The sequence below is a fragment of the Rhizobium sp. Rhizsp42 genome, assembly GCF_047304155.1.
Lineage (GTDB): Bacteria > Pseudomonadota > Alphaproteobacteria > Rhizobiales > Rhizobiaceae > Rhizobium.
The window spans coordinates 57,672-104,599 of record NZ_JBGLYS010000025.1; the positions used below are offsets into that span (position 1 = coordinate 57,672).

39 protein-coding genes (1 of these 39 only partly in view) are annotated in these 46,928 nt (G+C 62.2%); 20 read left to right on the top strand and 19 right to left on the bottom strand.

What is annotated here, in order from left to right; all coding sequences use genetic code 11:
- Positions 1 to 947, bottom strand: partial view of an NAD/NADP transhydrogenase subunit alpha gene (locus tag ACCD05_RS21565; RefSeq protein WP_413395229.1) — the 5' portion only. It extends 142 nt beyond the left edge of the window; only the first 947 of its 1,089 coding nucleotides appear in the window; its start codon is at positions 945 to 947; its stop codon lies off the left edge, out of view.
- A gap of 269 nt (positions 948 to 1,216) precedes the next feature.
- Here ACCD05_RS21565 and ACCD05_RS21570 point away from each other — a divergent pair, with 269 nt between their 5' ends.
- The 5 genes from ACCD05_RS21570 (at position 1,217) to ACCD05_RS21590 (ending at position 5,440) form a co-directional block, all read left to right on the top strand.
- Positions 1,217 to 3,268 carry an NAD(+) synthase gene (locus tag ACCD05_RS21570; RefSeq protein ID WP_413395231.1) on the top strand — a complete coding sequence of 684 codons (2,052 nt, stop codon included), beginning with the start codon at positions 1,217 to 1,219 and terminating at the stop codon, positions 3,266 to 3,268.
- Positions 3,269 to 3,418: 150 nt separating this feature from the next.
- A complete protein-coding gene (locus ACCD05_RS21575; RefSeq protein WP_280638479.1) occupies positions 3,419 to 3,550 on the top strand; it encodes a hypothetical protein in 132 nt (43 codons plus the stop codon).
- Between the two features lie 31 nt (positions 3,551 to 3,581).
- Positions 3,582 to 3,848 carry a hypothetical protein gene (locus ACCD05_RS21580; protein ID WP_209234812.1) on the top strand — a complete coding sequence of 89 codons (267 nt, stop codon included), beginning with the start codon at positions 3,582 to 3,584 and terminating at the stop codon, positions 3,846 to 3,848.
- Positions 3,849 to 3,961: 113 nt separating this feature from the next.
- Positions 3,962 to 4,429 carry an RrF2 family transcriptional regulator gene (locus ACCD05_RS21585; RefSeq protein ID WP_111564083.1) on the top strand — a complete coding sequence of 156 codons (468 nt, stop codon included), beginning with the start codon at positions 3,962 to 3,964 and terminating at the stop codon, positions 4,427 to 4,429.
- 273 nt (positions 4,430 to 4,702) lie between these two features.
- Positions 4,703 to 5,440 carry a metallophosphoesterase gene (locus ACCD05_RS21590; RefSeq protein WP_413395234.1) on the top strand — a complete coding sequence of 246 codons (738 nt, stop codon included), beginning with the start codon at positions 4,703 to 4,705 and terminating at the stop codon, positions 5,438 to 5,440.
- Here ACCD05_RS21590 and ACCD05_RS21595 read toward each other — a convergent pair whose 3' ends face one another.
- The 6 genes from ACCD05_RS21595 to ACCD05_RS21620 form a co-directional block, all read right to left on the bottom strand.
- Positions 5,441 to 7,798 (bottom strand): polysaccharide biosynthesis tyrosine autokinase, encoded by a 2,358-nt coding sequence (locus ACCD05_RS21595; RefSeq protein WP_112980731.1) that lies wholly within the window; start codon positions 7,796 to 7,798, stop codon positions 5,441 to 5,443. It lies immediately after the preceding gene.
- Between the two features lie 4 nt (positions 7,799 to 7,802).
- Positions 7,803 to 8,810 (bottom strand): glycosyltransferase family 2 protein, encoded by a 1,008-nt coding sequence (locus ACCD05_RS21600; RefSeq protein WP_413395236.1) that lies wholly within the window; start codon positions 8,808 to 8,810, stop codon positions 7,803 to 7,805.
- Positions 8,807 to 9,715 (bottom strand): glycosyltransferase, encoded by a 909-nt coding sequence (locus ACCD05_RS21605; protein WP_413395275.1) that lies wholly within the window; start codon positions 9,713 to 9,715, stop codon positions 8,807 to 8,809. Before ACCD05_RS21605 ends, ACCD05_RS21600 begins: the two co-directional genes overlap by 4 nt.
- Positions 9,716 to 9,771: 56 nt before the next feature.
- Positions 9,772 to 10,770 (bottom strand): glycosyltransferase family 2 protein, encoded by a 999-nt coding sequence (locus ACCD05_RS21610; protein WP_026282735.1) that lies wholly within the window; start codon positions 10,768 to 10,770, stop codon positions 9,772 to 9,774.
- A 1,241-nt stretch (positions 10,771 to 12,011) separates the two neighbouring features.
- The gene (locus ACCD05_RS21615) at positions 12,012 to 12,818 is read right to left on the bottom strand and encodes a glycoside hydrolase family 16 protein (protein ID WP_047513959.1); all 807 of its coding nucleotides are present in this window, start codon (positions 12,816 to 12,818) and stop codon (positions 12,012 to 12,014) included.
- Between the two features lie 3 nt (positions 12,819 to 12,821).
- Positions 12,822 to 13,943, bottom strand: coding sequence for an acyltransferase family protein (locus ACCD05_RS21620; protein ID WP_413395239.1), 1,122 nt, complete (start codon positions 13,941 to 13,943; stop codon positions 12,822 to 12,824).
- Positions 13,944 to 14,483: 540 nt separating this feature from the next.
- On the opposite strand from ACCD05_RS21620, the gene ACCD05_RS21625 reads away from it, so the two are divergent.
- Positions 14,484 to 15,443 (top strand): glycosyltransferase family 2 protein, encoded by a 960-nt coding sequence (locus ACCD05_RS21625; protein ID WP_413395241.1) that lies wholly within the window; start codon positions 14,484 to 14,486, stop codon positions 15,441 to 15,443.
- A 61-nt stretch (positions 15,444 to 15,504) separates the two neighbouring features.
- Here the strand turns inward: ACCD05_RS21625 and ACCD05_RS21630 are convergent, their stop codons facing one another.
- The gene (locus tag ACCD05_RS21630; RefSeq protein ID WP_413395243.1) at positions 15,505 to 16,506 is read right to left on the bottom strand and encodes a glycosyltransferase family 2 protein; all 1,002 of its coding nucleotides are present in this window, start codon (positions 16,504 to 16,506) and stop codon (positions 15,505 to 15,507) included.
- Between the two features lie 130 nt (positions 16,507 to 16,636).
- Positions 16,637 to 16,909, bottom strand: coding sequence for an exopolysaccharide production repressor protein (locus ACCD05_RS21635; RefSeq protein ID WP_047513954.1), 273 nt, complete (start codon positions 16,907 to 16,909; stop codon positions 16,637 to 16,639).
- A gap of 768 nt (positions 16,910 to 17,677) precedes the next feature.
- Here ACCD05_RS21635 and ACCD05_RS21640 point away from each other — a divergent pair.
- From ACCD05_RS21640 to ACCD05_RS21655, 4 genes are all read left to right on the top strand, one after another.
- Positions 17,678 to 18,358, top strand: a complete 681-nt coding sequence (locus ACCD05_RS21640; protein ID WP_047513953.1) for a sugar transferase — start codon at positions 17,678 to 17,680, stop codon at positions 18,356 to 18,358.
- Positions 18,359 to 18,423: 65 nt separating this feature from the next.
- On the top strand, positions 18,424 to 19,695 hold the full coding sequence (locus ACCD05_RS21645) for a polysaccharide biosynthesis/export family protein (protein ID WP_047513951.1): 1,272 nt from the start codon (positions 18,424 to 18,426) through the stop codon (positions 19,693 to 19,695).
- A 9-nt stretch (positions 19,696 to 19,704) separates the two neighbouring features.
- Positions 19,705 to 20,982 (top strand): O-antigen ligase family protein, encoded by a 1,278-nt coding sequence (locus tag ACCD05_RS21650; RefSeq protein WP_209234805.1) that lies wholly within the window; start codon positions 19,705 to 19,707, stop codon positions 20,980 to 20,982.
- A 44-nt stretch (positions 20,983 to 21,026) separates the two neighbouring features.
- Positions 21,027 to 22,034 (top strand): acyltransferase family protein, encoded by a 1,008-nt coding sequence (locus tag ACCD05_RS21655; protein ID WP_413395246.1) that lies wholly within the window; start codon positions 21,027 to 21,029, stop codon positions 22,032 to 22,034.
- On the opposite strand, the gene ACCD05_RS21660 is transcribed toward ACCD05_RS21655, so the two are convergent.
- Both ACCD05_RS21660 and ACCD05_RS21665 read right to left on the bottom strand, forming a co-directional pair.
- Positions 22,029 to 25,223 (bottom strand): efflux RND transporter permease subunit, encoded by a 3,195-nt coding sequence (locus ACCD05_RS21660; protein WP_413395247.1) that lies wholly within the window; start codon positions 25,221 to 25,223, stop codon positions 22,029 to 22,031. The two genes, ACCD05_RS21655 and ACCD05_RS21660, sit on opposite strands and share 6 nt — an antisense overlap.
- Entirely contained in the window at positions 25,220 to 26,398 is a 1,179-nt protein-coding gene (locus ACCD05_RS21665; protein WP_413395248.1) for an efflux RND transporter periplasmic adaptor subunit, read from the bottom strand. Before ACCD05_RS21665 ends, ACCD05_RS21660 begins: the two co-directional genes overlap by 4 nt.
- A 447-nt stretch (positions 26,399 to 26,845) precedes the next feature.
- On the opposite strand from ACCD05_RS21665, the gene ACCD05_RS21670 reads away from it, so the two are divergent.
- The 3 genes from ACCD05_RS21670 to ACCD05_RS21680 are packed head-to-tail and all read left to right on the top strand — an operon-like array spanning position 26,846 to position 30,066.
- On the top strand, positions 26,846 to 27,316 hold the full coding sequence (locus ACCD05_RS21670; RefSeq protein ID WP_047513941.1) for a MarR family transcriptional regulator: 471 nt from the start codon (positions 26,846 to 26,848) through the stop codon (positions 27,314 to 27,316).
- Positions 27,309 to 28,532 (top strand): HlyD family secretion protein, encoded by a 1,224-nt coding sequence (locus ACCD05_RS21675; RefSeq protein ID WP_413395250.1) that lies wholly within the window; start codon positions 27,309 to 27,311, stop codon positions 28,530 to 28,532. The genes ACCD05_RS21670 and ACCD05_RS21675 overlap by 8 nt, the downstream gene beginning before the upstream one ends.
- Positions 28,525 to 30,066 (top strand): DHA2 family efflux MFS transporter permease subunit, encoded by a 1,542-nt coding sequence (locus tag ACCD05_RS21680; RefSeq protein ID WP_111564097.1) that lies wholly within the window; start codon positions 28,525 to 28,527, stop codon positions 30,064 to 30,066. The genes ACCD05_RS21675 and ACCD05_RS21680 overlap by 8 nt, the downstream gene beginning before the upstream one ends.
- On the opposite strand, the gene ACCD05_RS21685 is transcribed toward ACCD05_RS21680, so the two are convergent.
- The 3 genes from ACCD05_RS21685 to ACCD05_RS21695 are packed head-to-tail and all read right to left on the bottom strand — an operon-like array spanning position 30,067 to position 31,919.
- Positions 30,067 to 30,657, bottom strand: coding sequence for a DNA-3-methyladenine glycosylase (locus ACCD05_RS21685; RefSeq protein WP_413395252.1), 591 nt, complete (start codon positions 30,655 to 30,657; stop codon positions 30,067 to 30,069).
- 5 nt (positions 30,658 to 30,662) lie between these two features.
- Positions 30,663 to 30,983 carry a hypothetical protein gene (locus tag ACCD05_RS21690; protein WP_413395254.1) on the bottom strand — a complete coding sequence of 107 codons (321 nt, stop codon included), beginning with the start codon at positions 30,981 to 30,983 and terminating at the stop codon, positions 30,663 to 30,665.
- Between the two features lie 45 nt (positions 30,984 to 31,028).
- The gene (locus tag ACCD05_RS21695; RefSeq protein WP_413395256.1) at positions 31,029 to 31,919 is read right to left on the bottom strand and encodes a LysR family transcriptional regulator; all 891 of its coding nucleotides are present in this window, start codon (positions 31,917 to 31,919) and stop codon (positions 31,029 to 31,031) included.
- A gap of 118 nt (positions 31,920 to 32,037) precedes the next feature.
- On the opposite strand from ACCD05_RS21695, the gene ACCD05_RS21700 reads away from it, so the two are divergent.
- The gene (locus ACCD05_RS21700) at positions 32,038 to 32,778 is read left to right on the top strand and encodes an SDR family oxidoreductase (RefSeq protein WP_413395258.1); all 741 of its coding nucleotides are present in this window, start codon (positions 32,038 to 32,040) and stop codon (positions 32,776 to 32,778) included.
- A gap of 340 nt (positions 32,779 to 33,118) precedes the next feature.
- Here the strand turns inward: ACCD05_RS21700 and ACCD05_RS21705 are convergent, their stop codons facing one another.
- Complete coding sequence (locus ACCD05_RS21705; RefSeq protein WP_413395260.1) at positions 33,119 to 34,030, bottom strand: LysR family transcriptional regulator; 912 nt, start codon at positions 34,028 to 34,030, stop codon at positions 33,119 to 33,121.
- Between the two features lie 181 nt (positions 34,031 to 34,211).
- Here ACCD05_RS21705 and ACCD05_RS21710 point away from each other — a divergent pair, with 181 nt between their 5' ends.
- The 3 genes from ACCD05_RS21710 to ACCD05_RS21720 all read left to right on the top strand — a co-directional run bounded on the left by ACCD05_RS21710 (position 34,212) and on the right by ACCD05_RS21720 (position 39,626).
- Positions 34,212 to 35,030 (top strand): alpha/beta hydrolase fold domain-containing protein, encoded by an 819-nt coding sequence (locus tag ACCD05_RS21710; protein WP_111564178.1) that lies wholly within the window; start codon positions 34,212 to 34,214, stop codon positions 35,028 to 35,030.
- 38 nt (positions 35,031 to 35,068) lie between these two features.
- The gene (locus ACCD05_RS21715; RefSeq protein ID WP_413395263.1) at positions 35,069 to 36,262 is read left to right on the top strand and encodes an efflux RND transporter periplasmic adaptor subunit; all 1,194 of its coding nucleotides are present in this window, start codon (positions 35,069 to 35,071) and stop codon (positions 36,260 to 36,262) included.
- Between the two features lie 163 nt (positions 36,263 to 36,425).
- Positions 36,426 to 39,626 carry an efflux RND transporter permease subunit gene (locus tag ACCD05_RS21720; RefSeq protein ID WP_413395264.1) on the top strand — a complete coding sequence of 1,067 codons (3,201 nt, stop codon included), beginning with the start codon at positions 36,426 to 36,428 and terminating at the stop codon, positions 39,624 to 39,626.
- A gap of 69 nt (positions 39,627 to 39,695) precedes the next feature.
- On the opposite strand, the gene ACCD05_RS21725 is transcribed toward ACCD05_RS21720, so the two are convergent.
- Complete coding sequence (locus tag ACCD05_RS21725) at positions 39,696 to 40,028, bottom strand: DHCW motif cupin fold protein (RefSeq protein ID WP_018897047.1); 333 nt, start codon at positions 40,026 to 40,028, stop codon at positions 39,696 to 39,698.
- 175 nt (positions 40,029 to 40,203) lie between these two features.
- On the opposite strand from ACCD05_RS21725, the gene denD reads away from it, so the two are divergent.
- The 3 genes from denD (at position 40,204) to ACCD05_RS21740 (ending at position 44,023) form a co-directional block, all read left to right on the top strand.
- Positions 40,204 to 41,190, top strand: a complete 987-nt coding sequence (gene denD, locus ACCD05_RS21730) for a D-erythronate dehydrogenase (protein ID WP_413395266.1) — start codon at positions 40,204 to 40,206, stop codon at positions 41,188 to 41,190.
- A complete protein-coding gene (locus ACCD05_RS21735) occupies positions 41,187 to 42,083 on the top strand; it encodes an NAD(P)-dependent oxidoreductase (RefSeq protein WP_413395267.1) in 897 nt (298 codons plus the stop codon). Before denD ends, ACCD05_RS21735 begins: the two co-directional genes overlap by 4 nt.
- A 173-nt stretch (positions 42,084 to 42,256) precedes the next feature.
- The gene (locus ACCD05_RS21740) at positions 42,257 to 44,023 is read left to right on the top strand and encodes a putative bifunctional diguanylate cyclase/phosphodiesterase (RefSeq protein WP_413395269.1); all 1,767 of its coding nucleotides are present in this window, start codon (positions 42,257 to 42,259) and stop codon (positions 44,021 to 44,023) included.
- Positions 44,024 to 44,026: 3 nt separating this feature from the next.
- Here the strand turns inward: ACCD05_RS21740 and ACCD05_RS21745 are convergent, their stop codons facing one another.
- The 3 genes from ACCD05_RS21745 to ACCD05_RS21755 all read right to left on the bottom strand — a co-directional run.
- Positions 44,027 to 45,049, bottom strand: a complete 1,023-nt coding sequence (locus ACCD05_RS21745) for an NAD-dependent epimerase/dehydratase family protein (protein ID WP_413395270.1) — start codon at positions 45,047 to 45,049, stop codon at positions 44,027 to 44,029.
- A gap of 19 nt (positions 45,050 to 45,068) precedes the next feature.
- On the bottom strand, positions 45,069 to 46,382 hold the full coding sequence (locus ACCD05_RS21750; protein ID WP_413395271.1) for a UDP-glucose dehydrogenase family protein: 1,314 nt from the start codon (positions 46,380 to 46,382) through the stop codon (positions 45,069 to 45,071).
- A gap of 96 nt (positions 46,383 to 46,478) precedes the next feature.
- Positions 46,479 to 46,928 (bottom strand): cupin domain-containing protein (locus ACCD05_RS21755; RefSeq protein WP_413395273.1); only part of this gene is annotated, 450 nt, incomplete at its 5' end.

Here is a 46,928-nt window from a genome sequence, read left to right on the forward strand (position 1 = left end):
GACTGGTGCGCATCGGCACTCGCTAAAGTAGTTGTTCCGAGAATGATGACACCGTTATGGGCGACGATTTCGTCCACCTTGGTTATTGTGCAATTGCCACCGGCGGCTGCCTCAAGATCGATGATAACGGTGCCCGCCGTCATGAGCGATAGCGATGCGTCGTCGATCAAAACAGGTGCGCGCCCGGTCGAGCCGCCGACACTGGAGACGATCAGCTGCATTTCCCGGAGTTGGCCGGCAAGCTGCTTGCGGCTGGCGGCGACGAGAATGTCTGCTGTCACAGCGCTTGCGCGCTCGAGTGCCGAATCGATCGCCACGAATTTCGCGCCCAATGCCTCGGCCCGTTTGCGATCGTTGTCGGTGACGCTGAAGAGATAGGTCTGGGCGCCGAGACGCCTGGCGGTGGCGATCGCCTGAAGCGCGGCCGCGCCCGTGCCCAGTGCCGCCATCTTGACCGGGCGTGCAAGGGCACCATCCATGACAAGCATCGGATGCCCGACGCCGAGTTGACGGGCGCCTTCGAGAACCGCGGCATGGCCGCAGATGGTCGCCTGTCGTGTCGCCACATCCATGCTGCCGGCATCCGCGACGCCTTCGAGGCGCGCGAGGTCGAGCATGAGGCCGCGGCTTGCCGGCTCGTCGGCGTCGAGCGGGGAGCCGAGGAAGATGAAGGTGGGTGATCCGGCGAAGCTGCGCGCGTCCAGCGGCTTGCGGATGCTGACGAAAAGATTGCACTCGCGCGCAATGGTCTCCCGGCTCGCCGGTCGCGCACCGGCGGCGACATAGGCTTCATCCTCGTAACCGGCCGCGGCGCCGCAGCCGTGCTCGAAGCGGATCGAAAGGCGTGCTGAGAGGTGGCCGATATCCTCGGGCGTCAACGCCACGCGCCGCTCACCGGGTATAGTTTCCCGGAGCAGTCCAGCGTGGACGGGAGCGAGGTTTGGCATTCAGAACTCTGTTGGTGAAAAACCGAAGGGCGCGCGCGGTCGCTATAGGGCGCTGACCTCATGGTTTTATGACAGTTTTGTAATTTTTCACCGATGATCGCGATATATTCGCGATCCGTGCAACTTCAGGTAAAATTCCGATTGAGACATGTTCCAGAAGTTTGCAAGAATGAGCCCTTAAGGAAGCAGCATTGCAAAGAGATGCGGTTTTGCGCTGCCGCATTTGGATGTAATGATCCTTGCGAAGCGCTTGGCTGCTGGAGGCATTCGTGAATTTCTATTCGGTCTATGATCAGGGATTTGTCCGCGTGGCGGCTTGCACGCCGATCTGCGAGGTCGGCGATCCTGATTTCAATTCGAAGGCGACGCTGGATATGGCGCGGCAGGGCCATCAGCAGGGCGTCGGCCTGATGGTGTTTCCCGAGCTCGGCATATCGGGCTACTCCATCGACGACCTTCTTGGACAGGATGCGCTTCTGAAGGCGGTGGACACTGCGATCGCCGAGATCGTCGCTGCCAGCGCGGCACTGACCCCGGTCCTCCTAGTGGGGGCGCCGCTGCAGCACGAGGGGCGGCTTTATAATTGCGCCGTGGCCATTCACGCCGGCCGCATCCTCGGTGTCGTGCCGAAAACGCATCTGCCCAATTATCGCGAATTCTACGAGAAGCGCTGGTTTGCCTCGGGGCGGACGGTGCGCGGCCAGACGATCCGGGTCGCCGGCGAGACCGTGCCTTTCGGGACCGACATGATCTTCGCGGCTGAGGATCGGGCGGATTTCACCTTCCATATCGAGATCTGCGAGGATCTCTGGGCACCCGCCGCGCCGAGCGATTTCGGCGCGCTCGGCGGCGCGCTCATCCTCACCAACCTGTCGGCCAGCAACATCACCGTCGGCAAGGCGGAAACCCGCAAGCTGCTCTGCGCCTCGCAATCGTCGCGCAGCCTGTCCGCCTACATCTATTCGGCCGCCGGGCCGGGGGAATCGACGACGGATCTGGCGTGGGACGGGCAGGCCTGCATCTACGAGCTTGGCTCGATGCTATCGGAGACCGAGCGTTTCCCGATGACGTCGCAAATGTGCGTTGCCGATATCGATGTCGAGCGGCTGCGGCTGGAGCGCTTGCGCACGGGAACCTTCAACGATGCCGCGACGCTCAATCTGACGCCGGATCGCGCGTTTCGGCGCATCGCCTTCCAGTTCCAGGCGCCGCAGGGCGATATCGGGTTGGAGCGTGATGTCGCGCGCTTCCCGTTCGTGCCCGCCGATGAAAGCCGGCTGGATCAGGATTGCTACGAGACCTTCAACATCCAGGTGCAGGGCTTGATGAAGCGCCTGCGCTCGACGGGGATCAAGCGGCTTTGCCTGGGGATCTCGGGCGGACTTGATTCCACGCATGCGCTGCTGGTGGCCGCGCGGGCGTACGACAAGCTCGGCTGGCCGCGCTCCGATATCTTGTGCTTCACCATGCCGGGCTTTGCCACTGGCGACGAGACCAAGTCGAATGCCTGGGCGCTGATGCGCAGCATCGGGGTGACGGCGGAAGAGATCGACATCAAGCCGTTGGCGCTGCAGCTGCTGCGCGACCTCAAGCATCCTTTCTCCGGTGGGCAGCCGGTCTATGACGTGACCTTCGAAAATGTGCAGGCGGGCCTGCGCACCGACTTCCTGTTCCGCGCCGCCAACCAGCGCAATGCGCTGGTGCTTGGCACTGGCGACCTTTCGGAAATCGGTCTGGGGTGGTCGACCTATGGGGTCGGCGACCAGATGAGCCATTATAATGTCAACGCCTCGGTGCCGAAGACGCTGATCCAGCACCTCATCCGCTGGGTGATCCGCACCGGCGATTTCGATGCCGACGCCAAGGCGACGCTGGAGCGCATTCTGGGCACGCTGATCTCGCCGGAACTCGTTCCCGCCGATGAAAACGGCGTGATGCAGAGCACGGAAGACAAGATCGGCCCCTACGATCTGCACGACTTCGCGCTGTTCTACACCACCCGTTTCGGGTTGCGGCCGTCGAAGGTGGCTTTCCTTGCCTATTCCGCCTGGAAGGATGTCGACGCCGGTGTCTGGCCGCCGCATTTCCCCGAGGACAAGCGCCGCGCCTTCGATCTTCCCGTGATCAAGAAGTGGATGGAAACCTTCCTATTCCGCTTCTTCACGATCAGTCAGTTCAAGCGCTCGGCCTCGCCGAACGGGCCGAAGGTCACGTCGGGCGGTTCGCTATCGCCGCGCGGAGACTGGCGTGCGCCGTCGGACGGCAATGCGCGGATCTGGATCAAAGAGCTGAAGGCCAACGTTCCCGATATTACGAACTGACGGAGTTGGCGGCGGCATCCTTGCCGAAGCCTGCCGGTGGCACACATAAGAGAGCATAGCTTACGGAGGTAGATGCTCGTGGAGTGTGATGGTCCTGACGAACCGTTGCGTTACGAGATCCGGCGCGAGCCCTCGGGGCGGTGGACGGTCGTGGATTCGATGACCGCGCTGCCGGCGGCAAGCGACGGGCGCGACCTGGTCGGCCTCTCCAGGGAGGACGCGCGCGATATCGCCGAGGAGCTCAACCGGAGCATCGCGCAAGGTCGTGATCCGTTGATCTGACCACCGGCGCGGAACCCGCTGGAGATGCGATATGGCGGATCATGACGATCGCCTGAACGATCAACGCGATCACGGATCGGCGGATCAGGCCGCCGAACGGCCCGGCCGTCTGGATGACAGGGAAGAGCGCATGCTCAGCGAAGGCCGCAGGCTTTCGGCATGGGCGCTGATCGGTGCGGCCGCCTTCGTGATCGCGATGATTGCGCTTGCCTTTGCCGTTTTCAAGAGCGATGGCCCCAATCCAGGTGCCGCGACGTCGCCTCCAGCCGTAGATAGGCCGTCTTCCGAGGGGCCGTAGGGCAACACTTCGCCATATATACTCTATAAACGATGTCATTTGTTGTCTCTTCGCGGATTCAGCGCTATTGCCTGCCGGATAGGAGATCACGTGAGGAGCGTAAGGTAGTCGGAATGCTGACGAAAAAAGGAAAATACGGCCTGAAGGCATTGGTCGATCTCGCAAGGCTCGCACCGGGCGAAACCGCGTTCATCAACGATGTGGCGGCACGCAACAATATTCCGAAGAAGTTCCTCGACACCATCCTCCTCGAACTGCGCAATGTCGGCATCCTTCGCTCGAAGAAGGGGCCGGGCGGTGGCTATTCCCTGTCTCGGCCGGCGTCCGAAATCCGCATCGGCCACGTGATCCGCACGCTCGATGGTCCGCTGGCACCCATCCGCTGCGCAAGCCGCACCGCGTTTGAAGCCTGCGACGACTGTTCCGATCCGGAGACCTGTCAGGTGCGCCGGTCGATGACCGATGTGCGCGACGCGATCGCCGATATCCTCGACAACATGACGCTTGAGCAGTTCGTCGCATCCGGCAACAACAACAAGTGGACCGAGAGCGACGAGACGGTGCCGATGTCGGTCGCCTGACCGACGGCGTTTCGTACTGCATCCCAGTTTTCGATGATTTCGGTCATGTGATCTGTCCCATGACCGTGCTCTCGATTCATAGGATACTCACTATATGGTGAGGGGATGGTCTTCGCGGGGTGGCTGCGCGAAGATAGCGCGTGTTTTTTTGGAAATAAGAGTGTTACTGACATTCCATTGCCCGCGTGGGCGCTGTCTTGGGTCGTGTTTGCCGCTGCCTGATGAAAGGCGCTGCCATCGCGACCCATGACATAATGCAGCATGAGGTACCATATGCCGTCGAACCCTCGCACACGGCTCCAGCTCGATCCCGGCGATATGCCGATCTACGCGATTGGGGACATTCACGGCAGGCTCGATCTTTTGCGACAGGCCGAGCAGGCGATCTTCGAGGATGCGTCGCGCCTGCCGGGGCGCAAGCTCATCATCACGCTCGGCGATTATATCGACCGCGGGCCGGCCTCGGCGCAGGTGATCTCGCACCTGATGCAGCCGGTACCTGAGGATTTCGATCGCATCAGCCTGACGGGCAATCATGAAATGATGATGCTCGACTATCTCGACGGCAAGATGTCCTACGACAGCTGGATGATGACCGGCGCGGATGCGCTGCTGCATTCCTATGGCATCGATACCAAGCAGATGCCGGTGCTGTTCCGCACGGCGTCGAAGCGGGATGCCTTCATCCGCGATTCTTTGCCGAAGGCGCATATCGAGTTCCTGCGCGCGCTGCCGATCATGATCGATACGCCGGCGGTGCTTTTCGTGCATGCCGGCATCGATCCGGCGCGGTCGATCGACAATCAGCAGGATGACGATCTGGTCTTCATCCGCCACCGTTTCTTCGAGAGCGATCTGCCGCTGCCGAAGCTCATCGTGCACGGACACACGCCGGTCGATCAGCCCGACGTGCAGGAGATGCGGCTCAACCTCGACACCGGCGCCTACCGCAGCGACAGGTTGACTGTCGCGCGGTTGTGGCAGGGCGAGGTGCGCCTGTTCTCTACCTAATCAGGCGTCCGCTTCCGCGGTTTCCCGCATCTTCGGCGTCTCTTCGGTGTAGTAGCTCGTGTACTTGTGGCGGTAACGCTCGGTGCCGCCGAAGTTGGTGAACTTGCCGAGTTCGGCCATGTCGGTCTTGTTGAGGATCACACCAAGGATTTTCGACTTGATCTGCGGCTCGGCGTTCAGGACATCGCGCACCAGATTGGTGGGCGTTGCACCCCATTCGGTCACGAACAGGAAGCCGTCGACCTGCGGCGCGAAGGCCTTGGCGTCGATGACGGGGCCGAGCGGCGCAAGGTCGACGACGATATAGTCGAACATCTTGCGGGCGTTTTCCATCAGATTGAACATGCCCTGCGAGGCCAGCAGTTCGCTGGTGTGCATCAGGTTGTCATTGGAGATGACGGGCAGGATGGCGAGCTTGGTGGTCGGATCGACCTTCACGGCGCCGGCCCACGGGATTTCACCGAGAACGGCTTCGACAAGGCCATGCTGCGGCGGCGTCTTCAGCATGCGGGTCAGGCCCGGATTGCGAAGGTCGGCGTCGATGAGGAGGGTGCGCTTGCCGCTTGAGGCGAGCAGGGCGGCGAAGTTGGCGGCTGTCGTCGACTTGCCTTCGCCCGGCATCGCCGAGACGACGCCGATGACGCGGTCGGAGCGCCCCTGGAACATGACGTCGCTGGCGAGCTTGGCGTTGCGGAGCGTTTCGGCGAAGACCGAGCGCGGCGCTTCCAGGACGACACGCATGATGCGCTCGAAGGTCGCGCCGTCGTCACCAACGGGATCGCCGGGCTCTGAGGCAAGCTGGCTCGGGTTTCGGAAGATCTTCCGTTCTCGCGGCGGCTTGCCGACCAGCGGCAGGTAGCCCAGGAACTTCAGGCCAAGGATGGTGCGGACATCACCCTCGACGCGGAAGAAGCGTTCGCGGAATTCCTGGAACACGACCAGACCACCGCCAGCCATTAGGCCGAGCACGATGGCGAGACCAAGCGTCATCGTCCGCTTCGGGCTGGACGGCGAGACCGGGACGCCGGCTTCGGAGATGACGCGGGCCTTGGCGATCGGGAAGGACTGCTGCTGCGAGGCCTCTTCATACTTGCCGAGGTAGGATTCGTAGAGCGTCTTCAGAGCGGCTGCGCGCTGTTCCAGGTCGTTCAGCTGAACAATGGACTTGTCGGCTTCCGAGTTCTTGCCGGTCAGATGATCGATATTCTGGCGGAGCGATGCTTCACGTGTGCGGGCAACTTCGAATTCGTTGCGGGCATTGGAGGCCAGCTGCTGCAGTTCCTGGAAGATCTGCCGGGTCAGATCGTCCTTTTCCGAGCGGAGTGCGACCGCCTGCGGATGATCGGCGCCGAAATTCGTCGTGACTTCCTGCTCACGCTTGCTGACATTGATGTAGCGCGTGCGCAGATCCTGGATGACGGAATTGTTGGCCTGGCCGGAAGAGATGGCGGCATTGTTGACCGCACCCTCGGGGCCGAGGTCGATGATCTGCTTGAACTGGTTGTAGCGTGCCGAGGTGCTGGCGGCGTCCGACTGGGCGACGATCAGCTGCTTGGTCAGGTCGGCCAGCTGCTGCTCGGACATGAGCTCGCCATTGGCCGAGGTCAGGCCATTCTTCGCCTTGAAATTGGCGGCCTCGAGCGCTGCCTGCTGCGAGCGTTCACGGAGGTCGGTCAGGCGCTGCTGCAGCCAGACGGAGGCGCTTTCGGTGGCGTCGAAATTGGCGTTCAGCTGGTCGCTGAGATAAGCGGTCGCGTAGGCCTTGGTGATACGGGCGGCCAGCAGCTTATCCGTGGAGCGGAACGAAACGGCGAGAACCGCGCTTCGGTTGACGCGCGACACGGTCAGCGCCTGCTGAATGAGGGCCGCTGCCTTCTGGCGGCGTCCGGCGCGGGCGTCATCCTCGGAAACTGGAGGACTGCCAGGAAGCACGGCGCTGGCGAGCAGCTTGATGCCCGACTTGACGAGACCGACCGGGGAGGCGGGCGGATCGAGGATGGTGGCGTTGTCCTGCAGGTTCTCGGCATCGACGACGCGCAGAGCGAGCTGGTTGGACTTCAGGATTTCGACCGCGCTGGCGATCTGCATGTCGACCTGCTGGGAGTTCGCCACCGGCGTGGCGTCCTGCGCATACTTGGTCATGCTGTCATCGAGCAGGACCTGCGTCATCGACGTATATTGCGACGTGGAGAACAGCAGATAGATCACCGCCAGCGTCACTGTCGCTGCAACGCAGAGCGCGATCGAGCCGACGCGGCGCATCAGGATCGCGATCAGGCGATCGATGTCGATGAAGGAATCGGAGTCGTCGGGCGCTTTTGGCAGAGAGCTGTGCAAGGTGAGGTTCCGTTGGTTCATGGCTCTATCCTTTGCGGGAACGGGTCGTGCCATCGATGGCTGTGAGGTCGGCCTGCGGGCCAATCAGTTTGCGGAGCGACGCGATAACGCGGTTGGCCCGTGCTGCGATGGGCATGCTGAGATGCCCGACAGCGGATGGGGTGCCCCAGGCTGTCCTGATCGTTCCGAGGATCGACCGGTCTTTGATATTCTGGACGAGAACGAGGAAGGCTCTTCCCCGAAGCAGGCTTTTTGCCCTGAAATCCTGGGCGGCGGCTGCTTCCGCATCCAGCGTGTGATTGCGAAGGAAGGTCTTATCTCCTTCGATCATGGCGTCGATGTGGTGAAGCGAAAGAACGCGGGAGATCGATCCTTCGCGGATATTGTAGTCGTAACCGGCAAGCGGTTCGAAAACGCAGCGTCCGCCGAGCGCCATGGCGCTGGCGAGATAGAGATAGTCCTCGCCGATCTTTAGGCTCTTATCGAAGCGAAGGGCATGGCTTTCGATGAAGGCGCGCTGAAAGATCGGCTTCAGATAGCCGAAATTATGGGTGGTTTGAAAAAGGGCGTTGGAGCGAATGAAGGCGGAAAGCGTGAGCGTCGGCATTTGCGCCAGCGCATCCTCGGCGAACATGGTTTCGGCCGGCGTGCCGTCGGTCCTGATGACACGCAGATTGTCGACGGCGATTTCGGCACCGGCCTTTTCAGCGCGTGATATCATCCGGCGCAGCCGGTCGGGATCGACCGTGTCGTCGGAATCGAGCACTGCCAGCCAGCGGCCGGTGGCAGCCGAGATCGCGGCGTTGCGCGCGGCGGACGGGCCGCCGTTGCGGGCGAGCGCGATCAGCCGGACGTTGCGGTCGGCATAGCTTTCGGCGATCGCCCTGGTTTCATCGGCCGAACAATCGTCGGCGACGATGACCTCGACCGTGACGCCGCGCTGGGCAAGCGCGCTGTCGATCGCCTTTCCGAGCGTCGCCGCCGCATTATACGCGGCGATGATAAAGCTGACGTCGGGCATGTCTTGCTTCATGCGGCCTCCGCCGTTCCGTACTGGCGGATTTCGCGCACGCCGAGCAGGCCGCTGACGACGCCGGAATGCATGACGCCGCGAAGGGCATAGCGGTAGCGCGGCACGGCCGAGAAGATGCAGGCGAGGGCGGCGGCGTAGCAGAAGCCGGCCTTTGCCGCGGCAAGCGCGATCTGCTTCGGCCGGTTGAGGCCTGTGCTGGCTTCTTGCAGCAGCCGCCCATGCGTCTGGCCGAAGCGGAAGCGGCGCTTGGCGAGCCAGGAGAGATCGGCGCGGTTTTCGGTCACGGGCTCGTAGACATAGGCCTTCTCGGCAAAGGCGATCTTGCCGCCGGCCTCATGCATGTGGCTGAAGAATTCCGTGTCTTCTCCACCCGTATGGCCGAGTGCGAGATTGAAGCGGCGGCCGGCAAGGCTCTGCGAGGAGAGGCGTAGCAGCACGTTGCAGGTGTAGCCGGTGCGGATTTCGCCGTTGACCCAGACGGGCAGCGTCGAATGGAAATCGCCGACCCGCATCCAGCGCGGTGCGGTGTCCGCGTAGACGCTGCGGACAGGTCCGAGAACGGCGTCGGCCTTCGTGGCGCGGGCGGTCGAGAGGAGCTCGACCAGCCAATCCTCGCTGGCATCCTCGTCGTCGTCGATGAAAGCCAGGAAGTCGCCGGTAGCGTTATCGAGGCAGGCGTTGCGGGCGATCGAGATGTTCGATGCCGGGCAATGTACATAGGCGATTTCGTGGGCGATGCGGGGACGAAGCGCCTCGACACGCTCTTTGGCGCTCGGGGTCTTGTCGTTGTCGGCCACGATGATGCGCAGCCGCGAGCCGGGAGGGACTTCGAGGACGGCGAGCGACAGCAGCGCTTCGTCGAGCGATGCGCGGCGATAGGTGCAGATGCCGATGTCGATCTGCAATTGTCTCGTCTGCTGCTTTTTTGTCTGCTGTTTCTCTGTCTGTTCGGGGGGCTGGTTCACGACGCCACCTTTCTGCCGCGGAAGCTGAGGAGTTCCATCCAGAAGCCAGCCGACCAGGCGAAGTGCATCACCATGGCGGATACGGCGGCCAGCGGGCCGTAGGGGTTGCGCTGGCCGATCGCCATCCAGAAACCGTAGCCGACACAGGCAACCGCCCAGAGGCTGAACGGGATGACGGCGGCCCAGTTCACCACGGCCAGGAATGCGCCGATGAAGACGGGAACGACCAGAAGCGGCAGCATCTGGCGAACATTCGGCATGCTGCCGTGCTTCAGGATGTTCTTGGCGCGGCCGCGGCCGTAGCCCAGATACTGCCGGAACAGCGTGGCGACGCTGGAGCGCGGGTAATAGACCATGCGGGTCTTGTCCGTCATCCAGATGCCAAAGCCGGCCTTTTTCAGGCGGTAATCGAGCTCGGCGTCTTCATTGTGGCTGAAGGTCTCGTCGTAGCCGCCGACGGCCTCGAAGGCGGCGATGCGCATCAGGGCGTGGTGGCCGTGATTGGTCCAATGGCCCTTGGCGCCCTCGCGATGCTTCGAGCCGCCATTGCCGAGCTTGGAGTTCTGGGCGAAGGCGGTGGCCTTCTGGAACATGCCGAAACCGACGGTTTCCATCGATACGACCACGGAATCGGCCTGGGTGGCGACGGCTTCCTCGACGAGGCGGCGGCAGTAATCGTCGGGATAGTCGCCATGGGCGTCGATGCGGATGAGATAGTCGTAGTCGCGGCCGAAGGTGGCGACGGCCAGATTGGTGGCGGCGCTCTGCAGGCGGCGGGGATTGTCGAGCAGCACGATGCGCGGATCGGACATGCTGATGCGGGCGACAATCTCGCGCGTCGCATCCTTGCTGCCGCCGTCGGCGACGACGATCTTGGCGTTCATGTGATCGATCTCGCGGCTCAGCTTGGCGAGCAGCGGCTCGATGTGCTTCTCTTCGTTCAAGCAGGGGATGATTATGAGACTGGAGACGCTGGAACTGGCATCAGGCTGCATGGTTGTCCACCCTTCTGGAGATACGGTTTTTGGTGCGGATGCACTGCTATCGCCCCTCTCGACGGCAGCAGGCACAAGGCGGGAAAGGCTGGCGACGAGCGCTTCGCAGTCGCTGCGGTCGGCGAGCCAGGTTTTCTGATCGGTTAAGGCGACGGCTTCGCTGAGCGCATGGTAGCGCTCGCCGGTCATGGTTTCGAACAGCGTGCGCAGTGCCGCCGGGCTTGCATCCGGAAGGGCAAGGCCGATTGATTTTTCGCGCAGGAAGCGCGCGGTCTGCGTGCCTTCGAGAGCGATCGGAACGGTGCCGTAGAGGCAGCCTTCGTAGAGCCGGTTCGGCAGCAGCCAGCTGGAGTTCAGGCCTTCCTCGAAGAAATCGATCGCCCAGGAGAAGTGGACGTCGTCGTAGATCGCCCTCAAATCCTCGGGGTTCTTGTATGGGCCTTCGAAGCGGAGATAGGGTTCGCTGGCGACGAAGCCGTCGAAATCCTCAAATTCGGAATAGGCGGGGCGGCCGCGCAGCACGATCTCGACGCGGCCTTCCATGAGGCGCGAGAACTCGGCGAGCATGGTCAGCGACTTCCTGCAACGGAGCGCGCCGAACCAGCCGATCTTCCAGGGCTGGCCGGGCTGTTTCAGCGGGCGGGCGATGGTCGGCTGAACCGCCTGGTCGATCGATATGACCTTGTTTTCGATCAGCAGCGTTTCGGCTTTGATGCCGGAGCGCGGCGCGAAGTGGTGTTCGATGAAGGCGGGCGAGCTCGTCATGATCAGCTGAGCGTTGCGGCCGAAATGGGCCTCAGTGCCGCGCATGATCTTGCCGACCATGTCGTTGCGCGAGAGCAGCCGGTGAATGTCGAGGCATTCGTAGACGACGGGCACATCGCCGCCGAACATCGCATTGGCGCGATCGGCGACGGCAAGCGCCTCGAGATTGCGGCCGATGATGACGTCGGGCTTGTTGACCGTCTTCAACAGGCCTTTCAGCCCGCTCATCGCTTTCACGACAGCGCCGATGCGCTGCGCAAACTTGGCGTCGGCGGTGCGGCCAAGCTCGATCGGCGTGATGCCGTGCACTTCGGCGAGGCGGTTTTCGCCGCGCCGGAAGCCGGCCAGCGTCACCTCCGCGCCGCCCTCGCGCAGCATCAGCACCCGCCGCCGGACGGCGGGATCCGAGAGATCATGCACGAGATACAGGACTTTGAGCATGGCACTCCTTGTCATTTGTGCGCCTTCGGCGCCGATCAGTTCAGCGTGCATGCGATCGATTCAGGGAACTGGCACTTGTCGCCGGGGGCCGTGTAGGCGAAGCGCTCGACCTCCAGCGATGTCGGCTTGGTGTAGGCGAACTTGCCCATCCAATCCTTCAGCGTGTCGGTGCCCCAGAGGCTGAAGAAAATCTTCTGCTGGCTATCCGGGATCTTTGCGGGATCGGTGACATCCTGAACGAGCTTGCCGTTCAGATAATAGCGCAGCCGGCCGGGCTCCCAGACGAAGGCGTAGTCGTTGAAGCCGTCATCGGCATTGGCGCCGATCGGAACCAGCTTCTCATTGCCGCCCTTGGCCTTGATGTACTGGTTGACCTGCACCTGGCCGGAATTCTTGCCGAGGATCTCGAAGTCGATCTCGTCATGCGGCTTTTTGTCGGCCGGGCCGATATAGGTGAAGAAGGCGGAGTTCAGGCCGGGACCGGTGGCTGTCTTCATCCGGGCCTCGTAGGTGCCGTAGCCGAAGCGCTTCTTGGTCTGGATTTCGCCGCAGAGATAGTTGCGGTCCTTCGACTGACCTTCAGCGAATGACAGCTGCAACGCGCCGCCTTCGACCTTCACCTGGTTTTTCGACCAGGTGCAGTTCTGATGCGGGCCGTTGTTCCAGCCGTCGGAAATGAACCAGACGCTGCGGTCGAGCTTATCGAAGTTCTCCACGAAGGAGGCACTGCCCGGTTGTTGCGCGGCTTGCTGGGCAACGGCCGAGGAGGCGCCGAGGAGGAGCGTGCCGATGATACCGAGTGCGGGGCAAAGTTTTCGCGCATGGGCGATTTTGGTCGTCATGTGTCACCTTTGCTGTGTAGCGAGTTTGGAAGGAGCCGCGCCCGCCGTGACAGGCTTTTCATAGGGCTTCTTGGCGCGAGCGCCGGTCAGGACGGCGTAAAGGCGAGGGGCGATCTTGCGGCAGAGATTGTTCGAGAAGGCCAGGAACGGGAACAGGACCGCCAGCGAGAGAATGAAGAAGGCCGGGTAGAAGCTGACGCCCGCTTTGCCCCAGACGATCCACATGAAGATCAGCAGCGGATAGTGGCTGCAGAAAATCCAGAAGCTCAGGCTGCCTGTTTTCGACAGCCGCTGGCCGATCTGTGTCTCGATCAGCGGCGCCGACAGGAGCCAGAAGCCGAGCGCGCCGAAGATGGCGAGCGTGTTGCGCAGGAACTGGACCCAATCCGGCAGGCTCGGGCCGGTCATGTAGATGACGGTGGCAAGCGCCGCGCAGCTGGCGAGCAGGAGGACCGCGCCAAGCGTGGCGAAGCGGTCGAGCGCCTTCAGGTCGATCTTGTTCAGGCCGATATAGATACCAAGGCTGAACGAGAAGAGGATGGAGCGCTTGAGGACGACATAGAGCGATGCCTCCGGCACCACGGCAACCACGAGCAGCACCGACAGCGTCAAAAGCGGCGCATGGCGGATCAACCATGCCAGCAGCGGCGACAGCAGGATGCAGACGAACAGGTCGCGCAGGAAATAGAGCGGCACGTTGACCGGGAAGTCTTCCACCGCAAACAGCTGCGTCATCAGCTCGCGCGCGGAGGCCTGCCACGGGTTCGGCACGTATCCGTCGCCAAGGCCGACGCCGAGCGCCACAAGGATCGCCAGGAAAAACAGCCCGTTCCACAAGAGGAATGGCAGGAGCACGGTCTTGGATTTCGTGCGTACCGTTTTCAGGTAGCTGAAATTCTCCAAGCCGCCACGGAACAGGAGATAGCCGGAAATCGCACTCAGGCAGGGCACACCCACCCTGAACAGCGCTTCCGCCAGGAATACTCTCAGCCAATCGAAGGCGCCGTAGGTCCCGACAAAGGGACTGGTCTGGTCGCCGAATGGTATGTGTACGAAGACGATGCCCGAAATGAGCACAATCCGCATCAGGTTGATCCGTGAGGACACGTTGGTATCAACATTCACGTTGTCAGTCACCCCTTTTGGGTCGCAGCTCCCCTTTGCAACCGTTTCAATCAGAGCAGACTTCAGCCCGCAGCGAGGGAAGTTAGGGCGAATTCACGGAAGAAAATATGGCACTGCAGCAAAAGTGATCGATCACGCCGTTTCGTAACGGATACTACTTGCCGTAATAGATCGAGGAAAATACGCGGCCTGGGTGTCTCCGCCCCGGCCAGAAGCCAGTGTCAGCAGTGCATTCAAGAAAATGATTATATTCACTGGCTTAGGCGCAAAAGGCGTGGTGCGGCGCACGAAAGTTTTTATCAAATGAGAGGAAATGTTACAGTAGCCGTCCGCAAGTGGTTCATCATTTATGGTCGGAATGGGGCGATCTGATCCGGAATGGAGCGTTTCCGGATCGAGGGGCCGTCAGCGGTCTTCCTGCCGCCTTTGACAAATTTCGGCCGAAATGCCCCTGATGCTTGTGCGGTGCAGCAGCTGGCCTAGATGGCACGGCTAAAGGCACCGGCCGAAGCACCAATTCGAACCTCTCAGGGAGAGAGTATGGCGACTTTCACGATCATTATTCCGTTCTACCAGCGGGATGACGGCATCCTCAGACGGGCGCTTGCGTCGGCGTTTGCGCAGAGTTTTCAGGACTTCGATATCATCGTCGTCGACGATCAATCGCCCTATGCGCCGGCAAGCGAGCTGGCGCCGCTGAGCGCCGAAGAGCGGGCGCGAATCACCGTCGTCAGTCAGCCGAACGCGGGGCCGGGCGGCGCGCGCAATACTGGGCTCGATCATGTTCCCGCCGACACGCGCTATGTCGCGTTTCTCGATTCGGACGACATCTGGACGCCGGATCATCTGAAAAACGCGTTCGCGGCCATGGATACGCTCGGCGGCGATTGCTACTGGGCGTCGATCGAGGGCGGGGCGGAGTTCGACTATCACTTCGGGATCGCGGCGCTCGCGAAGATCGACGGTGCCAAGCGTCTGATGGAGACGCCGCATATTCTCTCGGTTCCCGATATTGCGGGGGTGATGATCAACGACTGGGCCTTCCTGCACATGTCGTGCATGGTCATCGGCCGGCCGCTGATCGAGACGGTGCGTTTCGATGCGGCGCTGCGGCTGGCGGCGGAAGATGTCCTGTTCTTTTGCGACTGCATGCTGGCGGCCGAGCAGGTTCTCTTGTGCGCCGATGCGGGCGCGTTGCGCGGCGAGGGGATCAACATCTTCCACGGCGTCGACAACACGTCGCCGGAGTATCTGAAGCAGCAGTTCATCACCTGGATGGCGCTCGACCGGCTGGAAAGCCGCTTCGCCTCGCGGCCGCGCGAGATCGCGACCATCCGGTCCTACAAAAGCCGAGCGCGCAAGCAGGCACTGTGGGGGCAGGTGGGGCAGCTCAAACGCCGCCGCCGCCCCGATTTCGGCCTGCTCGCCCGCTGGCTGGTGCAGGATCCAAGGCTGATCCAGAGCGCATTCCAGCTCGCCGCCGGCAAGCTGGTAAAATAACTGGTCTTTGCTATCGCATGTCGGTGCCGCAAAACCGCGGCACAGTTTTGCGCGACATGCTTTACTCCGCCGGCGCGTCGAGCAGATAGCGAAGGCGGTCGCCGCTTGAGGTGACCGCCACCCCATCCGGGTTGCGCCAGCGTTCCGTCTTGTCGGCGAGAATGCCGCCGGCGATTGCCGGGAAGGCGGAGGGATGGGTCGCGACATAGGTGATCGCGGCGCCGGCGCCCTTCTGGTTCTTGATGTCGAGAAAGTGGCGCAGCTCGAATTTGGCGCGAATGTGCTGTTCGTGCCGGCGCACGGCGTCCGCCGCCATCGGCTTCAGCTTGAAATCCTTGAGAAGCGAACGGTCCGCCTCGTAAAGGCGGCGCAGGTCTTCCGTGCGGTGGCTTCCGCTTAGCGAATTGCCGCGCACGACGGCGCCGTAGCCGCAGCTGTGGATCACCTTGTAGCGGGCGCCGAGCGCAAGCGCGCGGATGTAGAGATCGTAATCCTCGCCGAGGCGCATGTCCTCGCGGTAGCGCAGCTGATGCTTGTCGAGAAAGCTTCGGCGCATGACGGGCTTCAGGAAGCCGATCTCGCCGCGGCGCACGCCGCGCTTGGATATGTTGCCGTCCACGAAGGTCGTCAGATCGAGATAAAGAGGGTTTTCAGCGAAGCGATCGAGCTTCTGCGGCGCCTGGGCGACCGTGTCGGCATCGACGAAGGCGATGTTGTCGGCCACGAACTCCCAATCATCGTCCGAGAGCATGCGGGAGAAGCGGCCGGCGAAGAAGAAATCGTCGGCGTCCAGAATGGCGATCAGCGGCGATGTGGAGATATCGATGGCATGATTGCGCGCTGCGGACGGGCCCTTGTTCTTCTCGAACCTGACGATCCGGAGCCTGCCGGTGGCGTCGTTGCCGCGTTCGGCGGCTTGCGCCGTGGAATCGCTTGAGCCGTCGTCGACAACCACGACTTCGGCGACCTCAGGCTCGAGAAGTGCTGATCTGACGGCGATTTCGATCGTATCTGCCGCGTTCTTGGCGGCGATGATGACGCATATGCTAGCTGTTTCAGCCACGCTCTACCTCCGTTGTTTCGCCCAAGACCTAGGACGTTGCAGCGCAGCAGACAACAAAGAGCGCTTCACATGATGTTACGAAGGGTGGGTTCGTGAGCGGCAAACGGGCAGTTACGGCTGCCCATGGGGCTTAGCGATTGAACGGCTCGGAGCTGTTGAACGGCGGTACGTGCAGCTTTTCAGCCTCTTCGGCGCGGCCGGCCGCGCGCTTGGCGCCGCTGCGCTCCTTGCTTTCCTTCCAGACGAGGTAGAGCACGCCGCCGAAATAGCCCGCCTGCAGCAGGATCGCACAGATCACGGTCTTGATGATGGTGCCGGATAAGGAGCCGCTCAGCCAATAGGTCGCGACGGCGAACACGGCGAGTGCGCCCAACATGCTGACAAAAACGCGAGGTGCATACATTTGTTGCCTCCCCAGATGGTGCCCTTCAATGAACAGCCATTGAATACGCGGCCACACCAGGACCCTTTTGTAGATTCTTTTTACAGGACTTCGTCATATAACTAAAGCGGTGAAGACGTCGTTTGCGCCTGTATTCAGTATCTACAAGTGTCATCTTAAAGCTTTGTTCCGGGTATTGGTAAAAATGCCACTTATCGGTCTGGCCGCCCGGCAATCGGAAAACGTCGTTAAAGTTGGGTTTCGATGTGAGGGTTGCATCGAATTTGACAATGCACGTTCTTGTTTATGCCACAATCGATACCCGCTGAGGTGTAGTGGGCGCGTTTCGCATTCAACTTTTATTACAAAGATTTAATTTCAACCGATTTGTGAGTGCGGCGCAAAAATGATGCTGCGATGCAATAAAACGCCCCTGTTCAAGTTTAAAAACAGGTCCGTTGCAGAAGTGATGGCCGCGCTCAAGAACTTTCGACCGCGACCGGTCACCCCTGTAAACTTCGCTCGGGGTGTATTGGCAAGAAGTCACGGGACATTTTATTTCGATCTGCAAATATAGTTTTGATCGCTTTGGTGGAATCTAAATATGTTTCAGCGACCACTGAAATACAAAAAGTTGAACAAATGTTTCCAAAACCGTTCGATAACGACCGGTTTTAAAAACGTGGCTTAAAAAAACAAAATCCCCTCATACACTCCCAACTCGTCAGCGCTAGCTTAGCGTCCTGAGCCTTAACCGACCAAACGGCAAACATAAGTGGAGTTACCTCTATGAAGTCTGCGACGAGATCGGACAGTTCGCCATTTTATGGCGCAGTTCACGAAAACGCGTTTCCGCCCACGGGCGGCTTCGCAAAACGGGCATTCGATGTGTCCGCCGCCTGCCTCGGGCTTCTGTTTCTGAGCCCAATCTTTTTGATGGTGATGCTGCTTGTGAAGCTTACGGACAAGGGTCCGGCCTTCTATGGCCATCGCCGTATCGGCCACAATGGCCAGGAATTCCGTTGCCTGAAGTTTCGGACAATGGTCACCAATGGCGACAAGGTGCTGCAGGACTATCTGCGCAACAACCCTTCCGCCATGGATGAGTGGCGCGCCACGCGCAAGCTGCAGAACGACCCTCGGGTCACTGCCGTTGGCGCCGTGCTGCGCAAGCTGAGCCTTGATGAGCTTCCCCAGCTCTTCAACATCATTCGCGGTGAGATGAGCGTCGTCGGTCCGCGTCCCGTCGTTCAAGACGAACTTGAAATGTACGAGCACGCCGCCGTCTTCTATCTGCAGTCCCGCCCGGGCCTTACCGGTCTCTGGCAGGTCAGCGGACGCAACGACGTCTCCTATGCCGCTCGCGTCGCTTTCGACACTCACTACGTCGAAAACTGGTCGATGGCCCGGGACGTTGCGATCATCGCAAAGACCATTCCCGCCGTCTGCGCTCAGCGCGGAAGCTACTAACGGCATCCTTACGCCCGACGAGCACGTCTTATGGCTCGCCGTCGGGACGAAACACGGGGAAAAATATGAACGAACGTCTATTTGGCAGTCAGGCTGGGCGATCCCGTGCCCTTCGATCCGGTGTTGCAGTCGCTGCCGGGTTGAGTGCATTCCTGCTGTCTTCATTCATTGCCAGCGCGGACGACTACCGCCTTGGAACCATGGATAAAGTGAAGATTCGAGTTGCCGAATGGCAGACGGCGGATGGGACGATCCGCGACTGGTCTGTCGTCAGCGGCGACTACACGGTTGGCCCATCCGGCAGCATTTCGCTGCCATTCGTCGGCGATCTCGCCGCTTCCGGGCAGACCACCGACGCTATCGCCAAGCAGATCGGCATGGCCCTTCAGAAGCAGTTCGCCCTGAAGGACCGGCCGTCGGCATCCGTCGAATTGTCGGAATTCCGCCCTGTCTATCTCTCCGGAGACGTGGAGAAGCCGGGTGAGTTTCCGTTCGCGCCGAACCTGACCGTTGCCAAGGCTGTCAGCCTTGCCGGCGGCCTTCGCCGGGCCGATTCCGGCCAGCGGTTCGCCCGCGATTTCATCAATGCCAAGGGCGACGCCGTCGTCTACATGGCGGACAGGGCACGGCTTCTGGTGAAGCAGGCTCGTCTTCAGGCCGAAATCGACAACAAGGATAGTTTCGAGATTCCGGCCGAGCTGAAGGACAAGCCGGAGGCCAGAGCACTCGTCGACAGCGAGAACGCGCTCATGACCTCGCGCAAGAAGCGGCTGACGCTGCAGCTTCAGGCACTCGATGACTTGAGAGCTCTGCTGCAGAGCGAAGTCGAGACGCTTGCCAAGAAGACGCAGACGCAGACCCGCCAGCTGGAGCTTGCCACGGCCGATCGCGACAAGGTCGACGATCTCGCCGAGAAGGGTCTGGTACTCAGCGCCCGCAAGATCACGGCCGAGCAACGCGCGGCCGATCTTGAGGCGATGCTTCTGGACATCGACACGAACTCGCTCAAGGCCAAGCAGGATATCAGCAAGGCCAACCAGGACGAGATCACGCTTCGCAACGACTGGGACGCTCAGCTTGCCCAGGAAAAGCAAAGTGCCGATGCGCAGATCGATCAGCTCAACCTGAAGCTCACGACCAGCAACTCGTTGATGGCCGAGGCGCTCACGCAGTCCACGGATGCAGCCCGGTTCGACACATCGACCGGTGCCGCCAGCATTGCCTACTCCGTCATCCGCGACGTGGATGGCAAGCCGAAGGAAATCCCGGTGCAGGAAAGCACCGCATTGCAGCCCGGCGATCTGATCAAGGTCACCGCCGGACTGGCCATGAGGTAACGAGGCAGTATGCGTATCGCTAAGTCGGCGCTCATCCAGCCCGGCGGGAATGTGGCCTATGCCGTTCCCGCCGTGGCGCTCTCGCTTTTTGCATTCGCCTACTCGCTCAGGTTCGGGCAGGTGGCGATCCTGCTTTACTATGCGCTCTGGTTGCCGCTGATCGTGGTCGATTACCGCAAGGTGCTCGGCAACTACAATCGCTACGCCTGGATTTACGCCTTCGCGGCGATCGCCTTCCTGTCGGTCTTCTGGTCGGCGGCACCCAGCGTGTCGATGCGCGCCGCCATTCAATATTTTACGCAGGTGCTTTGCGCGCTCATCGCGGTCAGGGTGCTCGATGCCAGGACGCTGACGCTTGGAATGGTCGCCGGCATCGGCATCGTTCTCGTCTATTCGGTGCTGTTCGGTCACTACGAACTCGACGTGATGGACAACACCTACAGCTTCGTGGGTGCTTTCGCGTCGAAGAACCAGCTCGGTTTTTATGCCTCGCTCGGCCTGATCGCCTGCTATGCCACCGTCTTCATTTTCGGCGAACGCCGTCCATCATGGCTGGGTGCCACAGGCGTCGTCGGGCTGCTATCCGCCTACTGCCTCATGGTGTGCCAGTCGGCGACCTCGGTTTTGACCGCGGTCGTGGTTCTGGCGCTGATGGTCGGCCTGCGTGTGGTGCTGACGCTGACGCCCGACCAGCGCAAGCTGCTCGTCATCGGCGGCGGTGTCGCGGTGATCGTGCTTGCGGTCGCCGGTGTCTATCTCGGCGCGGTCGATGCCGTGCTCGGGATTTTTGGCAAGGATTCGACGCTCACGGGGCGCACCTATCTGTGGCAGCAGGGGATCGAGGCCGCGGCCGACAATCCCTATTTCGGCGTGGGCTATCAGGCCTATTGGGTTCAGGGCTTCTCGGAGCCGGAACGGCTCTGGGAAGAGTTCTTCATCGGTTCGCGCAGCGGCTTCCATTTCCACAACACCTATATCGAAACCGCGGTGGAGCTTGGTCTCGTCGGCGTATTCATCCTGGCCTTCACGCTCTTGAAGATCCTGTGGGGGCATCTTCGCCGTCTCATCGAAGATATCAGGAACGACGAATCCTATCTGCTGTTTGCCATTGCCGTGCTTCTGGTGATCCGCTCCTTCGTCGAGATCGACATTCTGACGCCCTATAACGTCGGGACGTTCCTGTTCTATTTCTGCGCCGGAAAGCTGATGAGCGTGCGCCGCCAGCCGGATGTCGCGGCATGGGCGCGGCAGGCACGGCAGCCCGAACCGTTGATGCATTCGCACTAAAAAGCATTGTCGGCCGGCATTGACCGGTCATTTGAGGAAACCGGATGAAGACCCTTTACGGCATCCAATATCTGCGCGCCTTCGCGGCGCTTGCTGTCGTCGTTTTTCACGCGGCCGAGAAGTCCGGCGAGCACTTCGCCATCGGCGCTGCCGGCGTCGATGTGTTCTTCGTCATCAGCGGCTTCATCATGTGGGTGATCAGCGAGCGCCGGCCGATGACGCCGCAGGGCTTCCTCATCGACCGCCTGCGCCGCATCGCGCCATCCTACTGGCTGGTCACCTTTATCATGATCGCCGGCGCCGTGGCCGGGCTGTTTCCGAACCTGCAGCTGACGACGTCGCATATCCTTGCGTCGCTGTTCTTCATTCCCGCGCATTCGCCGAGCACCGGCGACATCTGGCCGGTGCTGGTGCAGGGGTGGACGCTGAATTTCGAGATCTTCTTCTACGTCCTCTTCGCCGGGGCACTATTCCTGCCGCGCAAATGGCGTCTCGCCTTTCTGCTCGCGCTGTTCGGCGGCTTCTTCCTGGCCGGGCAGATCCTGCAGCCGACGACGCCGGCGCTCTACACCTACACGCGGCCGATCATTCTCGAGTTTGTCGGCGGCGTATTGATCGCCGAGCTTTGGCTGCGCTGGTGGATTGCCGGCACGAGCCTGGGGCTTGCCTGCGTGGGGGCGGCCCTTTCCGGTTTCGCCGCCATCCATCTGATGGGCGCCGAGTTCAATGCCGGGATCTGCGGTCCGCTGGCGATGGTGCTTGTTTACGGGATGGTCTCGCTGGAGGCGGCCGGAAGTCTCGGCCGCATGCCGCTCCTCACCTATCTCGGCGATGCCTCCTATTCGATCTATCTCTGGCACACGCTGGCGATTTCGGTGGTGGCCAAGGCGGGGCAGGTGATCGGCCTTTCGGCCACCGTCATGGCACCGGTGTGTGTGCTCGCCGGCGTGGTGCTTGGAACCGCGGCCTACGAACTCATCGAAAAGCCGCTGAGGAAGCTGCTTTCCAGCTCGCGTTCGAAACAGGCGACACTTGCCCGCCGGCCCTCATGATGAGGCTTCGACCGGCGGGGTCCCGGCATCCGGTTCTACCGTCGGCGCCGGCCGGGCCTTCCTTCTGAACGAGCGCAGCGCGACATAGAAGACGGGTGTCAGGAACAGACCGAAGATCGTGACGCCGAGCATGCCTGAGAACACGGCCGTGCCGAGCGACTGGCGCATTTCCGCGCCGGGGCCGGTCGCGATCGCCAGCGGCAGCACGCCGAAGATGAAGGCGAAGGCCGTCATCAGGATCGGGCGAAGGCGCAGATGGCTCGCCTCGACGGCTGCCTCCACGGGAGACTTGCCTTCGTCTTCCGCCTGGCGGGCGAACTCGACGATCAGGATCGCGTTCTTCGCCGCAAGGCCGATCAAGACGATCAGGCCGATCTGCGTCAGCACGTTGTTGTCCATGCCCCTGAACCAGACGCCGATCAGCGCCGCGAGCACGGCCAGCGGGACGATCAGGATGATCGCCAGTGGCAGGACCCAGCTTTCATATTGGGCCGCGAGCGCCAGGAAGACGAAGATGACTGACAGGGCGAAGATATAGACCGCCGTGTTGCCGGTGTGGGTTTCCTGGTAGGCGAGTTCGGTCCATTCGAAGGTCGTGCCGGGAGGCAGGATCTTGGCGGCCAGCGCCTCCATCTTCTTCAGCGCGTCGCCCGTTGACGTGCCGGGTGTCGGGTTGCCCTGCAGCGGAACGGACACATACATATTGTAGCGCTGCACGAGGGCAGGGCCGCTGGAATCCTGGATATCCATCAGCGTCCCGAGCGGCACGAGCGCGCCGGTCGCCGAGCGCACCTTGAGACCTAAGATGTCCTCGCGGTCCATGCGGTATTGCCGGTCGGCCTGGGCGCGGACCTGGTAGACGCGGCCGAAGGCGTTGAAGTCGTTGACATAGGCGACGCCGAGATTGATCGACAGCGCGTTGAAGATATTGGGGATCGGCACGTTGAGGAAACGGGCCTTGTCGCGATCGATGGCGAGATAATATTGCGGGCTGGCATCCGAGAATGTCGTGAAGACGCCGGTCAGGCCCTCTGTCGTCGCGGCCGCGCCCATCATCTGCCGGGCAAGGCCGAGAACGCGGGTCATGTCGGCGTTTTCAAGATCGAGGATCTGCATCTTGAAGCCACCGGAATTGCCGACGCCGCGTACCGATGGCGGCGGGACGGCGATGATGAAGGCCTCCTGGATGCTCTGCAGCTTGCCGAAGAGCTCGCCGATGATCTTGTTGGCGGTCTCGCCGCCTTCCTCGCGCTCGGCAAAGGACTTGAAGGGCACGAAGACGACACCGGAATTGGAGGCGTTGGTGAAAGTCGCGCCGCTGAAGCCGGCGAATTGCACGGCATTGCCGACGCCGGGCACCGTGCGGGCGATATCGCCCACCTGCTTCACCACCGCATCGGTACGCGCCAGCGACGCGCCATCCGGCAGCTGGACGACGATGATCGCGTAGCCCTGGTCCATGGTCGGGATGAAGCCTGACGGGACCTTGGTGATCATGAAGTAGGTGGCGCCAAGCAGACCGGCGAAGACCAGCAGCGAGCAGGTGATGCCGATCCAGCTTCTGACGAGGTGCCTGACGATCCACGAATAGCCGTGGCTCAGGCGATCGAAGCCGTTGTTGAAGCCATTGGCGAGACCGCGCCCGAAACGCAGGGCGATGTTGTTGCGCGTGTGCTGGTGATCGTGGCTTCGGAGCAGAATACCGGCGAGCGCCGGCGAGAGCGTCAGCGAGTTCAGCGCGGAGATCGCGGTGGTGACCGAGATGGTCACGGCGAACTGCTTGTAGAACTGGCCGGAGATCCCTGGGATGAAGGCTGTGGGCACGAAGACGGCGATCAGCACCAGCGAGATGGCGATGACGGCGGTGCCGACCTCGTCCATCGTCACATGCGCGGCTTCCTTCGGCGTCATGCCTTTGGCGAGATTGCGCTCGACATTCTCCACCACGACGATGGCGTCGTCGACGACGATGCCGATCGCGAGCACCAGGCCGAACAGCGTCAGCATGTTCAGCGAGAAGCCGAAGGCGAGGAGCACGGCGAAAGTGCCGATCAGCGAGACCGGGATGGCGATGATCGGGATGATCGCGGTTCGCCAGGATTGCAGGAAGACGAGGACGACGATCGCAACCAGGATCGCGGCTTCGGCGATGGTTCGATAGACCTCGGTGATCGATTCCGAGATGAACTCGGTGGTGTCGTAGACGATGCGGTATTCCAGACCCTGCGGGAAGGTCTGGGAGATGTCCTTCATCAGCGACTGGATCTGGTGCGCGGTATCGAGCGCGTTGGTTCCGGGGCGGGCGAAGATGCCGAGCGCCACGGCGGGGTCGTTGTTGAGATAGCTGTTCGTCACATAGTCCTGCGCACCGAGTTCGATGCGGGCGACGTCCTGCAACTGCACGAGGCGGCCGGCGCCGGTCGACTTGACGATGACGTAGCGGAATTCGCGCACGTCGGAGAAGCGGCCGTCGGTTCTGACCGTATATTCGAAAGCGTTCTTGCCGGTGACTGGTGGCGCGCCGATCTTGCCGCCGGAGACCTGGACGTTCTGGTCGCGAAGGGCCGAGACCACGTCATCCGATGTCATGCCGTAGGCGGAGAGCTTCTGCGGGTCCAGCCAGATGCGCATCGAATACTGGCGCTCGCCGAACACCTGCACGTCGCCGACGCCATCGAGGCGCACCAGCGTGTCGCGGATGCGGTTTCGGGCATAGTTGGAGACGTAGAGCTGGTCGTAGCGGTGCGAGGGCGAGAGCAGGTGCACGACCATCATCAGGTCGGGCGAACTCTTGTCGGTGGTGACGCCGAGGCGCTGCACCTCTTCGGGAAGCCGGGGCAGGGCGATCGAGACGCGGTTCTGGACGAGCACCTGCACCTTGTCGAGATCGGTGCCGAGCTTGAAGGTGATGGTCAGCGACATGGCGCCATCGGCGCTGGAATAGGAGGACATATAGAGCATGTCCTCGACGCCGTTGATCTGCTGCTCCAGCGGTGTGGAGACCGTGTCGGCGATGGTCTGCGGGTCGGCGCCCGGATAGGAGGTGCGCACCACAATGGTCGGCGGCGCGATCTCGGGATATTGCGACACCGGCAGCTGCGTATAAGCGATGCTGCCGACGACGAGGAGCACGATCGAGATGACCGCCGCGAAGATCGGGCGGTCGACGAAGAAATGAGCGAACCTCATTGTGGCGTCTCCGTCGCGGCGTTCTCCGGCGGCGTATCGCGCCGCTCCTGCGGCAGTTCGGTCATCTGCGGCGTGATGGTGGCGCCGGGGCGGGCGCGCATCAGGCCGTTGACGATGATCGTCTCGGTGCCATCAAGGCCCTCGCGGATGACGCGGTAGCCGTAGAGCCTGGGGCCGGGGCGCACGGGCTTGGTCGATACCTTGCCGTCAGGGCCGACGACGAAGACGACGCGTTCGTTCTGGTCGGAACCGATCGCTTCGTCGGGCACGAGGATCGCCTTGTACTTGTTGGACGCCTCAACCTGCACACGGCCGAACAGGCCGGGCTGCAGGATCAGGTCGGGATTGGCGAGGCGAGCACGGATGCGGATCGTGCCGCTCTCGTTGTCGATGCGGTTTTCGGCGAAGTCGAGCTTGCCGATGAAGGGCTTGGCGTTTGGATCGGAAATCGTCACGGTGACGGGTACGCCGCCGCCGCCCAATTGCAGGTCCTTGCCGAGCTTGCGCGCCGTATCGGCGAAGTTCAGCAGGCGGCGTTCATCGACGTCGAAGTAGAAATCGATCGGGTCCAGCGACACGATGGTCGTCAGAATGGTCTGGTCGGCCTGCACCAGATTGCCTGTCGAGATCAGGCGGCGGTCGATGCGGCCGCTGAGCGGTGCTGATATCGTGGTGTATTCCATGTCGAGGGCCGCACGGTCGGCGGTTGCCTGGGCGCCGCGAACATTGGCCTGCGCGGAGAGCCATTCGCGGCGGCGATCGTCGAGCGTCGAGACCGACTGGCTGCCGCTGGTGGCAAGGCTCTGCGCGCGGTTGAACTGCGCTTCGGCGTAGGTCTGCGTGGATTTGGCGACTTCGAGCGCGGCGTTGGCCTCGTTGAGCGCGGTGACGAAGGGGCGCTGGTCGATGACGAAGAGCTTGTCGCCCTTCTTCACCAGCGCGCCATCGGTGAAATCGACCTCATTCAGATAGCCGCCGACGCGTGCGCGCACCGAGACCTCGTCGACCGCCTCGAAGCGGCCGATGAACTCGTCGTTGTCGACGACCTCGCGCACCACGGGCTTTGCCACGGTGACCGGCGGCGGGGGCGGGGCCGCGGCCTGCTGGGCGGATGAGGCGAGGGGGAAGAAGACGACGCTGCTGAAGGCCAAGACGTAGCGAAGTGAGAAAGGCATGGCGGCTCCCCATTCGGGCGGCCAAACACGCCGCCATGACTATGCTGAAAGAATGCGTTTCATGTCAGGCGGTACTCGAGCGACTATGTGCCGCTCGCCTATTTCTAATGCTGTCTTACGTTCGTGGCGCGGATAGCGCTCACGACTTGCATGCCGTTGCGATCGATTGGCCGGGAAGGTCCCCACCCGGTAAGCCTCTGGATTTCGATATAAACGGGTGTCTTGACGAAAAGCAAATCCCGGTGGGTTGAAACTTCCAAGACCAATGAAATCAGGGAGAGTATCGCGCAGCCATCAATGCCCTCTGGTTTCGGCGGCACGTTCCTTAGCCGGGTGCGACAATTTGGCCGCACACTAGCAATAATCAACCGAAGGTGACTTGTATGTTGCACCTGCTTAATATATCTAGGCACATTATAAGTGTGCTTACTATTGGCGCAGTCCTCAATGAACAGCAATCCGCCTCTCGGCTTCCTCCTGCACGATGTTGCACGTCTGCTTCGAAAGCGTTTCGAGCAGCGGGCGAAGTGCCTTGGGTTGACGCGATCGCAATGGCAGACGCTGGCGTATCTCTCCAACAATGAGGGGATACACCAGGGCGGGCTGGCGGAGATGCTGGAGATCGAGCCGATCACACTTGTACGCATTCTCGACAAGCTCGCCGAACGCGGGCTGATCGAGCGCCGCCAGCACCCGACGGACCGCCGGATCTGGCTGCTTTACATGCGCGAGGAGGCACATCCGCTGTTGGCGGAAATGCGCGGACTTGGCGATGTGACGCGAGGCGAAGCCCTGGAGGATGTTTCCGCCTTAGAACGGGAGCAGCTTTTCCAAATCCTGTCGCAGATGAAGACCAACCTAGTGCAGGCCTGCCGGACCCCCCTGGCATTGGCTGAAAACGAGACCAACCATGGCTGATAAAATTCCCCTGCGCGTCGTTTCCGACGCCGATGCCAATTCTGCTGCCGAAACGAACGAGGTTTCTCCGCGCGAGGAAACCGTCGCCGAGGCGCCATCCTCCACTCCGGCGCCCGTCACCACTGTGGCGCCACCCGTGACCACGCCCCCGCGCCGCAAGCGCAGCATGACCCGGCCGGTGCTGTTTGCACTGCTGCCCGTCGCGCTCGTCGTCGGCGGTTATTACTACGTCAATGGCGGACAGGTGATGTCGACCGACAACGCCTATATCAAGTCCGACATGATGGGGCTGACGACCGACGTTTCCGGCATTGTCGACACGATCGACGTGCATGAAAACGAAGCGGTGAAGCAGGGCCAGGTGCTGTTCAGCCTTCGCCAGGACGTGTTCAAGATCGCGCTCGACGGCGCCAAGGCGCAGCTCGGCGCCGTGCGCAACCAGATCCTCAACCTGGAAGCAAGCTACCAGCAGTCGCTGGCCGAGATCACGCAGGCCGAGGCCGATATCCCGTATTTCCAGACCGAATTCGACCGCCAGCAGAGCCTGCTCAACAGCTCGGCGGCCACCCGCACGGCGTTCGACCAGGCGAAGCACAATCTGCAGGCCGGTCAGCAGAAGGTTGCCGTCGCCAAGGCGCAGGCTGCCGCCACGCTCGCCCAGCTCGGCGGCAATGCCGATCAGCCGGCCGAGCAGAACCCGCTTTATCTCGAAGCCAAGGCCAAGGTCGACGACGCGCAGCGCCAGCTTGATCACAGCGTCGTCCGCGCGCCGTTCGATGGCATCGCAACCAATGTCAACGCGCTGCAGCCGGGCTCCTATCTCGAGGCATCGACGCAGGCCTTCTCGCTGGTCGCAACCAAAAATCTATGGATCGATGCCAGCCCGAAGGAAACCGAGCTCACCTATGTGAAGCCCGGCCAGACGGCCACCATCTATGTCGACACCTATCCGGGTGTGACTTGGAAGGGCAAGGTCGAGAGCATCAGCCCGGCTTCCGGCTCCAGCTTCTCGCTGCTGCCGGCGCAGAACACCACCGGCAACTGGGTCAAGGTCGTGCAGCGGATCCCGATGCGCGTCAGCATCGAGGATGTCGCTGGCAAGCCGCCGCTTCGCGTCGGCATGAGCACGGTCGTTGATGTCGATACCGGCCACGCACGCGGCCTGCCGGATTTCGTGTCCAAGCTTCTGGGCCGCTCGGGCGGAGATCATGAGTAACGCTGCCTCCGCGTCCTTCGTCCCGGTTGCCAATCGCGGCATGATCACGGCCTGCGTCATTCTAGCCGTCATCATGCAGGCGCTGGATACGACGATCGCCAACGTTGCACTGCCTTATATTCAGGGCAGCGTTTCGGCGAGCGCCGATCAGATCAATTGGGTTCTGACCTCCTACATCGTCGCGGCCGCCATTATGACGCCGCCGTCGGGCTTTCTTGCCGCCAAGTTCGGCCGCAAGAAGGTGCTGCTGACGGCGATCACCGGCTTCGTCGTGGCCTCCGTGCTCTGCGGTCTGGCGCAATCGCTGAACCAGATCGTCGGCTTCCGCCTGTTGCAAGGCCTGTTCGGCGCATCGCTGGTGCCGCTGTCGCAGGGCATTCTGCTCGATATCTACACGCCGGAAGAACGCGGCTCCGCCATGGCCTTGTTCGGCGTGTCGGTCATGGTCGGGCCGGTGCTCGGCCCCGTCATCGGCGGCTGGCTGACCGACAATATCAGCTGGCGCTGGGTGTTCTATATCAACGTGCCGATCGGGGCGCTCGCCTTTGCCGGCATCATGATCTACGTGACCGAGACGAAGCTGGACGCGCTCGCCAAGCTCGACTGGTTCGGCTTCGGGATGATGAGCCTCGGCATCGCATCGCTGCAGCTCTTCCTCGATCGCGGCGAACAGCTCAACTGGTTCGCCTCGGGCGAGATCATGATCGAGGCGATCATCTGTGCCGCGGCTTTCTATCTGCTTGTCGTGCACACGCTGACGGCGGAGAAATCCTTCGTCAATCCGAAGCTGTTTCTCGACCGGAACTTCTCCGTCAGCATGATCTTCATCTTCGTGATCGGGATCACCTATCTCGCCTCGCTGGCGCTGATGACACCCTATCTGCAGACGCTGATGGGCTATCCCGTCATCACCGCTGGTATCGTCATGGGGCCGCGCGGCATGGGCACGATGCTGTGCATGTTCATCGTCGGGCGGCTGATCGGCAAGGTGGATACGCGCCTGCTGCTGGTGCTCGGCCTCGGGCTGACGGCGTGGGCGATGTACGACATGACCGGCTGGACGCCCGATGTGTCGCAGTGGACGATCGTCTCTGTCGGCTTCATCCAGGGCGCCGGTCTCGGCTTCCTGTTCGTGCCTTTGACGACGATCGCGTTTTCGACGCTGCCGGCGGAGATGCGCGGCGACGGCACCGGTCTCTATAACCTGTCGCGAAACATCGGCTCGAGCGTGGGGATCTCCATCGTCTCGGCGCTTTTGGTCGAAAACGCGCAGGTGAACCACGAGAACATCGCCGCCTATGTCACGCCGTTCAACCACGCCTTCGATGCCGCGGCAGCGCAGGGAATGAGCCCGCTCACCGCCGCCGGTCGCGCGGCGCTGAACGAGCTGATCACGCTGCAGTCGACTGTTATCGCCTATATCGATGACTTCAAGCTGCTGATGATCATGTCGCTGGCGGTCATTCCGCTGGTGCTGCTGCTGCGCAAGCCCAAGGTGGCGCCGGTCATGGACCACAGCGCCGTGATGGAGTGATCACCGAAACGGCTTGCTGAGATAGCGGGACCCTGAAATGCCGAAGCGCCATGGTGCTTCGGCATTTTTCGTTATGCCGATGCGTTTTCCGCTGACGATCGGCGCCGGTGCCGTCGGCGTCAGCGAATAGGGGGCGTGGTCGAGCAGGCGATCATTGAGGGCGATGGTGACGCCGAGCGCCTGGCAGAGCTTGCCGGGGCCGCTGCAGAGCTGCGTGAGCGCGTCGGTGCCACGGCGTTCGATCATCGCGGCGATGCCGATTTCGGGCTCGATGGCGCGGATCAGCACGGCGGAGCCTGGGGTGCAGACGAAGTTCAGGCACCAATGCATGCCGTAGATGCGGTAGATATAGACATTCCCCGGTTTGCCGAACATGGCGCCGTTGCGCTGTGTCGGGCCGCGAAAGCTGTGGGAGGCTTCGTCATCGGGAAAATAGGCCTCGGTCTCGACGATGCGCCCGCCGATGCCGCCGACGGTGAGGCGGCAGGCGAGAAGATCGCGGGCGACGGAGATCGCATCGCGCTCGAAGAAGTGAGTGAGGGCGTCGCCCGATATCGGTGCCGCGCCGAGCGCGCCTGTGCTGTCGTCCATATGATCTATCGGCCGGGCTTCGGATCATGCAGCGGGATCGACGAGCCGGTGACGGAGACTGGGTCGCTTGCCGGGAAGGTGTCTTCGAGGCCTTCGTCCAGTTCCTCTTCCAGCGTAGCCGCATCCTTGCTGTGCGGCCCGTCTCCTGCCGAGCTGTCGTGCGCGGCGAGAAGCAGGTGGCGGGCGTGGGAGACGGCGTTGTCGCGGGTCAGGCCGGGTGTCGCTGCGTTATAAAGCGTCACGGAAATGCTGTTTCCGGTCTTGTCGCCGAACATGACGGTAAAGCCGCCTTCGCGTGCATTCACTGAAATGTCTGTGATGGTCATGGTTTTGCTCCCGATGATGGGTTTGCCGACGTCTTTCTCGTATGACTATGTTTGCCTCGCGAACACCTTCGTCAACCACTCGATGAAGACGCGGACGCGTGGCGAGAGCTGGCGGTTTCGTGGATAGAGCAGCGAGACCGGTGTTTTCGTCAGCGGATAGTCTTGCAGGATGGGCTGGAGCTCGCCGCTGTCGATATAGCGCTGGGCGTGATAGCGCGGCACCTGGATGATGCCGAGGCCGAGGCGCGCCGCCGCATGGAAGCTTTCCGCGGCGTTGACTGATAGCGTCGCGGGCAGGGTGACGTTGCGGATCTGGCTGCCGACGAGGAATTCGAGCGGCACCAGCGCGCCGGTGGCGCTGGAGTGAAAGCCGACCATGCGGTGGCCTTCGAGCCGGTCGGGATGTTCCGGCGTTCCGTAGCGGGCGAGGTAGGAGGGCGAGGCGAGCGTGACTTCCTCCAGCATCGCCACGCGGCGCGCGACCATGTCGCTATCGGCGGGGATGCCGACCCTCAGCACGCAGTCGATGCCCTCGCGCACGAGATCGACGAGACGATCGCCTTCGCTCATATAGAGTTCGATATCGGGATAGGCTTCGAGGAAGGATGGCAGGTTGGGCAGCACGAAGTGGCGCGCCAGCGTGCCGTGCACATCGACGCGCAGCATGCCTTTCGGCTTGGCGCCGGCGAACGCGCCTTCCGCGTCCTCGATATCCGAGAGGATCGACAGGCAGCGGCGGTAGTAGGCTTCGCCGTCGAGCGTCGGGCTCACATGCCGCGTCGTACGCTGCAGCAGGCGAACACCGAGGCGGGCCTCGAGCTGCTTAACCGCATCGGTCACCGTCGAACGCGGCAGGCCTGTATCTTCGGCGGCGGCGGTGAAGCTGCGCCGCTCGACGATACGGCAAAAGACGCGCATGGCATCGAATCTGTCCATCTGTCTGTTCGCTATTTCCGGATAGTGATGGCGAATAATGGATGATTATCCGCCGCGAGAAAAGCGGCATCTTCTCTCCAACGGCGCGATATCGCGCTTCCAAGCAAGGAGAACGACAATGACGGTAACGGAAAACAGGGTTGCGATCGTAACCGGCGCGTCGAGAGGCATTGGCGCGGCGATTGCCGATCGGCTTGCGCGCGACGGATTTACCGTGGTGATCAACTATTCCGGCAACGCCGCGTCGGCCGAAGAGCTGGCTGCCGCGATCGAAAGGCGCGGCGGCAAGGCGCTGACGGCGAAGGCCGATGTCAGCGACGCGGAGGCCGTGCGGCGGATGTTCGACGCGGCCGAGGCAGCATTCGGGGGCGTCGATGTGTTGGTCAACAATGCCGGGATCATGGCGCTTTCTTCGATCGCGGATGCCGATGACGCGCATTTCCAGCGTATGATCGACGTCAACCTCAGGGGCACGTTCAACACGCTGCGCGAGGCCGGCAAGCGGCTGCGCGACGGCGGCCGCATCGTCAATTTCTCGACGTCGGTGGTCGGGCTGAAGCTCGAAACCTATGGCGTCTATGCCGCGACCAAGGCCGCCGTCGAGACGATGACGGGGATCATGGCCAAGGAAATGCGCGGTCGTAACATCACCATCAACGCGATTGCGCCGGGGCCGACGGCCACCGATCTTTTCCTCAACGGCAAGTCGGACGAACTGGTGGCGCAGATGGCGAAGATGAACCCGCTGGAGCGGCTCGGCACGCCCGAGGATATTGCAGCGGCCGTGTCGTTTCTCGCCGGTCCCGACGGTTCCTGGATCAACGGGCAGGTGCTGCGCGCCAATGGCGGCATGATCTGATTTATGCGTCCGGCGGGCGGCTTTCGGGCCGCTCGCGCCGTGGCGATCCGCCGCAGCGCTCAGCTGTGGATATCCTGCGCCGCAAAACGCCAGCACCCGGAAGGGGATAGGCTTGGCTGACGCATTGAGGCGACGAGCCTGCAATATCCTCTTACATTTGCATCATGATTGTCTATATTAGCAATGTAGGGATGTGCGGGACTCCTCCAATCCTACGCATCAGACCTCAATAGCTGCCGAGCCATTGTTCCCTGGTGACCCGGCAGAGAGTGAAAGAAGAAATGGCAAAACATATGGTTGCGGCCCGTTGAAGGTAAACGCCTCGCGGGCCGCAGTTCTGTCAGCGAGCATCCAGCTTGGCGTCGGTCAAAAGCTTGACCATCCAGTCGACGAAGACGCGGACCTTGTTGCTGAGGTGACGGTTCGGGGGATAGACGATGTAGAGCCCGAGCGGCTCACGGTTCCATTCCGGCAGCACCTGTATCAGCTCGCCGTTTTCCAACTCGTTGCGGATCATGAAGCGCGGTAATTGCGCGATGCCGAGCCCCCTCGTGGCGGCTGTCACGAAGGTTCGGCTGTCGTTCACGGAGACGAGATAGCGCGGATTGATCTCCAACTCCTCGTTGTCCCTGCGGAACTCGAACGGAAGCGTCCGGTTGGTCTGCGCGCGAAAATAGCTTACGGAATAGTGATTGTTTTCAAGCTCTTCCGGTCTCGACGGCATTCCGTATTTCTCGATGTAGAGCGGCGAGGCGCAGGTAATGAGCTCCACTTCCGACACGCGGCGTGCAATCAATGATTGGTCGGCCGGGGTGCCGGCGCGCAGCGCGCAATCGACGTTCTCGGCGAGGTAATCCACGGTGCGGTCGCCGACGCCGAGGTCGATGCGGATATCGGGATATTTCTGATAGAAATCGCAGAGCGCGGGCACCACGATCCAGTCGGCGAAGGCGCCGGCCATCTCGACGCGCAGGCGCCCGTTCGGAAGCCCTTGCGAGTTGGTGAGGCTGCCATCCAGCTCGGCGATCTCGGAAACGATCTGGGCCGCGCGTTCATAGTAGAGCGCGCCGTCGGTCGTCACCATGACGCGGCGGGTGGTGCGGTTGAGGAGCTTGGTGTGCAGATGCGCTTCAAGCCCTTGAATGAGGTTGGTCACCGTCGCCTTGGGCATGGCGAGCGTGTCGGCGGCCCGTGTGAAATTGCCTGTCTCCACGACGCGAATGAAAGCGCGCATTGCCGAGAGCTGGTCCATCGGAATTCACCTGAGTAGTTTGCAGTGCGGTATTGTTCGAAATCCGGAACAGTGTAATCGTATTGAGGCTTCTTATTCCGTGAGTGGAATAACAATATCTTTTTTTCAGAAATTGCAAGCCGTCGCCTTGGGCAATATGTTGCATCGGCAACATTACACCCGCGACGCAAGGATCGATACGATGACGGTGCAAGTGAAAGACATGGTGTTTGACAAGGTGGCCATTGGCCCCGTGTCGACGCGTATCTATCAGGGCGCCGAATACGGTAAGGGTTCGCCGATCGTGTTGTACTTCCACGGCGGTGCTTTCCAGTCGTCGGGACCGCAGGACAATGCGGTTGCGGAAGCGATCGCGAGTGCCGGCGCCATCGTCGTCGTCGCCGATTACAACGCGCCCTTGGGCGGTGTCTTCCCGAAGCCTCTCGAAGTCGGCTACTCGCTGTTTTCCTACATGGCCAACAAGCGCGCCTCCGGTCTTGGTGACCGCAACTCCGCGCTGCTGGTTGCCGGCGAGGAAGCGGGTGGCAACATCGCCGCCAGCGTGGCATTCAAGGCTCGCGATCACTATGCCGATGCCCTCGATGGCCAGGTTCTGATTTCTCCGCTGGTCGATCCGTTCATGGGATCGTCTTCGATGCGCGAAGCCGACAGCATCGGCATGCGCGAGCGTTGGGCGGCAGGCTGGAGCCATTATCTCAGCGGCGGCGGGTGCCACCCTTACGCGGCGCCGTGCCTCTGTTCACGCATTTCGGGCGTCGCGCCCGCACTGATCTTCACCGCGAAGGACGATCCCCTTCGTGATGAGACGCTTGGGTTCGCCGATCGCCTGAAACAGGCCGGCGTGCCAGTTCGTCAGCATGTCGCTCCCGCCGGGGCAGGCTGGCCTACGATTTACGGCGGGACGTCCGACAAGGCTCCGGGTTGGCGCGAAACCATCGCCAATGAGTTCGGAAGCTTCGTTCGTGACATGCGAAGGCAACCCGTACCTTTGAAGACCTGATCAATACTCGGCCGTGGGGGCCGAAAGGGAGAATACAAATGACGTCCAGTAAGAAGCGCTGGGCCCTTGTGGGCGCCGGTCTGAGCCTTGTTGCGTCCGTTTCAGCCGCAGCACTGTTTTTCGAACTGCCGATGAGCGGTACCGCGACTGCCGCAACTGCCGAGGCACAGGCGGCTCCGCCGGCCGTGCCCGTTACCGTCGCTGTCGTCGCCAGCCGCGACGTCACCGAATGGGAGCAGTTTTCCGGCCGGCTCGAAGCCGTCGATCGCGTGCAAATCCGTTCGCGTGTCGCCGGCGCCGTCCAGTCGGTGCATTTCCGCGAAGGCGCGCTGGTGAAGGCCGGCGATCTGCTCTTCACCATCGATCCGGCGCCCTATCAGGCAGCGGTATCGCAGGCCGAAGGACAGGTTGCGTCGGCCGAAGCCAAGGTCAATCTTGCGCAGATCGAGCTTGATCGCGGCCGCAGGCTTTCCGACAACCGGACGATTTCGCAGAGCGATCTCGACCAGCGTCAGAACGCATTCACCGAAGCGCAGGCCGGTCTTCGCACCGCGCAGGCCGCCCTTCGCTCGGCACAGCTCGAGCTCGGCTACACCGAGGTCAAGGCACCCGTTGCCGGCCGCGTCGGCAAGCTCGAAGTCACCGTCGGCAATCTGGTTGCGGCCGGATCGACCTCGTCGGAGCTGGCCTCGCTCGTCTCCGTCGATCCGATCTACGCCAGCTTCAGCGCCAGCGAAGGCATGGTCGCCAAGGCGCTCGCCCAGCTTCCTGCCGCCGATGGCGCGGTTCCGGCACTTGAACAGATCCCCGTCGAAGTCGGCACGCTTGCCGATCAGGGCACGCCGATCAAGGGCAAGCTGCAGCTGATCGACAACCAGGTGGATGCCTCCAGCGGCACGATCGGCGTTCGCGCCGTGTTCGACAATCCCGGCGGCAAGCTGATCCCCGGCCAGTTCGTGCGCGTTCGCATGGGCCAGCCGAAGGCCGAGAACAAGATCCTTATCAGCGAACGTGCGATCGGCACCGACCAGGACAAGAAATTCGTGTTCGTGGTCGATGGCGAGAACAAGGTGAGCTACCGGCCGGTCCAGCTCGGCATCGCCGAGGGTGGTGACCGCGTGATCGAAAACGGCCTCGCCGTCGGCGACAAGATCGTCGTCAACGGTCTGCAGCGCATTCGTCCGGGCGCGGTGGTGGCACCGCAGATGGAAGAAAAGGTCGCGGCCAAGTAAGACGCAGACCCCTCCCCAACCCCTCTCCACAAGGGGGAGGGGCTAGGTGGCCGCCCCGGCCACGGAGGGCTTTTACAGCATCCAGTTCTACCCCTACCGGCGGTATCCCAACCGCCGGAGAGGGTCGTTGCATCCCAAATTTCATCCCGGAGAGGGCTTTGAAATGAATATCTCCAGATTCTTTGTCGACCGCCCGGTGTTTGCCGGGGTGCTATCGGTCCTCATCGTGGTCGCCGGCCTGATCGGCATGCGATCGCTGCCGATTTCCGAATACCCGGAGGTCGTACCGCCATCGATCGTCGTGCGCGCCACCTATCCTGGCGCCAACCCGAAGGTCATCGCCGAAACCGTGGCCACGCCGCTCGAAGAGCAGATCAACGGCGTCGAGGGCATGCTCTACATGTCCAGCCAGGCGACATCCGACGGCGTGATGACGCTGACGGTGACCTTCAAGCTCGGCACCAATCCCGACCAGGCACAGCAGCTCGTGCAAAACCGCGTCTCGCAGGCAGAGCCCCGCCTGCCGACCGAGGTGCGCGCGCTCGGCATCACGACAGTCAAAAGTTCGCCCGACCTGATGATGGTGGTGAACCTGACATCGCCGGATAATCGCTACGACATCACTTATCTGCGCAACTATGGCGTCCTCAACGTCAAGGACCGGCTTGCCCGCATCGAGGGCGTCGGCCAGGTGCAGATCTTCGGGTCTGGCGACTATTCGATGCGCGTCTGGATCGATCCGCAGAAGGCTGCCGAGCATAATCTGGCGGCGAGCGACATCACCAATGCCATCCGCGCCCAGAACGTGCAGGCGGCTGCCGGCACGATCGGCGCATCGCCGAGCCTCACCGGCGTCGATATCCAGCTGAACGTCAACGCCCAGGGTCGTCTGCAGACGCCAGAGGAGTTCGGCAACATCATCGTCAAGAGCGGCGCCAATGGCGAGATCACGCGTCTGCGCGATGTCGCGCGCGTCGAACTCGGCGCCTCGGACTACTCGCTGCGCTCGCTGCTCGACAGCAAGTCGGCGGTGGCTATCCCCGTGTTCCAGGCTCCCGGCTCCAACGCCATCACCATCTCGGACCAGGTCATCAAGACCATGGACGAGCTGCAGCTGGCGATGCCGGAAGGCGTGAAGTATGAGATCGTCTACGATACCACGCAGTTCGTCCGCGCTTCGATCGAGAAGGTCGTCGATACGCTGCTCGAAGCCATCGCGCTCGTCGTCATCGTCGTCATCCTGTTCCTGCAGACATGGCGCGCCTCGATCATTCCGCTGATCGCGGTTCCGGTCTCGATCATCGGTACATTCGCGGTCATGTATGTCTTCGGCTTCTCGATCAACGCGCTCAGCCTGTTCGGGTTGGTGCTTGCGATCGGTATCGTCGTGGACGACGCGATCGTCGTTGTCGAAAACGTCGAACGCAACATCGAAAACGGCCTGTCGCCGCGTGATGCCACCTACAAGGCCATGAAGGAAGTGTCCGGTCCGATCATCGCGATCGCGCTGGTGCTGGTGGCGGTGTTCGTGCCGCTGGCCTTCATCACCGGCCTGTCGGGCCAGTTCTATCGCCAGTTCGCGCTGACGATCGCCATCTCGACGGTGATTTCCGCCATCAACTCGCTGACGCTTTCCCCGGCTCTGGCGGCACTTCTTCTGAAGGGTCACCATGCGCCGAAGGATTGGCTGACGCGCGGCATGGACTTCGCTTTCGGCTGGTTCTTCCGCGGGTTCAACCGCGCTTTCAGCGCCAGCTCCAATGCCTATGGTAAGGGCGTCGGCGGTCTGGTGTCGCGCAAGAGCATCGTCATGGTCATCTATCTGGCGCTTGCCGGGGCGACCTATGGCCTGTTCAACGCCGTTCCTGGCGGCTTCGTGCCGGCGCAGGACAAGCAGTACCTGATCGGCTTCGCGCAGCTGCCCGACGCCGCCAGCCTCGATCGCACCGAGGACGTGATCAAGCGGATGAGCGACATTGCCCTTGCAACGCCCGGCGTCGAACACGCCATCGCGTTCCCCGGTCTGTCGATCAACGGCTTCACGAACGGCTCGAATGCCGGTGTGGTCTTCGTCAAGCTGAAGTCCTTCGAGGAGCGCAAGACGCCCGATCTCTCAGGCGGAGCGATCGCCATGACGCTCAACCAGAAATTCGGTGCGATCCAGGATGCGTTCATCGCCATGTTCCCGCCGCCGCCGGTCCAGGGTCTGGGCACGACGGGTGGTTTCAAGCTGCAGCTCGAAGACCGGGCGGGCCTGGGCTACAATGCGCTGGATGAGGCGACCAAGGCCTTCCTCGCCAAGGCGTATCAGACGCCTGAGCTGGCCGGCCTGTTCTCGAGCTACCAGATCAACGTGCCGCAGCTCTATGCTGACCTCGATCGCGCCAAGGCCGAACAGCTCGGCGTGTCGGTGACCGATGTCTTCGAAACGCTGCAGATCTATCTGGGTTCGCTCTACGTCAACGACTTCAATGCATTCGGCCGCACCTATAGCGTCCGCGTGCAGGCAGACGCGCAGTTCCGCGCTCATGCCGATGATATCGGCCAGCTGAAGGTGCGCTCGGCTTCGGGGCAGATGATCCCGCTGTCGGCGCTGCTCAAGGTCGATGCCACGACGGGGCCGGAACGCACGACCCGCTACAACGGCTTCCTCGCCGCCGATATCAATGGCGGTCCGGCACCGGGCTTCTCGTCCGGTCAGGCACAGGCAGCCATCGAGCGGATCGCCGACGAAACGTTGCCGAAGGGCATCGGCTTCGAGTGGACGGATCTGACCTACCAGCAGATCCTGGCCGGCAGCTCGGGCGTGCTCGTCTTCCCGCTGGCGCTGCTGCTCGTCTATCTCGTGCTGGCTGCCCAGTATGAAAGCCTGACGCTGCCGCTCGCGATCATCATGATCGTGCCGATGGGCGTGTTGGCGGCCTTGACCGGCGTCTGGCTCACCGGTGGAGACAACAACATCTTCACCCAGATCGGCCTTATCGTCCTTGTCGGTCTCTCGGCGAAGAACGCGATCCTGATCGTGGAATTCGCCCGCGAGCTGGAATTCGAAGGCCGTACGCCTGTTCAGGCCGCGGTCGAGGCCAGCCGCTTGCGCCTGCGCCCGATCCTGATGACGTCGATGGCGTTCATCATGGGTGTCGTGCCACTCGTCGTCTCGACTGGTGCCGGTGCCGAGATGCGTGCCGCCATGGGTGTGGCGGTGTTCTCCGGCATGATCGGTGTCACCTTCTTCGGCATCTTCATGACGCCGGTGTTCTACGTGCTGATCCGCAAGCTGGCGGGCAACCGTCCGCTGGTGCAGCACAAGGACGACGATCACGGCCACGGTGGAGCCGAGGTCATCCGGATGGCGGCCGAATAGGCTACCGACGCAAATGGATAGATCAAAGGGCGGGACGCGAGTTCCGCCCTTTGTGTTTTGGAAGAGCGGTCAGTCGATGATGAACATCTTGGCGCCGGATGTCGTCCTGGACCGGTGGGCGGCGTCTCCGTGGTCGGAGACCGTGTATCCCATGCCCGGCTTCATCACGAAGCTGCGGCCGTCCTTGAGCTCGCTCGTCACTTCTCCCTCGAGCACGTAGACGATATGGCCGCGATCGCACCAGTGGTCGGCGAGATAGCCCGGCGAAAGCTCGACGATGCGCATGCGCACATCGCCATTGTTCAGCGTTCTCCATGTCGCCGTTCCGGTTTCGCCCTTGTGTTCGGTGGCCGGCAGCGCATGCCAGTCGAGCGAGGTGTAGGGGAGCGGGGGAAGTTTCATCGTGGGTATCCTTACGCGTTTCGTCGGCTCGGGTTCACGGATCCGGCGCGATATGTCCAGCATTTTGTTTGCAATGCAGCATGGCTTTTTGAGCTTGCATCGGCGCCGGCGGCCCTATCAATTGTGAGGGGTATGGGTGGTTGCTGCTTCGCCGCCTGTCACGGGAGGAGATTCCATGCATATCGCTATCATCGGCGCTGCCGGCATGATCGGGCGCAAACTCACCGAACGGCTGGTGTCCGACGGGCAATTGTCCGGGCAGTTGATCGGCCGCCTGACGCTTGTCGACGTCGTGGCGCCGGCAGCACCGGTCGGGTTCACTGGGCGGGTGGATGCGAGCGCGGCCGATATCTCGCAGCCGGGGCAGGCGGCGCTGATCGTCGGGTCGCGGCCGGATATCATCTTTCATCTGGCGGCGATCGTTTCGGCGGAGGCCGAGCTCGATTTCGAGAAGGGCTACGGCATCAATCTCGAGGGGACGCGGGCGCTGTTCGAGGCGATCCGTTTGGCGCATCTGCAGGATGGCTATCGTCCCTGCGTGGTCTTCACTTCCTCCATCGCCGTCTTCGGTGCGCCGATGCCCGATGTCATCCCCGACGATTTCAACCTGACGCCACTGACGAGCTACGGCACGCAGAAGGCGATGAGCGAACTGCTGCTCGCCGACTATACGAGGCGCGGCTTCATCGACGGTATCGGTATCCGGTTGCCGACGATCTGTGTGCGGCCGGGCAAGCCGAACAAGGCCGCCTCCGGTTTCTTTTCCGGCATCATCCGCGAGCCGCTGGCAGGACAGCCGGCCATTCTTCCGGTGCCGGATACGGTTCGCCACTGGCATGCGTCGCCGCGCTCGGCGGTCGGCTTTCTCATCCACGCCGCCAGCATCGATCTCGAGCCGCTCGGCGCGAAGCGAAGCCTGACCATGCCCGGCGTCAGCGCCTCGGTCTGCGAGCAGATCGAGGCTTTGAGGGTGATTGCGGGCGACAAGGCGGTGGCGCTGATCCGGCGTGAGCCGGACGAGCTGGTGATGCGGATCGTTGGCGGGTGGGCGCGGGCCTTTGCGCCGGAGCGGGCGACGCGCCTCGGCTTCACGGCCGAGACGAGCTTCGAAGAGATCATTCGCGTGCATATAGAAGACGAAATGGAAGGCAGTATCCGATGAGCAGTCAACAACGGACGATCGCGTTTCTGGGCACGGGGCTGATGGGCGCGCCGATGGTTCGGCGTCTGCTTGATGCCGGGTTTGCCGTTACCGCCTGGAACCGCGACATCACCAAGGCCGAGGCGCTGAGGGTCGATGGTGCTGATGTCGCCGCGACGCCGGTCGCGGCCGTTGAGGGGGCGTCGGTCGTCTTCACCATGCTCAGCGATGGCAATGCTGTTGGCGACGTCCTGTTTTCGCAAGGTGTGGCGCAGGCGCTCGCACCCGGCGCGGTCGTCATCGATTGCAGCTCGATTACGCCGGAGGCGGCGCGTGATCATGCGGCGAGGCTTGCCGAGCGCGGCATCCGTCATCTCGATGCGCCTGTTTCCGGTGGCGTCGTCGGCGCTTCGGCCGGGACGCTGGCGATCATGGCGGGTGGCAGCGCCGATGTCGTCGATGCTCTGTCTGATGTGTTTTCCGCGCTCGGCCGGGTGACGCATGTGGGGCCGAGCGGCACGGGCCAACTCGCCAAGCTCGGCAACCAGCAGATCGTGGCGATCACCATCGGTGCGGTCGCCGAGGCGATGATGCTGGTCGAGGCTGGCGGCGGCTCGCCGGAAGCGTTTCGCCGCGCGATCCGGGGCGGCTTTGCCGAGAGCCGAATTCTTGAGATCCACGGTCAACGTATGGTGGAGCGCAATTTCGGCGGCGCCGGCCCTTCGAGGCTGCAGCTGAAGGATCTCAACAACATCGTCGCCGAGGCGAAAAGCCTGGCGCTGACCCTGCCGCTGACCGAGGCGGTGCGCGCGGAGTTCGCGGCGTTCGTCGAGGATGGCAATGGCGATACGGATCACAGCGGATTGCTGCTGCATCTGGAGCGAAAGTCGGGCCGCGAAGGCGGAAAATCCTGATGGTCGGTACGATCCCTGACGAACAATAAATAGTGCTGGCGCGCCGGCATGCAATCATTGATAGATTTTTAGGGTGTTCTAATTAATGTCGCACTTGGCAATCACTGGTAGGTGATTGTGGTTGCCGCCGGGCAGTGGGGATGGATTTCGCTTTGACGTGGCGTGAGGCATGAATGGCTTTGGCATCTAAGAACTCCATACGCTCGGAGCGGGAGTTTCAAGATCTTCTACGGCGTTTGGAGCTTGCGCTCGATGCGTCGCAGATCGGTGTCTGGGAGCATGACCTGCGATCGAACGAGATTTCCTGGGACGTGCAGATGCATCGCCTCTATCGCACCGGCCAGCGGAGCGGGCCTGTGCCGACGTCGATCTGGTCGAACGCGATCCATCCCGATGATCGCGCGCGTGCCACCCAGGAATTCAACGACGCAATCGCCAAGCGCGGCCAGTACAATTCGGAGTTCCGGATCATCTGGCCGAATGGCGAGATCCGCTATATCCGCTCGCGCGCGCATTTTTATGTGAGCGAGGAGGGAGCGCCGTCGTTCATCGGCGCGGAATGGGATGTGACGGCCGACGTGCTTTTGAACGCCGAGGCGGCGCGGCAGCGCGAGGTCGCGGAGGCCCGTGCGCTGGCGCTTGAGGAGAGCACGGCGCTCATCGAGCATGCGGCCGCGCACGACTACCTGACCGGCCTGCCGAACCGGCGCTTCTTCGACAAGCGGATCGCCGAGCTCGCCGAAGACGAAAGCGTCTCGACGCTGGCGGTGCTGCATCTCGATCTCGACGAGTTCAAGCAGATCAATGACAGCTACGGCCACGCCGCCGGCGATGCGGTGTTGCGCGCGGCAGCCTTGCGGATCGCCGCGGTGCTGCCGGAAACCGGGATGGCGGCGCGCATCGGCGGCGACGAGTTCGTCATCGTGCTCGTCAATTTCGAGAGCATGGACGAATTGCGAGAGATTGCGCGCCGTGTGCAGAAGCGGCTGCGCAAGAAGATCCGCTTCGGCCACGAGATGCTGCAATCGGGCAGTTCCATCGGCATTTCATGGTCGGCCGATCGCGGCGATACCAATCTTCTGGCCGAATCCGACATGGCGCTTTACGCGGCCAAGAGCGGCGGGCGCGACCGCATCGAGTTCTTCACGCAGCGGCTGAAGGACGAACTGATGGGCAAGCGGCGGATCGCCGAGGAGCTCAAGCTGGCGTTGACGGCAGGCGAAATCGTTCCCTATTACCAGCTGCAATTCGACGCGCGGACGCGGGAGATCGTCGGGCTCGAAGCGCTGGCGCGCTGGCGGCACAAGGAGAGGGGCATTCTGGCGCCGGCGGATTTCCTCAAGGTGGCCGACGAGCATGGATTGACCGCCGAAATCGACGCGTCGATCCTTCGCCACGTCCTGAGGGACCGCCGCGAATGGGAGCAACATGGCTTCGATGTACCGAGGATTTCGGTGAACATCTCAGGGCAACGGCTTTATGATCCGCTTTTGATCAGCGATCTGGAAGCGCTTGATATCCCCGATAATTCGATCGTCTTCGAGCTGATCGAGACGATCTTTCTCGACGATTGCGACGACGAGATGATGCAGAGCGTCGACCGGATCAAGCTGATGGGCATCGAGATCGAGATCGACGATTTCGGCTCCGGTCATGCCTCGCTGATCGGCCTCGTCAGGCTGCGCCCGACGCGGCTGAAAATCGACCGCCAGCTGGTGGATGCGATCGATACGTCCGAGGAGCAGCGGCGGGTGGTGAAGTCGATCATCGAGATTGCCAAGGCGCTCGGCGTCAAGGTGATCGCCGAGGGCGTCGAGACCGAGCGGCATGCGGCGACGCTGGCCAAGCTCGGCTGCGATGCGCTGCAGGGGTTTGCGCTGAGCAGGCCGGTGCCGGCTGCCGAGATCGACGCCAAGTTTTCGGCTCTGGTCGCGAGCTGAGGATCAGCCGGCGGTGTCGAGTTCGCCACGCGCTTCGAGATACCACTCCACGAAAGCCGCCACACCCTGTTCGAGCGAGGTGCTTGGCGTGTAGCCGGTCAGCGCCTGCAAGAGGTCGGGGCTGGCATAGGTGCGGGGCACGTCGCCTTGCTGCATCGGCAGCATGACGCGCTTGGCCGGGTGGCCGAGGGCTTTCTCCACCGTATCGACGAAGTCGAGCAGGCTGATCGGCTGACCGCCGCCAATGTTGACGATGCGGAACGGCGCCTGGTGCGAGAGCGTCTCGACCCTCTCGGACGCGACGCGATTGCTTTCGGCGGGGACGACGGCCGAGAGGCGCACAACGGCTTCCACGAGATCGTCGATATAGGTGAAGTCCCGGCTCATCTTGCCTTCGCCGTAGATCTCGATCGGCTGGCCCTCCAGCATGTTCTTGACGAACTTGAAGAGCGCCATATCCGGCCGACCCCAGGGGCCATAGACGGTGAAGAAGCGGAAGGCGGTGGTCGGGATCTTGTGGAGATGGGCGTAGCTATGCGCCATCAGCTCCATCGACTTCTTGGTCGCGGCGTAGAAGGTGAGCGGTTCGTCGGTGCGGTCGGTCTCGTGGAAGGGCACCGTCGGATTGGCGCCGTAGATCGAGGAGGTCGAGGCCAGCATCAGGTGGGAAACGCCGGTGTTCTTGGCGATCTCCAGGATGTTCCAGGAGCCGATCAGGTTCGAGTTCAGATAGGCTTGCGGGTTCTCGTTGCTGTAGCGCACGCCGGCCTGGGCGGCGAGGTGGATCATCACGTCGGGCTTTGCGGCGGCGACAGCCTGTTCGAGTGCCGCGCGATCCTCCAGCATCGCCGTCACCGGCGTGAAGGCCGGAAACTGGGCAAGCGCGGCATTGCGCATATGCTTGAGCTTGATGTTGTAATAGTGCGTCATGCCATCGAAGCCGGTGACCTCGTGGCCGTCCTGCAGCAGCCGGCGCGCGAGATGGAAGCCGATGAAACCGGCTGTTCCGGTGATAAGATACCGCATGCTCATGCCCTGCTGTTGATTATGCCTTGCTCTTCTTGCCGACCGCGAAGTAGCTGAAGCCGTGTCTGGTGACTTCGGCGATCGGATAGATGTTGCGCAGATCGACCAGCACCGGCGTCTTGACCAGGGTCTTCAGCCGCTTGAAGTCGAGCGCGCGGAATTCCTCCCATTCGGTGACCAGCACCAGCGCATCGGCGTCTTCGGCGATCTCGTAGGGATCCTTGCCGTAGACGACCGGGCCGAGCAGGTCTTTCGCTGCATCCATCCCCTCGGGATCATAGACGTGAACCGTGGCACCGCCGTCGAGCAGCGCCTGGATGATGGTGATCGAGGGCGCATCGCGCATGTCGTCGGTGTTCGGCTTGAAGGTCAGGCCGAGGATGGCGATCTTCTTGCCGCGCACATTGCCATCACAGGCGGCGACCACCTTGCGGCCCATGGCGCGCTTGCGGTTGTCGTTGATGGCGACGGTGGTTTCGATCAGCCGCATCGGGCTGTCATGATCCTGCGCGGTCTTGACCAGCGCCAGCGTGTCCTTGGGGAAGCACGAGCCGCCATAGCCGGGGCCGGCATGCAGGAACTTGTCGCCAATGCGCTTGTCCATGCCGATGCCCTTGGCGACCTTCTGCACGTCGGCGCCGATCTGCTCGCAGAGATCGGCGATCTCGTTGATGAAGGTGATCTTCATGGCGAGAAACGCGTTGGCCGCGTACTTAATCAGCTCGGAGGTGCGGCGCTCGCAGAAATAGAGCGGGGCTTCGTTGAGATAGAGCGGGCGGTAGACTTCGCGCATGACTTCGATGGCGCGCGGCTCCTCGGTGCCGAGCACGATGCGGTCGGGGCGCTTGAAGTCGGTGATGGCGGCACCTTCGCGCAGAAATTCCGGGTTGGACACGACCTCGATGTCCTTGTTGGGAAACTCTTCGCGGAAGATGCGCTCGAGCTCGTCGCCGGTGCCGACGGGGACCGTCGATTTGGTGACGACGACGGTGAAGCCTTCGACCGATGCGGCGATTTCACGCGCGGCGGCATAGACGTAACTCAGGTCCGCATGACCATCGCCGCGACGCGAGGGCGTGCCGACCGCGATGAAGACGACGTCGGCGGCTGCCACGGGGGCTGCGAGATCCCGGGAGAAATCCAGGCGTCCGGCGGTGCGGTTCTGCGCGATGATGGTGTCGAGGCCGGGTTCGAAGATCGGCACCTGGCCTGCTTCCAGCGCGTCGATCTTGGCGGACGACTTGTCGACACAGGTGATATGATGGCCGAAATCCGCGAGGCAGGCCCCCGAGACGAGGCCCACATAGCCCGAGCCGATCATCACAATACGCATGGAAGTTTCCCTCAAACACCGATCACAGCCTCGTCGGTCGACGGGGCCATGACGGTGTTACAGAGGTAATTTTATAAGTTCAAGACAACCAAGAGGTCAGTTGCGACCGAACTCGTCGACGATACGGATGATGTCGTCTTCGCCGAGATAGGAGCCGGTCTGGACTTCGATCAGTTCGAGCAGGATCTTGCCCGGATTGGCCAGGCGATGGACTTCGCCCAGCGGAATGTAGACCGATTCGTTCTCGCGCAGCATCTGCACGTTCTCGCCGATCGTCACTTCCGCCGTGCCCTTGACGACGATCCAGTGCTCGGAGCGGTGGTGATGCTTCTGCAGCGACAGCTTCTTGCCTGGCGTAACGAAGATGCGCTTCACCTGGAAGCGGTCGCCGTTAAAGATCGAGGTGTAGCCGCCCCAGGGACGGTAGGAGGTTGGGTGCGTCTCGGTGAGCTTCGATGTCGCCGGCTTCGAGGCCAGCATCTTGACGATGGCGCCGACGTCCTGGCTGTCCTTGAGGTGACCGACATAGACGGCATCCTCGCTGGC

What these genes read in the sequence shown, in the direction of transcription:
- ACCD05_RS21595 (WP_112980731.1), bottom strand. Translation starts at nt 7,798, where the DNA reads ATGAACCAACGGAACCTCACCTTGCACAGCTCTCTGCCAAAAGCGCCC.
- ACCD05_RS21650 (WP_209234805.1), top strand. Translation starts at nt 19,705, where the DNA reads ATGCGTATCGCTAAGTCGGCGCTCATCCAGCCCGGCGGGAATGTGGCC.
- ACCD05_RS21745 (WP_413395270.1), bottom strand. Translation starts at nt 45,049, where the DNA reads ATGCGGTATCTTATCACCGGAACAGCCGGTTTCATCGGCTTCCATCTC.
- ACCD05_RS21625 (WP_413395241.1), top strand. Translation starts at nt 14,484, where the DNA reads ATGGCGACTTTCACGATCATTATTCCGTTCTACCAGCGGGATGACGGC.
- ACCD05_RS21700 (WP_413395258.1), top strand. Translation starts at nt 32,038, where the DNA reads ATGACGGTAACGGAAAACAGGGTTGCGATCGTAACCGGCGCGTCGAGA.
- ACCD05_RS21645 (WP_047513951.1), top strand. Translation starts at nt 18,424, where the DNA reads ATGAACGAACGTCTATTTGGCAGTCAGGCTGGGCGATCCCGTGCCCTT.
- ACCD05_RS21750 (WP_413395271.1), bottom strand. Translation starts at nt 46,382, where the DNA reads ATGCGTATTGTGATGATCGGCTCGGGCTATGTGGGCCTCGTCTCGGGG.
- ACCD05_RS21715 (WP_413395263.1), top strand. Translation starts at nt 35,069, where the DNA reads ATGACGTCCAGTAAGAAGCGCTGGGCCCTTGTGGGCGCCGGTCTGAGC.
- ACCD05_RS21580 (WP_209234812.1), top strand. Translation starts at nt 3,582, where the DNA reads ATGGCGGATCATGACGATCGCCTGAACGATCAACGCGATCACGGATCG.
- ACCD05_RS21690 (WP_413395254.1), bottom strand. Translation starts at nt 30,983, where the DNA reads ATGACCATCACAGACATTTCAGTGAATGCACGCGAAGGCGGCTTTACC.
- ACCD05_RS21680 (WP_111564097.1), top strand. Translation starts at nt 28,525, where the DNA reads ATGAGTAACGCTGCCTCCGCGTCCTTCGTCCCGGTTGCCAATCGCGGC.
- ACCD05_RS21635 (WP_047513954.1), bottom strand. Translation starts at nt 16,909, where the DNA reads ATGTATGCACCTCGCGTTTTTGTCAGCATGTTGGGCGCACTCGCCGTG.
- ACCD05_RS21675 (WP_413395250.1), top strand. Translation starts at nt 27,309, where the DNA reads ATGGCTGATAAAATTCCCCTGCGCGTCGTTTCCGACGCCGATGCCAAT.
- ACCD05_RS21600 (WP_413395236.1), bottom strand. Translation starts at nt 8,810, where the DNA reads ATGAAGCAAGACATGCCCGACGTCAGCTTTATCATCGCCGCGTATAAT.
- denD (WP_413395266.1), top strand. Translation starts at nt 40,204, where the DNA reads ATGCATATCGCTATCATCGGCGCTGCCGGCATGATCGGGCGCAAACTC.
- ACCD05_RS21585 (WP_111564083.1), top strand. Translation starts at nt 3,962, where the DNA reads ATGCTGACGAAAAAAGGAAAATACGGCCTGAAGGCATTGGTCGATCTC.
- ACCD05_RS21710 (WP_111564178.1), top strand. Translation starts at nt 34,212, where the DNA reads ATGACGGTGCAAGTGAAAGACATGGTGTTTGACAAGGTGGCCATTGGC.
- ACCD05_RS21615 (WP_047513959.1), bottom strand. Translation starts at nt 12,818, where the DNA reads ATGACGACCAAAATCGCCCATGCGCGAAAACTTTGCCCCGCACTCGGT.
- ACCD05_RS21740 (WP_413395269.1), top strand. Translation starts at nt 42,257, where the DNA reads ATGGCTTTGGCATCTAAGAACTCCATACGCTCGGAGCGGGAGTTTCAA.
- ACCD05_RS21705 (WP_413395260.1), bottom strand. Translation starts at nt 34,030, where the DNA reads ATGGACCAGCTCTCGGCAATGCGCGCTTTCATTCGCGTCGTGGAGACA.
- ACCD05_RS21685 (WP_413395252.1), bottom strand. Translation starts at nt 30,657, where the DNA reads ATGGACGACAGCACAGGCGCGCTCGGCGCGGCACCGATATCGGGCGAC.
- ACCD05_RS21670 (WP_047513941.1), top strand. Translation starts at nt 26,846, where the DNA reads ATGAACAGCAATCCGCCTCTCGGCTTCCTCCTGCACGATGTTGCACGT.
- ACCD05_RS21655 (WP_413395246.1), top strand. Translation starts at nt 21,027, where the DNA reads ATGAAGACCCTTTACGGCATCCAATATCTGCGCGCCTTCGCGGCGCTT.
- ACCD05_RS21640 (WP_047513953.1), top strand. Translation starts at nt 17,678, where the DNA reads ATGAAGTCTGCGACGAGATCGGACAGTTCGCCATTTTATGGCGCAGTT.
- ACCD05_RS21610 (WP_026282735.1), bottom strand. Translation starts at nt 10,770, where the DNA reads ATGCAGCCTGATGCCAGTTCCAGCGTCTCCAGTCTCATAATCATCCCC.
- ACCD05_RS21665 (WP_413395248.1), bottom strand. Translation starts at nt 26,398, where the DNA reads ATGCCTTTCTCACTTCGCTACGTCTTGGCCTTCAGCAGCGTCGTCTTC.
- ACCD05_RS21720 (WP_413395264.1), top strand. Translation starts at nt 36,426, where the DNA reads ATGAATATCTCCAGATTCTTTGTCGACCGCCCGGTGTTTGCCGGGGTG.
- ACCD05_RS21735 (WP_413395267.1), top strand. Translation starts at nt 41,187, where the DNA reads ATGAGCAGTCAACAACGGACGATCGCGTTTCTGGGCACGGGGCTGATG.
- ACCD05_RS21590 (WP_413395234.1), top strand. Translation starts at nt 4,703, where the DNA reads ATGCCGTCGAACCCTCGCACACGGCTCCAGCTCGATCCCGGCGATATG.
- ACCD05_RS21725 (WP_018897047.1), bottom strand. Translation starts at nt 40,028, where the DNA reads ATGAAACTTCCCCCGCTCCCCTACACCTCGCTCGACTGGCATGCGCTG.
- ACCD05_RS21695 (WP_413395256.1), bottom strand. Translation starts at nt 31,919, where the DNA reads ATGGACAGATTCGATGCCATGCGCGTCTTTTGCCGTATCGTCGAGCGG.
- ACCD05_RS21660 (WP_413395247.1), bottom strand. Translation starts at nt 25,223, where the DNA reads ATGAGGTTCGCTCATTTCTTCGTCGACCGCCCGATCTTCGCGGCGGTC.